The organism is Amycolatopsis sp. NPDC005003, from assembly GCF_053600695.1.
On sequence record NZ_JBSGAI010000003.1, the window covers coordinates 281,583 to 338,231 of the forward strand.

Genomic DNA, 56,649 nt, shown 5'->3' on the forward strand with positions numbered 1-56,649 from the left:
CACGCGGCGCGCGTCCGGCGGCACGAGTTCCTCCAGCGCACCGCGGCCGTGGCGCTGGCCGGCCTGGCCGACGGGACCAGCGACCCGGCCGACCCGGCCGTGCAGCGCCGGTGCGCGATCGAAGCCGCCCGGCTCCGCCGCCTGTTCCTGGAAGCCGACGAGGTGCCCGACCCGCTGCTGCACGAGGTGCGCGCGTGCCTCGACGTGGCCGAAACCCGGGGCGTCCCGGTGCGGATGAGCGTCTCCGGTGCGGTGCCACCGGTGCCGGTGCAGGCCCGGCGCGACCTGCTCGAGCCGGTGGTGGAGGTGCTGAGCGCGGCGCGCAGCCACGCCAGGGTCACGATTTCCGGCGGTGGAGGCGAAGTCCAGGTGAGTGTCGTCGCCGACGCCGTCACGCCGCCGGTGCCGCCGGCGTCCGGGCAGGTCAGGGTCGAGTGCCAACGGGAGGGGGAGTCGCTGTGGCTGCAAACCAGCTGGACCGGCAGATCACCGTCGCCATCATCGAAGACCACGAAGTCGTGATCGACGGCGTCCGCTCGTGGGTCGACCGCGACCCGGGCCGCCGGGTGCGGGTGGTGGCCGGCGGAGCGGACGTCGACGAGGTCCTCGCCGGCCCCGGCGGCCACGCCGACGTCCTGCTGGTCGACCTCAACCTGCGCGGCACGCTCATCGTCGACCGGATCGCCGAGCTGACCGATGCCGGGCACCGCGTGGTGGTGTTCTCCGCGCATTCCGAGCCCGAAAACGTCCTCGCCGTCCTCGACGCGGGCGCGGAATTCCTCGAGAAGGACGAGAGCCGCGAGCACTGCGTGGAGACGATCGTGGCCGTCGCCGCGGACCGCCCGTACGTCACCCCGTCCAGCGCCGGCGCGATGATCGCCGACGACCGGCCGCTCCGCCCGGCCCTGTCGGGTCAGGAACTCGCCGCGCTCAAGCACTGGTTCCAGGGGATGTCGAAGGCGTCGGTCGGGCGGCGGATGGGGATCAGCGAGGCCACCGTGAAGCAGTACATCGACCGGGCCAGGACCAAATACGCGGCCGTCGGCCGGCGTGCGACCACAAAGGACGCCCTCCTCGCGCGCGCGATCCAGGACGGTCTCATCCTTCCCGGCGACATCGGGGAATACCGCTCGCTGGCCAGCCGATCCGACGACTGACGGTCGTCCCGTGAGCCGCCCTTGACCCCCGCGCGGCCGTCATGACCGCGGGAAAAGCCGGTTGTAGCGTCGAATTCGCCCGGCTGGCTCGGTCGAAGGAGGCGGAATGGAAACGCACAGCCACTGAAACGAGGACGCTCACCGGCGGGCGGGGAGCCGGACGGTGGCCAGGAGCCCGCCCGCCCCGCGGGGTTCGAGTTCGAGCATCCCGTCGTGGGCCCGGACGATGCTGTGCACGATCGCCAGCCCGAGTCCGACGCCGTCGTGCTCGTCGGTGCGCGTGCGGGCCGTCCCGCGCTGGAAGGGCTCGGTCAGGGTCGGGACCAGCTCGGGCGGCAGCGGCCGGCCGGTGTTCTCGACCAGCAGCACGCTCGCGTAGCGCCGCCGTTCGGTGTGGACGGTGACCGTGCCGTCCGGGACGTTGTGCACGATCGCGTTCTGGACCAGGTTCGTCGCCATGCGCAGGAGCAGTGCCGCGGAGCCGGTCGCGTGGACCGGCTCCCCGGTGACGTCGAGCGTGATCCCGCGCTGTTCGGCCAGCGGCAGCAGCGTTTCCGCGGCTTCTTCGGCGACGAGGGAGAGGTCGACGGGCTCGCGGGTGAAGTGCCGCCGGTCGCTGCGGCTGAGCAGCAGCAGGGCTTCGGTGAGGTCGATCGCCCGCGTGTTCACCGTGCGGAGCCGTTCGACGAGCTCGTCACGGGGGTAGGCCGGGTCCTTGCCGGCGACGTCGAGGATGGCTTGCGAGATGGCCAGCGGGGTGCGCAGTTCGTGGGAGGCGTTCGCGGCGAACCGCTGCTGCTCGCCGACCTGGGACTCCAGCCGTTCGAGCATCGTGTCGAAGACGTCGGCGAGCTCGCGGAACTCGTCGGACGGGCCGGTCAGGCGGATGCGGTGGGCCAGCGACCCGTGCGCGGCCAGCCGGGCGGCGTCCGCGATCCGGGTGAGCGGGGCGAGCATCCGGCCGGCCAGCAGCCAGCCGCCCAGGACGCCGAACACCAGCAGGAAGCCGAGCGCGGTGGCCGCGGCGGGGGCGAACATGCGCGTGAGGAGGTACCGGTTCGGGGCGATCCCGAGCAGGCCCTGGTCGTTGTCGGGCACGTACCGCAGCAGGGACACCTGCACGACGGCGAGCAGGACCGCGCCGGCGAGCACGAGGAACGCGGCGTAGCTGATGGTCAGTTTCAGCCGCGCGCTGAGCCCGGGGCGCCTGTTCACGCCGAAAAGCGTAGGCAGCGCGGGTTATCGCGGGCATATGCTCGGTTGCATGATCAAGCCGAAGACCGCACGTTGACCACTGTCCCGGACCTCGGTCCGGTGCCCCGGCGCATCGCCGTCGGCGCGGAACTGGTGCGCCGGTTGATCGGCGAGCAGTTCCCGCAGTGGGCGGATCTCCCGGTGCGGCCGGTCTCGCACGGCGGGTGGGACAACTTCACCTTCCACGTCGGCGGCGAACTGGTGGCGCGGCTGCCCAGCGCCGCCGAATACGCGTTGGCGGTCGAAAAGGAGCAGCGGTGGCTCCCGGTGCTCGCTCCCCGGTTGCCGCTGCCCGTTCCGGTCCCGCTGGCGGAAGGCCGGGCGAGCGAGGATTATCCCTTCGCGTGGTCGATCCACCCCTGGCTCGACGGCGAACCCGCGCGCCGCGGCCGGATCGCCGACCCCGTCCGCTTCGCCGCCGACCTGGCCGGGTTCCTGGCCGCGCTGCAGGACGTCGAAGCCGCCGACGGGCCCCGGCCGGGCAAGCACAACTGGTTCCGGGGCGCGACCCTGCGCACCTACGAGCCGTCGGCCGTGCGCGCGCTCGCGGCGCTGGGCGGCCGGATCGACACGAGCCTGGCCCGCGAGATCTGGGCGGCCGCGCTGGCCGCGCGCTGGGACGGCCGGGACGTCTGGTTCCACGGTGACGTCGCGCCCGGGAACCTCCTGCTCGGCGGCGGCGAACTGACCGCCGTCATCGACTTCGGGACCTGCGGGGTGGGCGACCCGTCCTGTGACACGGCCATCGCCTGGACCCTGCTGACCGCCGACGGCAGGCGGGCGTTCCGCGAGCGCCTGTCCGTCGACGACGGGACCTGGGCGCGCGGGCGCGGCTGGGCGCTCTGGAAAACGCTCGTGTCCGCGGCCCGGACCGGAGCGGAAGCCGAGGAGGCGCACCGCGTCCTCGGCGAGATCTTCGCCGAATACCGGACCGGCGGATGATCCGTTGTTCCGCCGCCGCCGGGGACTCCGGCCGGGGGAGACGGCTGCGTTCGATGGGTGAACGCGCCGGACGCTGTTCGCCCGAATCCGCCGTTGGTGATTGACAACGCCGGGGCCGGGCAGCGACGGTGTGACGGGTTCTGGGAACGCTCCCAGAAGCGTCCGCCGTCAGCGTGCACAAGGGAGTGCCGATGTGGGGAAGAGCCGGAAAACGTCCTGTCGCGCTTGCGGTTGCGGGACTCGCGGCCGCCGCCGGGGTCGTCACGTCGACGACGGCGGTGTCGTCCGCGCGTGAGACGAGCGCGGCGTTCGCCTGCAAGGTCACCTACTCGGCCAACGACTGGGGAAGCGGTTTCGGTGTCACCGTCGGGATCGCCAACGTCGGCTCCGCGGCGGTCGACGGCTGGACGCTGACCTACTCCTACACCGGGAACCAGACGCTCCAGAACGGCTGGATGGGCAACTGGACGCAGTCCGGCAAGCGGATCACCGTGACCAACGCGAGCTGGAACGGCACCATCCCGGCCGGCGGTTCGGTCAGCACCGGCGCGAACTTCGCCTACAGCGGCACCAACACCAAGCCCGCCGACTTCGCGGTCAACGGCGCCGCGTGCACCGGCACGCCGCCGGCCACGGAGACGACCCCCATCACCAAGCCGACGACGACCACGCCGACGACCACCACCACGCCGCCCCCGCCGGGTCCGGCGCCGGCGCTGCACGTCTCCGGCAACAAGCTGCTCACCGCCGACGGGAAGCCCTACCGGCTGCTCGGCGTCAACCGCTCCAGCGGCGAGTTCGCCTGCGTGCAGGGCAAGGGCATGTGGGACAGCGGCCCGGTCGACCAGGCGTCGGTCGACGCGATGAAGGCGTGGAACATCCACGCGGTGCGGATCCCGCTGAACGAGGACTGCTGGCTCGGCCTGTCCGGCTCGCCCAGTGGCGCTCCCTACCAGCAGGCCGTCAAGGACTACGCGAAGCTGCTGGTGGCCAACGGGATCAACCCGATCCTCGACCTGCACTGGACGCACGGCCAGTACACCGGGACCTCCTCCGCCTGCACCGACGTCAACGCCACCTGCCAGAAACCGATGCCGGACCGGCAGTACACGCCGACCTTCTGGAGCCAGGTCGCGACCGCGTTCAAGGGCGACGAAGCCGTGCTGTTCGACCTGTTCAACGAGCCCTACCCGGACGCGGCCGCCAACTGGTCCGACGCGGCCGCCGCGTGGCGCTGCCTGCGCGACGGCGGCACCTGCACCGGGATCGGCTACCCCGTTGCCGGCATGCAGGAACTCCTCGACGCCGTCCGCGCGACCGGCGCCCGGAACGTGGTGCTGACCGCGGGCCTCACGTGGACCAACGACCTCACGCAGTGGCTGGCCTACAAGCCCACCGATCCGGCGGGCAACCTGGTGGCGTCCTGGCACTCCTACAACTTCAACGCCTGCGTCACGGTGTCCTGCTGGGACAGTCAGATCGGGACGGTCGCGGCCCAGGTCCCGGTGCAGGCCGGGGAAATCGGCCAGAACAGCTGCGCGCACGACTACGTCGACCAGGTGCTGGCCTGGCTGGACGCGCACAACCTCGGGTACACGGCCTGGACGTGGAACCCGTGGGGCTGCAGCGGCGGCAACGTGCTGATCGAGGACTACCTCGGAACGCCGACCAAGACCTACGGCGAGGGCTTCCGGGCCCACCTCCTGACGGTCCACCCGTGAGGGACGCTCGCCACGGTGGGTGACCGCGTGTGAACTCGCCGGGGTGCGGTGCGCGACGGCGCTCGCCGCACCCCGGCCGTCCGTGCGAGTCTTCAGAGCGGACAGACCCGCTCGCCTTCACCGGGAGACTCCATGGGCAAGCTCCTGCTCACCGCGCTGCTGGCGGCCTTCGCGCTGGCGTCGCCGTCGCCGTCGGCGCCCGGCGACCGGGGCGGACCGCGGGGCGGCGACCCGTTCGGCCCGGAACTGCGGGAGCGGATAGCGCGGGCGCAGGCCTACGCGGACAGCCGGCCCGGGGTCACCGGGATCGTGCTCCGGGACCGGTGGACCGGGGCCGTCCACCGCAGCCCGGCCGCCGGCACGTTGATCTGGGCCTGCTCGACACCGAAGCTGGCGATGGCCGTCGACCTGCTGCTGCGCGCGGACTCCGGTGCGGTCGCGCTGACCCCCGAAGATCGCGATTTGATACACCGGATGCTCCATTCGAGTGATGACGGCGCCGCCCAGACGTTGTGGACCCGCTTCGGCGGCGAGGCCGAATTCGGCAGCCGTTTTCCGGCATACGGAATGACCGACATGCGGTTCAGTGATCGGCACCCGCACCACTGGGGCTGGATCCGCACCACGGCCGACGACCTGGACCGGCTGATCGAATACGTCCTGACCCGGCTGCCCGCCCGGCACCGCGACTACCTCGTCGGCGAGCTGCGCACCGTGGACGTCAACCAGCAGTGGGGGGTCTGGGGCGCCGGCGCGGCCGCCCGGCCGGGGAACAAGAACGGCTGGTCCGACGACAACGACGACGGTTCGTGGATCATGAACTCGGTCGGCTTCGCGGGCCCGGGCGAGCGGTACACCCTCGCCCTGATGAACGACACGCGGGTGATCTCCGGCGGCGACGCGACCGGCAAGGAGACCACCACGAAGATCGCCGAAATCCTGTTCGGAGGGTATTTCGGCGCCTGAAAACTGCCCCTCTTTCAGGGGATTTTCGAGCCGATTCGTGTTTATGGGGGCACCGTGTGTAGCCCTGTGAGGTCTGTGTATGCTGCCATTCGCTTGACCGGGTGATCACTCACCCGAATCAGTGGCCGCCGTGATCGGGGATCGCGATCTCACGCGGCCCCTAAACGGCGTGGTTCGGGCTCGGATAGGAGATTTATGCAGGTCAGGTCAGCTTTCGTGCGTGGCGGGATCGCGGTGCTCGCCGCGGCCGCCGCGGTCATGGTCAGCGCTCCTTCGGCCCTCGCGGACGACGGCGCCGCGCGCGGCCGCGTCATCGAGAACGCGAGCACGGTCGGCTACCGGATCAGCCTCGAAGGCGGCGGTGACCCCATCGCCAAGCTGTTCGGCTTCAAGCTGTCGGACGGCAAGTCGCTCAAGCTCTACTGCGTGCAGATCAGCGTCAACATGCGCACCGACGTCGACATGATCGAGACGCCGTGGAATAAGTACCCGGACGCGGGCTCGCCGTTCAACAAGAACAGCGACAAGATCAACTGGGTGCTGCACCACGGCTACCCGGGCCTCAAGCTGGACGCGATCGCGGACGCGCTCGCCAAGCAGGGCGTCAAGGTCAACGGCGGCATCTCCGAGCAGGAGGCGATCGCCGCGACGCAGGCCGCGGTGTGGCACTTCAGCGACGGTGTGAACCTCAACCTGAAGAAGCCGCTGGCCGAGGACAACCCGGCCGAGGCCAACGCCGACGTCGCCGCGCTGTACAGCTACCTGATCGGCGACCAGAACAAGGGCATCGGCGCGCAGCCGAAGCCGACGCTGAACATCGCGGCGAAGAAGACCGAAGGCACGGCCGGCAGCAAGATCGGCCCGTTCGAGGTCGCCACGTCCGGTGACGTCACGTCGCTGACCACCGAGCTGCCCGACGGTGTCAAGGTCACCGACGCCGACGGCAAGGAGCTGAAGGCCACCGACGTCAAGGACGGCAGCAAGCTGTTCGTCGACGTCCCGGCCGGCACCAAGCCGGGCAAGGGCGCGTTCTCGCTGAAGGTCACCGGCGAGCTGGACACCGGCCGCCTGTTCGTCGCCGAGAACTACGCGAAGAAGCCGGCGCAGTCGCTGATCGTCGCCGACTCGGAGAAGACCCAGGTGACCGCGAACGCGGCCGCGAGCTGGACCGAGGCGCCCGCGGCCCCGACCACGGCGCCGAGCACGCCCGCCGGTGCCCCCTCCGGTGGCGGCGAGCTGGCCAACACCGGTGTCGACGCCGCGGTTCCGTTCGGCATCGGCGGCCTGCTGCTCGGCGGCGGCGCGCTGATGCTGCTGCTGAACCGGCGCCGCAGCCGCGCGTGACGCGGTAACGCAGTACCACCGAACGGGGCCGGTCCACTGTGGACCGGCCCCGTTCTGCTGTCCGGTACCCGACGATCGGATTGCGATCATCGGGGCAAAACCGGCGAAGCGGGCTCGGATCGATCTAGACTTCCCGGCCATGCGCGGTACGACGGTTCCGCCCGGGACGCCCTGCCGGCCCCCGCGGCCGGGCGAGCTGCCGATGCACCGGCTGGAGGTCCCGGCCCCGCACGCGCCGCCGTTCGCGGTCGGTTCGTTCGACGCGATCGGGCCGCTGTCCCGGGCGGACTTCCCGCACCGGCACACCTTCCACGAGCTGGTCCACGTCACCGGCGGCACCGGCGCGCACGTCGTCGACACCGCGCGCTGGCCGCTGCGGCCGCCGCACTTCGGCGTCATCGCGCCCGGGCAGGTGCACCAGTGGGCCGGCGTCCGGGGCCTCACCGGGCACCTCGTGCTGTTCACCGACGACTTCCTCCTCGACCACCCGGCCGATCGCGAGCTCCTGCGGCGGCTGAGCGAACGGCCGTGGCTGCACCTGGACGACCACGCCGACGCACGGATCACCCGGCTGATCGCCGATCTGGAGGACGAGTACCGCCGGGGCGGTGCGGGCACGGAGTCGGTGCTGCGGGCGCTGGTGCACGTGCTCGTCGTGCGGGCGGGCCGGCTGCTGGGGACGCCGTCGCCCGCGCCCGCCGGCGCGGTGGCCGCGGAGTTCGTCCGGCTCGCCGGGCGTCCCGGGCCGGGGCTGTGGTCGGTGCGCGCGCACGCCGAACGCCTCGGCGTCACCCCCGGCCACCTGACCGAGGCGGTGAAGGCCGCGACCGGCCGCACCGCCGCGCAGCTGCTGCGCGAAGCCAGGGTCCGGGAGGCGCAGAGGTTCCTGCTCCGGACGGAGCTGACCGTCCGGCAGGTCGCGAGCCGCGTCGGGTTCGCCGACCCGGCGTACTTCTGCCGGTTCTTCCGCCGCGAGACCGGGCTGAGCCCGGGGGATTTCCGGCGCGGCGGGGAGAAGCACCACGACTGACCGATCCAGTCCATCGCCACCCGCCCGGTGCGCTGCCTACGTTCGAGGGGATCCCCCGACCTCCCCCCACGAGGAGCCAGGCATGGACGAAGACAGCAAGCTCAGCCGCAAGACGGTGCTCAAGGCCGCGCTCGCCGCGGGTGTCGCGGCGCCGGTGGCGCTGATCGGCGGCCCGGCGCTGGCCCGCACGAACGCCGTCGGCGGCACCGCCCCGGAGCTGACCCCGGCGTGCCACGACGGCGACGAGCCGACGATCGAGCAGACCGAGGGCCCCTACTTCAAGCCGAATTCGCCCGAACGGACCAACCTCGTCACACCGGGCACCCAGGGCACCCGGCTGACCGTGACCGGCTACGTCTTCGGGCGTGCCTGCCTGCCGGTCGACCGCGCGCTGCTGGACTTCTGGCAGGCGGACGTCAACGGCGCCTACGACAACACCGGCTACACCTTCCGCGGGCACCAGTACACCAACGCACAGGGCGCGTTCACGCTGTCCACGATCGTGCCGGGCCTCTACCCCGGCCGGACCCGGCACATCCACGTGAAGGTGCAGGCACCCGGGCGGCCGGTGCTGACCACCCAGCTCTACTTCCCCGGCGAGCCCCGCAACAACACCGACACGATCTTCGACGCGCGGCTGCTGATGACCGTGCGGGACAACGGCTCCGCGAAGGAAGGCGCCTTCGACTTCGTGCTGGACGTCCCGCAGACGCCGACGTCGACGCGGCCGGCGCCGACCTCTTCCACCCCGCCCGGCGGCACCTCCTGGGCGGTGGGCACCGCGTACGCGGCGGGCACCCGGGTCACCTACGGCGGCCGCGGTTACGTCTGCCTGCAGGCCCACACCGCGCAGCCGGGCTGGGAGCCCCCGGCCGTCCCGGCGCTGTGGCGGGCGGAGTGACGCCGCCCGGCGGGCCCCGGCCGCGTCCCGGGGTCTGCCGGGGCGAAGCTGCGCACGTTGGGGGTCGACGCCCGCCCGGCGGCCTGCCAGATTGGGGGCCATGACGATTTCCCTCGACGCCTCGGTGTGGGTCCGGCGCTTCCACCCGGCGCCGTCCGCCGCGGCGCGGCTCGTGTGCTTCCCGCACGCCGGGGGATCGGCGAGCTACTTCCACCCCGTCTCGGCGGCGCTCGCGCCCGCGGTGGAGGTGCTGGCCGTGCAGTACCCCGGCCGGCAGGACCGGCACGCCGAAACCCCGGTGGACGACCTGTTCGTGCTCGCCGACCGGCTGGCGGACGTGCTGGCCCCGGAGCTCACCGGGCCGGTGGCGTTCTTCGGCCACAGCATGGGCGCGAGCCTGGCCTTCGAGGTCGCGCGGCGGCTCGAAGAGCGGGGTACCAGGCTGGTTTCCCTGTTCGTTTCCGCGCGCCGCGGGCCGTCGGCGTACCGCGACGAGCGCGTCCACGAAAAGAGCGACGACGAACTGCTGGCCGAGGTCAAGCGGCTCGGCGGGACCGACGCGGCGCTGCTGGACGACGAAGACATCCGCGCGCTGGTGCTGCCCGCGCTGCGCAGCGACTACAAGGCCGCGGAGCGCTACCACTACCGACCCGGCCCCGACGTCGGCTGCCCGATCGTGGCGCTGGTCGGCGACCAGGACGCCAAGGTCACCGAGGCCGAGGTGCGGCAGTGGGCCGAACGGACGTCGGCGGGGTTCGAGCTGAAGTCGTACCCGGGCGGCCACTTCTACCTGAACGACCACGCGGCGGCGGTCATCGGGCTGATCGCCGACCGGCTCAAGGGCTGAGCGGGCGGGCGGGGTTCGCCCGCCCGCCCACCGGTTCAGCAGTACAGGTTCGCGCCGGGGTCGACGCCGAGGATCGACGTGATCTGGCGGTACTTGTCGACGCGGCTCTGCACCTGGGCGGGGTTGCCGCCGTTGCATTCGATGGAGCCGTTGATGCTGCGGATGGTTTCGCCGAACCCGCGGCCGTTGACCATGGCGTTGTGCGGGGTCATCGTGCCGGGGCCGCTCTGGGTGTTCCAGTACCAGAGCCCGGTCTTCCAGGCCACGGCCGAGTTCTGCTCGACCTGCCAGGGGTTGCCGAGCAGGTCGATGCCGAGCGCGTCACCGGCGGCCTTGTAGTTGAAGTTCCAGCTCAGCTGGATCGGGCCGCGGCCGTAGTAGGCGGACTGGCCGGCGGGGCAGCCGTAGGGCTGGTTCCAGTCGCAGTAGTGCGGGTAGTTGGCGGTGTTCTGCTCGACGATGTAGACGAGGCCGCCGGTTTCGTGGTTGACGTTGGCCAGGAAGGCGGCGGCTTCCTGCTTCTTGACGGTGTCGCTGCCGGTGGTGGCGAAGCCGGGGTAGGCCGACAGGGCCGCGGTGAGGCCGCTGTAGGTGTAGAAGGAGTTCCGGCCCGGGAAGATCTGGTTGAACTGCGCTTCGCTCACGACGAACGAGCCGGGGTTGCCGGGATCGGTGCCGCCACCGCAGCTGTAGGGCTCCCAGTACCAGGTGCTGATGACGGGGTCGTAGCCCGGGTTGGCGTTCTTGGCGCGGTAGTAGCCGCCGTTGGTGTACCGCACGATCGCCCCGACGTCGTACCACTGGCCGGCCACCCAGTTCGGGTAGCTGCAGGTGTTACCGCCGCCGTCACAGCTGTAGGGCTCCCAGTACCAGGTGCTGATGACCGGGTCGTACCCCGGGTTGGCGTTCTTGGCGCGGTAGTAGCCACCGTTGGTGTACCGCACGACCGCGCCGACGTCGTACCACTGCCCGGCCACCCAGTTCGGCGCACTGCACGAGGCGGCGGCCGCTTCCGCGGCGTGCCCGGTGACGGCGGGCGCGCCGAACACGAGCCCGGCAACGGCGGCAACAGCGGACAGGACGGCGACAAGACGTCTTCTCAAGGCTCGCTCACTCCTTCGGCCACGACGGAACCCCGGGCGCGCAGGCGCCCGGCGTCGAGGGGTGGGGGGTGCTCATCCGGCCGAGACGAACGTGACACCGGTCACTAGACCAGATTGGTCTAGTCCAGTCAAGATTGCGTGGGTGGCCGGGGCAAGGGTTGTGCGCGAACGTCCCTGAGTTGGAGATCTTTTCGCCGAGCCGGTTCTTCACCCCTGAGACGGGGTCTGCCGCTCTGCGCGAAGGGTGAGCCTTCTGCGGCCGAGCCGGGTGCTTGTCGAGTGGCGCCCGGAGAACGGGCGCGCCGTGGGGCGGGCGACGCGGCGCCGATGCCGCGTGCCCGCCCGGCACGTCACCGCGCTTGCGGGATTCTCACCTGCGCGGCCGGCACGAGGTGCAGGATGCGCTGCAGCCTCGCCCGGCCCAGCCGGTGGAGCATCTCCCCGAGCTCCTCCGGCGCGATGCTCCCCTGGAGGTCGATCCGCGTCGTACGGACGACGCGGTCGATCTCCGACGCGGGGAGCCGCCCCGCGAACTCCCCGGCCAGCCACACCCCGACCTCGTCCACGACGTCGTCCGCCCGGTGGCTCCGTACGGTCATCGCTCTCCTCGTTTCGGATCGCCTTCTTCGCCCAGGTCGAGCCGGGGAAATCCCGGTCCGACGCCAGTCCGACGAGCGAGCCGGGGACCCATGACGCCGAATCGGGGAAGTTCGTCGCACAAAAGCTTTCCGTGTTCGGCCGGGTGAAATCCGTGACCGCCGCTGTCACTCACATGGGCTGTTTGCCTGCGGAAGTTGTCGGCCGTTCGGGTAGAAATCCGCGGAACTTCGCCGGTGACGCGTCCGTCTCAGGACCCTGGAGGCATCGGGTAGTGCGGGCGTTCCCTCGCGGGACGCGGAACGGAGACGCGATCCATGGGCCGGTACGACCGGACCGACCTCGGGGCGTACAGCCTGGGGTTGCTCGAGGCCGCCGAAGCGGCCCGGGTCGAGCGGCACCTCGCGGCGTGCCCGGACTGCCGCCAGGAGGTCCGGGAGTTCGAAGCCGTGCGCGGCATGCTCGACCACCTGGTCGAAGTCAAGTCCACTTAGGACGCTCCGGTCACCGCGAGGGTTACCGCGAGGCGGCCGCTTTGACGGTTCGCAGCACCGGCGCCGTCTCCAGCGTCCGGATCGCCTCCAGCGCCCCCAGCCGGTGGGTCAGGTAGTGGTGCAGCGCGGCCGCGTCCGGGCACAGCGCCTGCGCGACCAGGTTCGCCGGCCCGGTCGTCGCGGCGACCAGCGCGAGCTCCGGGTGGGTCGCCAGGGTCCGGGCCACCCGGTCCAGCTGTGCCGGCGCGACGGCCATCCAGAGCAACGCCTGCGTCGTCGCGCCCAGCGGCTCCGGGTCGATCTCCAGGTCGAAGAACACGGTGCCGCCCGCCTGGAGGTCCGCCAGCCGGCGCGCGACCGTCGCCGCCGACCAGCCGGTGGCCGTCGCCAGCTCGGCGAGGCCCGCGCGGCCGTCACGCTGCAGTGCCGCCATCAAAGCCGCGTCGTCGCTGGTCGGCGGCTTGCCCGGGCCGTCGTGGGTCGGGGCGAGCGCCGCGATCTGCGCCGCGTCGAGGGCATCGGCCCGGCCCAGCCACGCCGTCGGGCCGCCGAAGTAGCGGTGCAGCAGCTGGTGCGCCGAGACCGCCGTGATGCTCGCCGTGCGCGGGATGTCCCGCAGCAGCAGCCCGTGGTCGCTCGCCGCCGTCGTGTGGACGTTCACGCAGATCTCCGTGCCGCCCGACATCAGCTTGATCCACGCCGTGTCCGCGCGGCGCGCCAGCGCCTGGGCGAGGTCCTGCGCCGTGTGCGGTGTCGCGGTCAGGCGGACCATCCACTCCGCCTGCCCCGCCCGTTGCGGATCCGGCAGGCCGACGACGCGAAGCGCCGCCTCGGCCCGGAGGCGGCGGTACCGCCGGGCCACCGTCTGCGTCGAGACGCCGAGGACGTCCCCGATCTTCGTGAACGGCGCCCGCCCGTCGATGTGCAGCGCGTGGATCAGCGCACGATCGACGGCATCCAAGGTGGTCATATTCCTCATTGAAGCCCAGAAGATGGAAGAAATCTGCGGACCTGGGCCAATAGCTGGAACGTGTGGCCCCGGGAGAGCGAGGGTGGGCGCCGAACGAAAGGAGCCATCCGTGCCCACCTTGACGCGTTACCGGCGGCGCTGGGCCGCGCTGGCCGTGCTGCTCGTCGCCGAGGCCATGAACCTGCTCGACGCCACGATCGTGCAGGTCGCCGGCCCGGCCATCCACGCCGACCTGCCCGGCCCGGCCGCCGGCATCCCCTGGTTCAGCGCGGCGTACACGCTGCCCTTCGCCGCCTTCCTCATCACCGGTGGCCGGCTCGGGGACATCCTCGGCCGGGCGAAGGTGTTCAAGCTCGGCGTGGCCGGCTTCGTGCTCGCGTCACTGGTCTGCGCGGCCGCCACGGACGCCGGGCTCCTGATCGGGGCACGCGCGGTGCAGGGCGCGGCGGCCGCGCTGATCATCCCGCAGACCATCGGCCTGATCCGCGCCCTCTTCGACGGCGACGAGCGCGCGAAGGCCCTGGGCACCATCGGGCCGGTGATGGGCCTGTCCGCGGTCACCGGGCCGCTGCTCGGCGGGCTGCTGACGCAGGCGATCTCCTGGCGGGCGGCGTTCCTGGTGAACGTCCCGCTGGGGCTCGCGGTGCTCGTCGCCGCGCGGCTGCTGCGGGAAGACCGGGCCGCCACCCGGCCCCGGCTCGATCTCGTCGGCACCGCGCTCGTCGTCGCCGGGGCCGGGTTGCTCGTCTACCCGCTGATCGACCCGGCGGGGACGAACTGGGGTCTCCTCGCCGCCGGGGCCGCGTTGCTGGTGGTCTTCGGCTTCCAGCAGCGCCGAGCGGCCGCGCCGCTGGTCGAGCCCAGCCTGTTCGCGAACCGCGGGTTCCCCGCCGCGCTCGCCGGTTCGCTGCTGTTCTTCGCGGTGATGACCGGCCTGATGCAGGTCGTGCCGATGCAGCTCCAGCTGGGGCTCGGCGCCGACGTCCGCACCGCGGGCCTGACGCTGTTGCCGCTCTCGGCCGGGCTCGCGGTGTCGTCGTACGTCGCCGGTGCCCGGCTGGTGCCGAAGTTCGGCGCGCGCGTGATGTTCGCCGGGCTCGCCCTGCTGGTGGCGGGCGTGCTCGCCGCCCTCGCCGCCGGGGTGGGCGCGTACCCGTGGGCGCTGGCGCTGTGCGGGCTCGGGATGGGGACGTTCACGGTGCCGTTCTTCACCGCCGCCCTGCACCGGGTCCGGCCGCACGAGACGGGCTCGGCCGCCGGGCTGCTCAACGCGGTGCAGCAGCTCGGCGGCACCCTGGGCATCGCCCTCCTCGGCGGCCTCTACCTCGGCGCCGGCACGGCGGCCGCGGCGCTGGGCTCGGCTGCCGCGCTCGCCGTGGCCGCCGCCGTCGCGGTGGTTCCGCTCATCACCCGCCACGGGGTTCGGGTGGCGGAGCCCGGCCCCGGAACTCAGTAGTCGTCGCGACCGGTGAACTGCTGTTCCAGCAGCTCGGCCGCGCCGGCGACCAGCTCGAGGGGGTCGGTGAACTCGTTGATGTCGAGGTTGATCAGCGGCAGCGAGTGGCGGAGCACGATGTGGTCGCCCATCACCGCCAGCCCGCCCACCACGATCGCGTCGCCGACCTCGGTCAGCACCTCGAGGAGGTCGACCTCCTCGTGCCGGGCGAACGGCGTGGCGATCTGCACCCAGTCCTCGCGCTGGTCGAGGATCTCCCGGGCGATCACGACGATCTGCGCGCGCTCCTCGGTGTCGGGGTCGGCGCCGAACACCAGGCGGATGCGCAGCTCGTCGGGCTCGTCGCGCACCACCCGGTACGACTGCCTGATGTAAGCGACCAGATCGCCCCACTCCGCCACGGTTTCTCCGTTCTCGTGCCTGTCCGGGCGCTCAGCGTAGCGATCAGGCGGCGCCGATCCGGTCCAGATCGGCGAGAACGTCGCCGGGCAGTTCGAGGTCGGCGGCGGCGAGGTTCTCCCGCAGGTGCCCGGGCGACGACGTCCCGGGGATCAGCAGCATCGACGGCGACCGCAGCAGCAGCCAGGCGAGCGCGACCTGCATCGGCGTGGCCCCGACCCGCGCGGCGCAGTCGTCGAGCAGCCCTGACTGCAGCGGGCTGAACCCGCCGAGCGGGAAGTACGGCACGAAGGCGATGCCCTCGGCGGCGCACTTGTCGACGAGGGGGTCGTTCTCCCGGTGCGCGAGGTTGTACTGGTTCTGCACGCAGACGACGGGCGCGATCGCCTTCGCTTCGTCGAGCTGCCCGGCGCTGACGTGGCTGACGCCGAGGTGCCGGATCAGCCCCTGCTCCCGCAGGTCGGCGAGCACCCCGAACGGTTCGGCGAGCGACATCGGCACGGGGTAGTCGCCGGCGTCGTTGCTGAGCCGCAGGTTGACGACGTCGAGCACGTCGACGCCGAGGTTCCGCAGGTTGTCGTGCACGGCCGCGGTGAGATCGGCGGCCGACAGCGCGGGCGGCCAGCCCTTGTCCGCGCTCCGCCGAGCCCCGACCTTCGTCACGATGACGAGCGACTCGGGGTAGGGGTGCAGGGCCTCCTTGAGCACGGCGTTCACGGTGTGGGGACCGTAGTAGTCACTGGTGTCGAGGTGGGTGACCCCGCGCTCGACGGCCTCCCGCAGCACGGCGACGGCGGTGTCGTGGTCCTTCGGCGGCCCCCACACCCCCGGCCCGGCCAGCTGCATGGCGCCGTAACCCATGCGGGTCACGGGAAGTTCCCCGCCGAGGCTGAAGGTTCCGCCGAGATCCGCCATGCCACTCCTTTGGTCCGGGTGCTCATTCGGCCGAGTCTAGGCCCGATCCGCCCGCCTTTCCGGCCGAGCGGGGGGAGGACTCGCGCCGCGGTTTTGTCGGTGGTCTCCGGTAGCGTGGAAATCGGGGGCTTCTCATGTCGTCCACGCTGCGATTTCTCTTGCGCCGCAACGAAAAAGCTGCCCGAACTTTCCTGTCGATGTTCACCCGATTCAGCGGTGACCTTCGAACTGGCGTTCGGTACCGTCGTTGATATGGCGACATCGATTCCTTCCGCACAACCGAAAACGGCCGGGGCCTCACCGCTCGGCCATCAGCCGGGCAAGGCGATCCCAGGCCGGCGAAGACCCACCGGGCAGGGATTGCGCGGCCAGCCGCGCGATGGCCGGGTTGCCGACCTCGGCGGATTCCGGCCGCGCGGCGAACCAGTTCCGCGTGCGTTCGGCGAGCCCGGGCAGGCGCGGATCGTCCGGCGCCCAGTCGTAAGCGGCGTCGTGCTCGAGGCAGAGGGCGCGAAACTCGGGCTCCGCCAACAGATCCCGCTTCTCGGCGATCCACCGGGCGGCATCCTCGGGCGAGGCCGTCTGCATCATGATCCAGCCGTCGCGTTCCAGGCGCAGGTGGCGTTCGCTGACGCCGAGCTCGCGCAGCTCGTCCAGATAGCCGGCGACTTCCGGGGAAACGAAGAGCCGGTCGCCGCCGCGCAGCTGGGCGAGCTGGTCGCGGGTCCGCCGCAGCTGCGCGATGCGCTCCTCGAGGTCGTCGTCGATTTCGGCGATGGCGGCCGCGAGCGTGTCCTCGTCCGCGTCGAGCAGGTCCTTGATCCGGGCCAGTGGCACCCCCGCGGCGGCCAGCGTCCGGATCTTGACCAGGTCGACGGCGTGCTGCGCGGTGTAGCGCCGGTAGCCGGACGAGTCGCGGCCGGGTTCGGCGAGCAGGCCGCGCTCGTGGTAGTGCCGCACGGCTTTGACGGTCACTCCGGCGTAGTCCGCGAGCCGGCCGATCGTGATCATGCGGGCATCCTCCCAGTGCGCCGCTCAGGCCCGCCGGGTCAGGCGGCCGCCGCCGTTGCGGAAGCGGGCCCGGCCGTCGCGGACGTCGTGGTAGGAGACGAGCAGGAGGCGGAGGTAGCCGTCGAACGTCTCCGGCGGGTACCCGGCCGGCGCGAAGAGGCCGGGCCGGATCGGCACGTAGCGCTGCGGTGGCGCCGAAGCCGCGCCGCCGGCGAACGCCGTGAAAATCCGTTCCTGCGACTCGTCCGCCGGCTCGTACGTCGTGTGCTCTTCGAGCCCGCCGTCGACCACGCGGACGTCGATGCGGAGCTGGCCGGAGCGGTAGGTGCCCGCGTAGGGGGCGAGGTCGACGTCCGGCTCCGGTCCGGTGAGCACGGCAGGCACCGGAACCCCGAGGTGCTCGCGCAGGAGCAGCTGCAGGATCCGGTCCTGCAGCAGGATGGCGCCGGGAGTGTTGCCGTAGGCCGTGAAGACGAGGTCGTGCCCGGGCACCACGCACAGGATGGCCACGCCGCCGGGCGAGGCACCCGACATGGCGAGCACGGTCGTGTCGCCGAACGGGTACCGGACCCAGCCCAGGCCCATCGGCGGGACGTTCGGCGTGGCCATGTCGTGCGAGACCTGCTGCATCAGCGCGACCGACGCGGCCGAGAGGACCGGGCGGCCGGCGGGCGAAACCCCGCCCGCGAGGTGCGTGCGCCCGAACGCGAGCAGGTCGGCGACGGTGCCGATCGGCGTGCCACCGGCCGGCCCCCAGGTGTCGGGCAGCATGAACATGTCCGTCGGCCGGGCGGTCGTGGCGGCGGGGTCCGGGAAGTGGCCGATCGCAGTGCTGCGCAGGATGGCCTGGGCCGCCGAGGTGCTGGAGTCCGCCATACCGGCGGGGGCGTAGACGTCGCGTTCGAGCAGCTCCGCGAAGGGCACGCCGGTCACCACTTCCAGCAGCCGGCCCGCGACGATCATGCCGCCGTTGGAGTAGCTGAGCTGCTCGCCGGCCTCGAAGAGGGTGCCGCAGCTGCTCGCCAGGCCCTCGACGTACGTCTTCAGGGCGTCGCGGCCGGAGGCCTCGGGGAAGTAGAGGTCCGCGTCGATGCCGTTGGTGTGCGAGATCAGGTGCCGCACGAGGATCCGGTCGGCCGCACCGGGCGTGCTCAGGGCGAATTCCGGCAGGTAGCGCACGACTGGTGCGTCCAGCTCGAGGCGGCCGCGTTCGACCTGCTGCAGGACCAGCGTGGTGGTCAGGACCTTGGTCACCGAGCCGAAGAGGAATCCGGTGTCCTCCCGCATCGGGGCCCCCGTGGCGACGTTCGCGGTGCCGTGGGCGAAGAGGATCTGTTCACCCGCGTGGTGGATGCCGGCGACGAACCCGGGGATGCGGTCGGCCTCGCAGCGGGCGGCGATCTCTTCGCGGATCCGGGCTTCGACGGTGTGCAGTGCGTTCTCGGTCATGCGAACCAGCCTCGAACCCTCCCCCTGGGGCAGGGTCAAGGGAATTCAGCAAAGACCCTTGCCCCGCAGCACTCGCGCGACCGATTCCTGCACCCGCGGCTTCGGCAGCTCGCCGGTCTGCACGGCCTTCACCAGCCGGTCCAGCACTTCGTCCACCCGGCCCCCGGACGACCACAAGGCCTCGTCCGCGCCGGCCTGCAGGGCCTTCAGCACCGCCTCCGGCAGTGGGTACTGGGCCGTGATCGCCTTCATCGCCCCGAGGTCGTCCGTCACCACCGGCCCGGTGAACGCGAACTCGCCGCGCAGCAGCTGGTACGCGGCCGGCGAAACGGATGCCGGGACCCCGTTGGTCAGGTCCGGCACGTCGAGGTGGCCGACCATCACCCCGACCGGGCCGTAGTCGGCCAGGCCGCGGTAGGGCACCAGGTCGAGCGCGCGCAGCTTGTCGAGCGGCGGCGTGACCACCGTGCCCTTGTGGGAGTCGCCCGAGCCGTGGCCGTGGCCGGGGAAGTGCTTCAGCACCGGCTGGACACCCGCGTCGCGGAGGCCCGCCGCAAACGCTTTCGCGTACGTCTTCACGCGGGCGGGGTCCGGGCTGAACGACCGGTCGCCGATCACGTCGTCGTCCGGGGCGTCCGTGACGTCGGTGTCCGGAGCGAAGTCCACCGTCACCCCGCGGGCGCGCAGCTGGCGGCCCCGCTCGGCGGCCAGCGCGCGGACCTCGTCCGGGGACTTCGTCGCGGCCATCGTCCGGGCCGAGGGCAGGTCGCCGTCGAGGTCGTCGATGCGCTGGACGCGACCGCCTTCCTCGTCGACCGTCACGGCCACCGGCACCTTCGCCGCGGCCTGGACGGCGGTCAGCGAGCCATCTTTCAACAACGCTGTTGCGTTACCCCCGATGAAGATCCCGCCGACCTGGTGGTCGCGCACCAGGGAGACGGTGGCCGACGGGTTGTCGCCGGAGACACCCACGACGACCAGCTGCGCGACCTGGGCACGGTCGTCGAGACCGTCGACAAGCCCCGCGCAGTCGCCCGGCCGCGCGAGACGCGACGTGGGTGTGGCGGGAGCGGAAGGAGGCGCCGCCGGCGGAGGAGACGGCCGCGCGGAGGTCAAGGGCACCGCCAGCCCGGACACGGTCTCCGGTTGCAGGCCCGCGACCAGCAGACACCCGGCCACGATGGAAAACGCCACCCCGAGGGCGGCAAGATGTCGGCGGTTCATCGGTCCCTTCAGTCGGTCGTGTGCCCCCGACCGTAGTCGACGGCCAAACTTCACGGCGTGAAGAATGGCCTCGCCGCCGTTAGAGAATTCATGAAGGCGACCTCAGCACACTGGCCGCAGTCAGGATTCGTCGTGGGCGGAGGAGGGTTCGATGGACCAGGTGCGAGTGGCGGCGTGGGCGTCCGACCCGATCGCCCTGACCGGGCTGATCAACCACCTGAAGTCCCGCCCGGAGCTGCTGGTCCTGCCGCGTGCCCGCCGGGGCGAGGCGGCCGTGCTGGTGTTCGCCGTCGGGGAGGTCGACCGCGAGGCCGTCGCCGCGCTGCGGGCCGCGTCCGCCGAGTCGCCGGCCGCGATCGTGCTGGTGGCCGGGCACGTCGACCCCGCGCACGTGGGCCTGCTCGCCGACTGCCACGTCTCCGCCGTGCTGCCGCGGACCGCGCTCGACCGGCTCACCGGGAGCGTGCTCGCCGCGGCCCGTGGCCGCACGTCGTCGCTGCGCGAACAGGTCGAGGCCCTGGCCGACGAGGGCGGCGGGGCGGCACTCACGCCGCGCGAGGTGGATGTGCTTCGCCTGATGGCCGAAGGCTGGGACACTGCCGAGATCGCGGGCAAGCTCTGCTACTCGGAGCGGACCGTGAAGAACGTCATCTACGCCATGACCAACCGGCTCAACCTGCGCAACCGGCCGCACGCGGTCGCGTACGCCGTGCGGGCCGGTGTGATCTGAGGAAGCCTGTTGCGAACGATCGCCCGCCGGACCGCCATCGTGGTCGCCGCGCTGATCCCGCTCGCCGCCTGCACTCCGGGTGACGCCGAGGGAAAGACGAAGCTCACCATCGCGACCTTCGGTGAGTTCGGCTACGCGCCCCTGATCGCCGAGTACGAAAAGCTGCACCCGGACGTCACGGTGCAGAACCGCGTCACCGACTTCGACACCCACCACAAGGGGCTGGCGACCCAGCTGGCCACCGGGCACGGTGCCGCCGACGTCGTCGCGATCGAAGAGCAGTACATGCCGCAGTACCGGAAGGTGAAGGACAAGTTCGCCGACCTCGCCGGCTACGGCGCCCGCGAGCTGGAAAAGCAGTGGGTGCCGTGGAAGTGGGCGCAGGGCACCGACGGCGCCTTCGTGCTGGGCCTCGGCACCGACATGGGCAGCCTCGCGCTCTGCTACCGGCGCGATCTGTTCCAGGCGGCGGACCTGCCGACCGACCGCGAAGAGGTCGCGAAGCTGATGCCGGACTGGGACGCCTACGCCGCCACCGCCGAGCGGTTCACCGCCAAGACGCCGAACTTCAAGTTCGCCGACTCCGCCGGCACCGTCTACACCGCGATGCTCAACCAGTCGCCGGAGAACTACTTCTCCCAGCGTGACGACTCCTTCATCGCCGATCGCAACCCGAGCGTGCGCGCGGCTTTCTTCCTCTCCGGCGGCCTCGCCGCGAAGGGGCAGACGGCGGCGGCGACCACGTTCACCCAGGCGTGGAACGTGGCGATCAAGCAGGGTTCCTTCGCCACCGTCGCGTGTCCCGCGTGGATGCTCAGCCAGATCAAGGAAGCCGGCGGGGACGCCAACCGCGGCAAGTGGGACGTCACCACCGTGCCCGGCAAGAGCGGCAACCAGGGCGGGTCGTTCCTGACCGTGCCGAAGCAGGGCGGCCACCAGAAGGAGGCGTACGAGCTCGCCCGCTGGCTGACCGCGCCGGAGCAGCAGAAGAAGCTCTTCCTCTCCGACGGCATCCTGCCCAGCGAGCCCGCCGTCTACGAGGATCCGCAGGTCGTCGCGCACACCGATCCGTACTTCGGCGACGCGCCCATCGGGCGGATCTTCGCCGCCTCGGCCGAGCAGCTGCGCCCGAACTACCGCGGCCTGCGCGACGCCGACGTCCGGCCGGAGTTCGGCCGCGCGCTCGGGCGGATCGAGGAAAAGACCGACACCGTCGAGCAGGCCTGGACCAAAGCCGTCCAGCAGGCCCAAGCCGCCCTGAAGTAGCCGCGCGTGCAGCACCGGCTCGCCCGATGGGACCGCAAGGTCACGCCGCTGCTGTTCGTCGCGCCCTTCTTCGCCCTGTTCGTCGTCTTCGGCGCCTTCCCGCTGCTGTACACGGCGTGGGTTTCGCTGCACGACTGGAACCTGCTCGAAGGCGACCAGGGCAGCTTCGGCCTGGCCAACTACGGCGACCTGCTCACCGATCCGCACTTCTACAACGCGCTGGCCAACACGGTCTCCATCTTCCTGCTCGCCGCCGTCCCCGAATTCCTGCTGGCGCTGGGTATCGCGGCCCTGCTCGACCGGCCGCTGCGCGCGGCGACCTGGTGGCGCACGGGGGTGCTGCTGCCGAACGTCGTGTCCGTCGTCGCCGTCGGGCTGGTCTTCGGGCAGCTGTTCAGCCGTGACTACGGCGTCGTCAACGAGGTTCTCGGCTGGTTCGGCGTCGCGCCGGTCAACTGGCGGGCGACCACCTGGACGTCGCACTTCGCTGTCGCGAGCATGGTGCTCTGGCGTTGGACCGGCTACAACGCGCTGATCTACCTGGCCGCGATGCAGGCCGTCCCGGGTGACCTGTACGAGGCCGCCGAGCTCGACGGCGCCTCGCGGTGGCGGACGTTCTGGTCGATCACGGTGCCGGGCATCCGGCCCGCGCTGGCCTTCACGGCGATCGCCGGCACGGTCAACGGCCTGCAGCTGTTCGCCGAGCCGCAGCTGTTCGACGCCGGCGGCTCGGCGGGCACCGGCGGCAACGACCGCCAGTTCCAGACACTGGTCATGTACCTGTACGAAAAGGGGTTCACGCACCTCGACGCGGGCTACGCGGCCGCGTTGACCTGGGTGATGTTCGTGATCTGTGCGCTGTTCGCGCTGGTCAACTACCGGCTGGTGCGCCGGTTCGTGAGGTCGGCGTGACAGCGCGGCGGCGGCCGGGCGGCTGGGTGTACGCCGTGCTGACGGGGGTGCTCGGCGCCTCGGTGTTCCCGCTGTACTGGTCGTTCGTCGTGGCCACGCGGGACAACTCGGCGATCGGGGAGACGTCGCCGCTGCTGCTGCCGGGCGGCAACCTGGCCGAGAACGTGCGGCGCGTGTTCGACACCGTCGACTTCTGGCTGGCCATCGGGAACTCGCTGATCGTCGCGGGCACCGTCACGGTGTCCAACGTGGTGCTGGCGAGCCTCGCCGGGTTCGCCTTCGCGCGGCTGGAGTTCCGCGGCCGCAACACGTTGTTCCTGCTGGTGGTCGGCTCGGCGATGGTGCCGGCGCAGCTCGGGGTCATCCCGCTGTACCTCGTCGTCGGCGACCTCGGCTGGTACGGGCGGCTCGAAGCGGTGATCGTGCCGGCGCTGGTCAGTGCCTTCAGCGTGTTCTGGATGCGCCAGGCGTGCGAAAACGCGATCAGCCCGGACCTCGTCGACGCCGCGACCGTCGACGGCTGCTCGGTCCTGCGCACCTACTGGCACGTGGCCGTGCCCGCGCTGCGCGCGCCGGCCGCGGTGCTGGCGATGCTGACGTTCATGGCCACCTGGAACGACTACTTCTGGCCGCTGGTGGTCCTCGACCCGAACGAGACGCCGACCGTGCAGGTCGCCCTGTCGCAGCTGGCCAGCGGCTACTACACCGACTACGCGCTGATGCTCACCGGCGCGACCGTCGCCGTCGTGCCGGTCATCGCGTTGTTCCTGCTGCTGGGCCGCCACATCGTGCGGGGCATCCTGAAAGGGGCACCGGTATGACCTTCCCGACGGGCTTCCTCTGGGGCGCGGCGACCGCGTCCTACCAGGTCGAAGGCGGTGTCACCGAAGGCGGCCGCGGGCCGTCGGTCTGGGACACCTTCGCGGCCACCGAAGGCAAGGTGCTCGGCGGCGCGACCGGCGCCGTCGCCTGCGACCACTACCACCGCTACCCCGAGGACATCGGCCTGCTGGCCGACCTGGGGCTGAACGCCTACCGCTTCTCGGTCGCGTGGCCGCGGGTGATGCCGGACGGCCGGACGACGGCCGCGGCCGGGCTCGCCTTCTACGACCGGCTGGTCGACGAACTGCTGAGCCGCGGCGTCGTGCCGGTGCTGACGCTCTACCACTGGGACCTGCCGCAGGCGCTCGAAGACGCGGGTGGCTGGCCGCTGCGGGACACCGCCGAGCGGTTCGCCGACTACGCCGCCGTGGTGCACCGCGCGCTCGGCGACCGCGTGCGCCACTGGACCACGGTCAACGAGCCGTTCTGCGCGGCTTTCCTGGGCTATGGCAGTGGCGTGCACGCTCCCGGCGTCCAGGACTACGACACGGCGCTGGTCGCGGCGCACCACCTGCTGCTGGGGCACGGCCTGGCGACGCGGGCGCTGACCGCGCAAGCCCGGCCCGGCCACGAGTTCTCGCTGGCCCTGAACTTCGCCCCGGCGATCCCGGACGGCGACACCCCGGCCCACCTGGAAGCGGCGCGGAAGTTCGACGGCATCCACAACCGGTTCTTCCTCGACCCGGTGTTGGGCCGCGGCTACCCGGAAGACGTCCTGGCCGACGTCGAACACCACGGCGGCCGTTTCGCCGCGGCCGTCCGCGACGGCGACACCGACGTCATCGCCGCCCCCATCGACTGGCTGGGCGTGAACTACTACGCCCCGGCGCGCGTCACCCCGCTCGAAGACCCGCGCGCGCCGAGCAACTGCCCCCTGCCGGGATTGCGGGGGATGGACGTGCTGCCCGCGAAGGGGCCGTTGACGGCGTTCGGCTGGGAACAGGCCCCCGGCACGCTGACCGGCCTTTTGAGCTGGATCCACGACCGGGCCGGCGGGCTGCCGCTGGTGGTGGCCGAGAACGGGGCGTCCTTTGTGGACCAGGTGGTCGACGGCCGGGTGTTCGACGCGGCGCGGGTGAACTACTTCATGGAGCACCTGCAAGCGGTCCACGACGCCATCCGCGCCGGTGTCGACGTCCGCGGCTACTTCGCCTGGTCGTTGCTGGACAACTTCGAGTGGGCGATGGGCTACACCCAGCGGTTCGGCCTGGTGCACGTCGACTTCGAGACGCAGCAGCGGACCGTCAAGGAGTCCGGCCGGTTCCTCGGCCGGGTCGCGAAGGCCAACGCGCTAGGAGCGCCGTCGAACGGCGTCGGCGACGCCCGAGCGTGACGGCGTCTCCAGCTTGCCCAGCAGCCGGGCCACGTGCGCCTGGACCGTCCGCCGCGGCAGGGACAGCTCGGCCGCGATGTCGGGGTTCGACCGGCCCTCCGCGACCAGGCCGGCGATGCGGACCTCGATCGGGGTCAGCGACTCCCAGCCGTGGCCCGGCCGGATCGCGGCGAACAGGGCACCCCGGCGCACCCCGAGGCGGCGCAGCCGGGTTTCCGCGCGCCGCAGGTCCCAGCGCGCCGCCAACGCCGTGTACAGCTCGGCCGCCTCCTCGAACGCCGCGTGCGCCGCGTCCAGCCGGCCCGCGCGCGCCAGCAGCACGGCCGCGTCTTCCAGCGCCGAAGCCAGCTCCGGACGGCGGCCGACCGCGCGGAAGTGCTCGGCCGTGGCCAGCACCGGCGCCGGGTCCTCGTCGATCAGCCCGCGGCACCACGACGCCGCCGCGTGCGCCCGCGCCGGACGTCGCTCCTTCGCCGCCTCTTCCTCGCACACCGCCAAGGCACGGCGGGCGCGGGGGACGTCGTCCTGCTCCATCGCCAGCCGCACGAACGCCGGCAGCCACTGGTGCCGCAGCATCATCTGCGCGTACGTCGGGTTCAGGATCGGCTCCAGCACGGCCAGCGCGCGGACGCGGTCGCCGCGCTGCTCGGCCGCCAAGGCGTCGGCGACCAGCAGGAAGTCGAAGCTCTCGCGCTCGGCGCCGGTCGCCGGGGCGTACTCCTCCGCCGCGTCGAGGTGGGCCGCGGCCTGGGCCCGGTCGTCGCGGCGGCCCGCGATCAGCGCCGCGACGCCGTGCAGCAGCAGCGCTGCCGGGCCCGGCTCGCGCAGGCCGTAGAAGGTGATCGCCGGCCCGTCCTCGATGACCGTGTCCAGCTCGACCAGCGCCTCGTCCCAGCGGCCTTCCCAGTACCGGTGCACCGCGGCGGACACCTGTAGCCCGACCGGCAGCGCGTGCCGCGCCGCGACTTCGCCCGCCGCGCGCAGGGCCTCGCCCGCCTCGGCCAGCCGGTCGAGGTTCTGCAGCGTGAACACGCGGTTGTCGAGCAGGTCGAGGTGCAGGTCGGCCAGCTCGTGCTCGTCGCCGACGGCCTCGATGGCGGCGTCGATGTGGGCGAGTGCGCGGTCGTGCTCCCGGCGCACGGAATCGACCAGCCACAACGACTGCAGCGCGTGCGCGGTCAGGTAGCGGTCGCCGCCGGCGAGCGCCTTCGTCTCGTGCGCGGTCTTCTCCGCGGTGTCCAAATCGGACAGACTGCCGCGCCGGAAGTTCGCCAGCAGCTGGCGGTGCTTGACCCGCCAGAGCTCCGGCACGGCCGGGTCGTCGACCCACGCGGCGAGCGTCGCGACGGCGCCTTCGGTGTCTCCCCGGCGGTGCCGCAGCGCGGCGAGCACGTGCCGCATCTCCTCGACGGCGTCCGGTTCGGTGGCGACGTCGAGCGCCTGCCGCGCCAGGGCTTCCGGGCTGCGCTCCAGCCGGAACAGCACCTTGACCAGCGCGACCAGCAGCGTCTCCCGGCGCGGGTCGGTGCCGCCGCACGCGGCCAGCGCGCGCTCGAGCAGCTCCACCGCGATCAGCGGGGCCCGGGTCGACACCGCGGCGTGGTGCGCGGCGAGCCAGTCCAGCACCCATTCGTCCACTGTGGCCGGTGCGGCCACCAGCTGTTCGGCGACGCGCTTCACCGGCGCGCCGATCCCGGCGAGGGCCTCGGCGGCCTGGCGGTGCAGCGCCGCTCGCGTCCCGGCCAGCAGCCGGTCGTACAGCGCCTGGCGCAGCAGGGGGTGGCGGAACGCCAGCTGCGTCCCGGTGTCGATCAGGACGTTCGCCGTGACGGCTTCTTCCAGCGGCGCCAGCAGGTCCGACGGCCGGCTGCCGAGCACCGCGGCGACGTCGCCGACGGCGAACTCCATGCCCAGCAGCGCGCCCCACCGCAGCACTTCCTGCGTTCGTGCGGTGAGGAAATCGAGCCGCCGGTCGACCGCGGCGACCAGCGACCGCGGCGCCTCGACCTCCGCCGGGTCGTCGACGTCGGCCTGGCCGCCGTGCACCGCGACCGAGCCGGCCCGCCGCAGGACGTCGACCATTTCCTTGACGTACAAGGGGTTTCCCGCACCACGGGCGGCCAGCTCACGCAGCCCCGGGCCGGGCGGCGCGCCGAGCTGGTCCTCGATCAGCCTGCCGACGTCTTCGCCGGTCAGCGGCCCCAGGTCGAGGACGACCCCGTCCCGCGCCTGGACACCACGGCGCAGCTGGGCGAGCTCGGTGCGGTCCGGAGCCGGCCGGGTCGCGGCCACCAGCAGCAGCGGCAGCTGCCGGGTCGCCGCGCAGAGCCGGTGCCAGACCAGCACGGACGCCTCGTCGGCCCACTGCAGGTCGTCGATCACCAGCACCTGCGGCGACTGCGCGCACAGCTCGTCGACCAGGGCCAGCAGCCGGTCGACGGCGCCGAGCACCGGGTCGGCCGGGCCCCAACCACGCCGCGCCGGGCCCTCGCCGGCGAGTTCCTTGGCCACCCGCGCGCGCCGCGGGTCCGGCGAATGCGCGTCGATCGCCAGGCACTCCAGCACGACCTGCAGCGGGAACCGGGTGCTCAGCTCGTCGGCGGCCGCCCACAGCCGCTGGAAGCCGGGCCCGTCCGGCAGCGAGCTGGTGAGCAGCTCGGACTTGCCGATCCCGGCCTCGCCTTCGATCCAGACGGCCCGTCCGCGCCCAGCCCGGACGTCGGCGACGAGCTCGGCGAGTTTCGCCGTTTCGGTTTCCCGGCCGAACAGCCGATGCCCGGTGACGACGACCGGCGCGGCGGGTGCGTCGAGGGCCGGGTCCTGGGCGAGGATCTGCCGCTGGAGCCGTTGCAGCGCCGGCCCGGGTTCGACGCCGAGCTCCGCGACGAGGGTGGCGCGGGCGTCGCGGAAGACGTCGAGGGCGTCGGCGGGCCGTCCGCTGCGGTAGAGGGCGAGCATGAGCGACTCCCGCAGCGACTCCCGCAGCGGGTGTTCGCCGGCCAGCACGGCCAGCTCCGGTGCGAGGTCGAGGTGCCCGCCGAGGGCGAGCACGGCTTCGGCCCGCCGTTCGAGGGTGTTCAGCCGGAGTTCGGCGAGGTATTCGCGGTGCCGCTCGGCGAACCCGCCGGGCACGCCGGACAGGGCTTCGCCCTGCCAGAGCGCGAGAGCGGCGTCGAGGTCGGTGACCGCCGCGCGTGGATCGCCCTGTTCGAGGTGCCGCTGTGCGCGTTCGCGGTGCCGCTCGAACAGGGCCGCGTCGAGCGCGTCTTCGCCGAGGACCAGCGAATACCCGGCGGGGTCGGACACCAGGACACTGGCGGCCGACCACCGCGACCGGTCCGGTTCGAGGGCGCGGCGGAGCCCGGAGACGTAGGTGTGGACGCTGCCTTCGACGCTCGCGGGCGCGGAATCGCCCCACACCCCGGCGATCAGTTCGGCCCGCGGAACCGGACGCCCGGCGTTGACCGCGAGCACCGCGAAGATGGCGCGCTGGCGGGCGGGGCCCAGGCCGATTTCGGCCGCCCCGCGCCAGGCCCGCAGCGGGCCGAGCACGCCCACCCGCAGGCCGGGATCCGCATCCCCTGGCATGTCGTTGCCGTCCCCTCTGGGACTTGCGCCCCAGACCCCTTCCCCCAGGGACATCCAGCTGACCTTACCGACGTGGCAACCCCTCCCGAGGTTGCGCGCGGGCGGAAGGCGCCCTTCGGCTCACCGGATGCGCTGAAGGGCATCTTCCGCTCGACGGACGGCAGGAAGGTGCCCTTCAGCCCGGGTTGGCGGATCAGTGGCCGGCGGCAGCTCGCGACCGGGCCGCGGGGGCGCGCCGGATGCCGAACGGCCCCATCCGGGCCTCCGCGCGCCGGACGTCCCACACCGCGCCCATCTCCGTGTACGCCGTCAACGCGCCCCGGAACGCCGTGCGTGCCTCCGCCAGCTCTCCCGACTCCGCCAGCAGGATCGCCGCGTCCTCGGTCGCCTTCGCGTGCTTCAGCAGCCGCCCGGCCGCCCGGTAGTGCCCGGCCGCCGTCAGGACCGGCCCGGGGTCCCCGGCCGCCAGGCCGCGGCAGTGCGAGGCCGCCGCCGCGTGGGCCGGCGGGATCTCGCCGGCGGGCTCGAGCAGGCGCACGGCCTCCCGCACGCGTTGCCGGTCGCCGAGCGACAAGGCGAGCCGCACCAGGTCGGGGAGCCACTGGTGCCGGGCCGCCGGCGGGTAGTTGTCCTCCAGCAACGGCAGCAACGCCGCCAGCGCCGCCTCCGGTCTGCCCTCCTGCTCGGCCAGCAGCGCACGGGCCGCGAGCAGGAAGTCGCCGCCGTCGGGCTCCAGCCCCGGCGGCCACTGCTGCCGGTCGGCCGCGTCGAGGTGCGTCCTGGCCTGGCCCGGTTCGCCGCGGTGCCCGGCGATCAGCGCGCCGACGCCGTGGACCAGCAACGCCGAACCCGGGCTGCGCAGCACGTAGGACGCCGTCTCGGCGCCGTCGCGGATCACCGCGTCCAGCTCGGCCAGCGCCTCCGGCCAGCGGCCCAGCCAGTAGTAGTGCACCGCGCCGGCCAGGTGCATCTCGCCCGGCACCGCGCGGGTGGCGGCGATCCGGCGGGCGGCGTCGAGCGGTTCGGCGGCCTCGTCGAGGCTGTCGAGGTTCGGCACGGCCAGCGCCGCGTCGTCCAGCGGGTGCAGCCCGGCCGGCGCCAGCGCCGTCGCTTCGCCCAGCTTTTCCAGCGTGGCCAGCAGGGCTTCGTGCCGCCCGCGCCACATCTCCGGGACGTCGGTGTCGTCGAGCGTCCGCTTCAGCTCGGCGGTCGCCTCGGAGAAGTCGCCGCGGCGGTAGTAGACGTAGGCCAGGATCCAGCGCATTTCGGCCGCGCGCCTGCTGTCCGACGTCCGCGCGACGACCGAGCGCGCCTCGGCTTCGGGCTCCCGGCCGAGCCAGAACAGCAGCCGGGCCAGCGTCGCGGTCAGCGTCTCCCGCGCGTCCGGCGGCAGCGCGCCCTGGGTGACGGCGTGGCGCAGCAGGTCGACCGCGACCCGCGGGGTCTCGGTGGCGACCGTGCCTATGTTTTCCAGCAGCCACCCGGTGACCCACGGGTCCACCTGGGCGGGCGCGGCGGCGAGCTGCTGGGCGACACGTTCGGCGGGCGCGCCCGAGGCGGCGAAGGCCTCGGCCAGCTGCCGGTGCAGCGCGACCCGCATCGCGGCGGGCGTCTTTTCGTAGAGCACGCGGCGCACCAGCGGGTGCCGGAACGCCAGCCGGTCGCCCGATTCGACGAGCACCCCGGACGTGATCGCCTCGTCGACCGCGCCGACCAGCGCCGTCGGCGGCCGCTCGGTGGCGACGGCGATGTCCGACGGCGAGAACTCGCGGCCCAGCAGCGCCGCCCAGCGCAGGGTGTCGCGGGTCCCGCTGGAGAGGAAGCTCAGGTACTGCGTGATCCGCGAGCCGAGCGGCGCCGGGATCGTCTGGCACGAATTGCCGTCCAGGTGCGCGTGGACGCCGTCGAGCACGATCATCGACTGTGCGAGCAGCGTCTCGACGATTTCCCTGGTGTAGCGCGGGTTTCCGGCCGCGTAGGAGACGAGCAGCTGCAGGCCGGGCCCGGGTGGCGCGCCGGCCAGCTCGGTGGCCAGCTCGCGGGTGGCGTCCTCGGCCAGCGGCGGCAGGACCAGGACGGTGATGTCATCGTTGTCGAGCAGGTCGTCGAGCGCGGCCGGCCGGGGCACCGGACGGCAGGCGCCGACGAGCAGCAACGGCAGCTCCCGCGTCTCCCGGCTCAGGTAGCGCCAGACGCGCAGCGTGGCGTCGTCGGCCCACTGCAGGTCGTCGAGCACGAGCACCAGTGGCGCCTCCGCGCACAGCTCGCGGACCAGCCCGAGCACGTCGTCGACCGGGTCCTCGCCGGACTGCTCGGCGAGCCGCGCGGCCAGTGCGGCCCGGCGCGGGTCGGTGGCGCGCGGGTGCACGCCCAGCGCGTCGAGCAACGGCCGCAGGGAGAACCGCTGGTCCAGCGCGTCCGCGGCGGCGAAGGCCGGGTGGAAGTCCTCGGCCGCGGCGAGGACTTCGGCGAGCAGCGCGGTGCGGCCGCTGCCCGGCTCGCCTTCCAGCCACACGGACCGGCCGGCACCGGCGCCGAGGCCGGCGACGGCCTCGTGCAGCCGGTCGAGTTCGGCCTCCCGGCCGACGAAGATGTCCGCCCGTGCCGGCCGCGCGGCGGTCGGTACCCGCGCCGGCCGCCGGGGTGCCGGTGGCGTCGGGCCCGGTGCCGCGGCGGGCTGCTCCAGGAGGTCGTCGTGCAGCCGCCGCAGGGCCGGGCCGGGTTCGGTGCCCGAGGACTCGACCAGCCGGTCGCGGAAGTCGGCGTACACCGAGATCGCCTCGGTCCGGCGGCCGGCTCCGGCCAGGGCGCGCATGAGCAGCCCGCGCAACGTCTCGCGGAACGGGTGTTCGCGGGTCAACGCGGTCAGTTCGGCGACGAGTTCGGTGTGCCCGCCCGAGTCCAGCACGACCTCGGCGCGCCGCTCGACGGTCGCCAGCCGCACCTCGGTGAGCCGGGCGCGCTGGGCGGCGGCGAACGGCCCGGGCAGGCCGGACAGCGGGACGCCGTGCCAGAGCGCCAAAGCCTCGTCGAAGGCCTCGCGGGCACCGTGGAGATCGCCGGCCGCGTGCCGGCGTTGCGCCTGCTCTCGCAGGGCTTCGAACCGGTGGACGTCGATCGCCTCGGCGTCCAGCCGCAGCGAATAGCCCGAACCGATCGACGCGAGCAGCTGCGGGCCCTCGCCCTTGGCCCGGCCGGGTTCCAGCGCGCGCCGCAGCCCGGAAACGTAGGTGTAGATGGAGCCCTGCGCGCTCTGCGGCGGCGCGTCGCCCCAGACGGCGTCGATCAGCTCTTCGCGCGAAACCGTGCGGTTCGGGTGCATCGCCAGCGCGGCGAGGACCGTGCGGCGGTGCGCGGAGCCGAGGTCCAGCTCGGTTTCGCCTTGCCAGGCCTTCATCGGGCCCAGCAGCTGGAGTCTCGGTGCGGAGCCGTCCGCGGCCGACATCGGTCTCCTTTCGTGCGTGAACGAATCGTCACGCGCCGGATGCCTGCCGTGAGCATACGCGGATGCCGTGACCCGGCAGGCAAGGATGGCGGACATTCGGGCAACGGCCCACCGGCGGGGTTCCGTGCCGCCGCGGGCGTGCGTCAGGCTCGGGGAGCCGGAGAGGAGCCCCGCATGGCGACAGCGTCGACCGGAGACGTGCCGACCGAAGACATGCAGCGGGCCGCCGCCTGCTTCGCGTCCGCCCTCGACGGCGCCCGGTCCCGCCTGCGCGACGTCAACAGCGAGATGGGGATGGTGCAGGCGTCGTGGCGCGGCGAGGCATCGGTGCGGTTCGGCCAGGCGATGAGCGACTGGGAGCAGGAGTTCGACGTGATCCTGTCGCGGCTGGCGCAGCTGCTGGAGGCGACCGGCGGCTCGATGCCGCGGCCGCGCCTGCCGTGACGCGGCTCGACTTCAGCTTCGCCGACCTGGTGCTGGACCGGATGGGCGCCATCACCGGGGAGATCGGCGAGCTGCTGGCCGACCTGGAGGCCCGGGTCGAGCCCGAGCTGGCGGCCTGGCCGCCGGAGGCGCGGGAGGAGTACTGGCGCGCCAAGCGCGACTGGGCCCGCGCGGCCGGGCGGATGCCGGGGTGTCTGGAGCGGGCGCGGGCGGCGTTCGGGGAGCTGTCTTCACGGGCGTGAAGGCGGAATAGGGAAGGCGTGAAGACACGCCGTCCACACTGCCCCCATGAAGCCCGTCGAAGTGAGCGTCCTCGCCTCGGACCCGATCACGCACGCCGGCGCGGTGAGCCTCCTGGACAACCATCCCGACGTCCGGCTGACCGACCTCGTGCCGGACGTGCTGCTGGTGATGGAGGACCACGTCACCGAGGCCGTGCTCGGCGAAATCCGGGCGGCCAAGGCGTCCCACGTCGTGCTGGTCGTCGAGCACTTCCGCGAAAGCGACCTGATGGCGGCGCTGGAGTGCGGCGTGGTGGCGATCCTGCCGCGCCGCGAGACAGGCGGCGCCGAGCTGGTCACGGCGGTGCTCGCCGCGGGCGACGGCACGGCCAACCTGCCGCCGCGGCTGCAGGGCGCGCTGCTCGCGCAGGTGCAGCGGATGCGCAAGGACGTCCTCGAGCCGAACGGGCTCACGCTGTCCGGGCTCGCGGCCCGCGAGTGCGACGTGCTGCGCCTGGTCGCCGAGGGCTTCGGGACCGAGGAGATCGCGGCGAAGCTGTGCTACTCGGAGCGGACGGTGAAGAACGTCCTCTACGGGCTCATGACGCGCTGCGGGCTGAACAACCGCGCCCACGCCGTCGCTTACGCGTTGCGAGCGGGCGCAATCTGAGACGTTTTCTTTGCTGCTGTCACCTCTTCGTGGGCTAGGGTCCGATCATGGTGCTCACGGCAGTGGAGATCGCGGCCTCCGTCCGGGCTGGGAAGCTCGATCCGGTGCGGGTCACCGAGGACGCTTTGGAGCGGATCGCCGCGGCGGACGGCGTCGTCGGCGCCTTCCGGCGGGTGCGTGCCGAGGAGGCGGTGAAGGAAGCCGCGGAGGTCGCCGCGCGGCCGGATCTCGCGGCGCTGCCGCTGGCCGGGGTGCCGGTCGCGGTCAAGGACGTCACCGAGCTGGCCGGCGAGTACGCGTCGCACGGTTCGCTGGCGGGATCTTCCGCGCGGGCGGCGGCGGACGGCGTGATCGCGGCGCGGCTGCGCGCGGCGGGCGCGGTGGTCGTCGGGCTGACCCGGGTGCCGGAGCTGTGCATCTGGCCGATGAGCGACACCCCGGACGGCATCGCCCGCAACCCGTGGGACCCGACGTACGCGGCGGGCGGCTCGTCGGGCGGCAGCGCGGCGGCGGTGGCGGCGGGGCTGGTCCCGCTGGCCCACGGCTCGGACGGCATGGGCTCGGTCCGCCTCCCGGCGGCGATGTGCGGCCTGGTCGGCTTGAAGCCGGGCGCGGACCTGCTGCCGGAGGGCGGCTGGTTCGGCATGTCGGTGCACGGCCCGCTGGCGACGACGGTCGCCGACACGGCGTTGCTGCTGTCGGTGCTGGCTGCCTGTCCGGAGCTGGCTTCGGTGGAAACGCCGTCGCCGGTCCGCATCGGCATGTCGACGACGGTGCCGCTGTTGCACACGCCGGTCCCGAAGGAGCTGGTGGCGGCGGTCTCGACGGCGGCGGGCCACCTGGCGGCGGCGGGCCACGCGATCTCCCCGGCGGCACCGCGCTACCCGGTGACGATGGCTCTGGGCATGACGGCCCGCTGGCTCGCGGGCCCGGCGGTCCAGGCCCGCGAGTTCGACGTCTCGCGGTTGCAGCGCCGGACCCGAGCCCACGTCCGCGCGGGGCGCCTGCTGGAGCGGGCCGGGCTGCTCCGCCCGCAGACGCGTGCCCGGTGGGTCGAACGGGCGGAGGAGTTCTTCGCGGCGCACGAGGTGTTGCTGACGCCGACGCTCTCGCACTGGCCGGTGAAGGCCGGGCGCTGGCACGAGCGCGGGTGGCTGGCGAACGTCCTGCCGTCGACGCGCCTGGGTGGCTTCACGGGCCAGTGGAACTTCGCGGGCTACCCGGCGATCACGGTCCCGGCGGGCCGGTCGGCGGTGTCGGGGCTGCCGACGTCGGTCCAGCTGGTGGCCCGCCCGGGCGGGGAGGCGCTGCTGCTGGGCTTGGCGGCCCAGCTGGAAGCGGCGAACCCCTGGCCCCGCACCGCCCGCAACTGAGAGCGCGCAGCTTGTGCACAACTGAAGGCGCGCAGCTTGTGCACAACTGAAGGCGCGCTGCGCCCGGGCGCCGGAAACTGTCGGTGCCTGACGGTAGCGTAAAAACCGGGGGGCCCCTCCACGCGCGCGGGTTGTGGGCTTCGCAGCGCGCGCTCGGCTGGGGGCCCCTCAGACCCGGAACGCGATGAAGGCCGCGCCGGGGACCCCAGGAGTCCCGCAACGCGGCCTTCACGGATGTTCGGCGCTGCCGGTGGCTCAGTTGCCCGGCTTGCTCCCCGTCGGCGAGAGCGGCTTCGCCCCGTTGCCGTTCGCGGGCTTGGTCGCCGGGCCGTTCGAGTTCGCCGGCGTGTTCCCCGGCTTCGCCGCCTGTGGCGCCGGCTTCGCCGCCGCCGCGGGCTTGGCCGCCTGCGGTGCCGGCTTCGGAGCCGCCGCCGGCTTCGGGGCGGGCTTCGAAACCGCCGGCTTCGGGATCGCGGGCTGGACCACCGGCACGACCGGCGCCGCCGGGGTCGTGGCCGAGTCCACGTCCGAGTCGCCGCCCACCAGCTTCGACGCCTGGGGGATCACCGCCTCCTCCGGCAGCGTCGCCAGCTGCGTCTCGCTCCGGTTGAGGATGTCCTCCGCCATCGCCAGGCTCTTGCGCGCCTGCTCGCGGATCTCCGCCAGCCGCTCGACCTTCCGGTTCGCCGCCGTCGTGCGCTGGGCCGCCTGGGTGGTCGCCTCGTCGAGCCGGCGCTTGGCCTCCGCCGTCGCCTCGTCGAGCCGCCGCTTCGCCTCGGCCGTCGCCTCCGCGAGCCGGCGCTCCGCCTGGTTCTTGCTCGCCGTGCGCTGGTCGGCGACGTGCTTCTCCAGCGCCGCCTTCTGGGCCGCCTGGGACGCCTCGAACTCGCGCTCCAGCTTCCGGCGCTTGCGCTCGGCCTCGTTGTCCAGCAGCTCCCGCCGCTGGGCCGCCTCGACCGTCAGCCGCTGCACTTCGGCGCGCGTCTCCGCCAGCGCGGCTTCGTGCTCGGAGTGCAGCAGGTCGGCCTGCTTGTCCAGCTCCGCGACCAGCTTCGAGTACCGCTCACGCAGCTTCGTCGACGCCTCCGTCGAGGACGCCCACGTCTTCTCCGCGGCCACCTCGGCCCGCTTGATGATCTCGTCCGCGCGGGCCTGCGCGAGCGTGACCGTGCGCTGCATCCGCTCGTCGAGGTCCTCGAGCCGCTCCGGCGGCTTCTTCAGCTCCTCGATGCGCGCCTCCAGCGCCGCGACCTGTTGCCGGACGGTCTCGGCTTCGCGGGTCGCGGCGGCGGCCTGCGCCGCCGCGGCGTCGCGTTCGCTGAGCACCCGGCGCAGCTGGGCTTCGATGTGGTCGAGGTACTGCCGGACCTCGTTGCGGTCGAAGCCGTGCCAAGCCTGGGTGTACTCACGACGGAGGGGGAGAAGGCCGTTGAGGGCGGTTGCGGCGGGGTCGCGCTCAGGAACCATGGGCCCGACCGTACCCGGGCACCCGCCGCCTCCGCCTTCCGGCTTGACGAATCACTGACAAGTGTCGCCGTGTCGCCGGAATGGCCTCACCCCGGAAACGCAGTGTTACCAGTGGAAGCCGCGCGAGAGCCGGGCCAGCGCCATCGCCGCGCGCGAGAGGTGTTTCTCGCCACGTCCGATCTTGAGTTCGCCCGAACCGCCCGCCGCGGTCGAATCCGGGAAGATCCGGAAACCCTGGTACGCGACGGCGTCGGTGAGGCCCGGCGTGAGCGTGTACGCCAGCCCGATCGCCTGCCCCGCCGGGGTGCCGATGTGCTTGGGCCGCTCGACGAGCGCCTTCATCACCATGTCCGCGGCCTGCTCCGGCGACTTCGTCGGGAACGCGTCGTAGATCTTCGTCGGCCGGATCATCGGGGTGCGCACCAGCGGCATGTGGATGGTGGTGAAGGTGATCCCGTCGCCGTGGGTCTCGGTGGCCGCGATCCGAGAGAAGTAGTCCAGCGCCGCCTTCGACGCCGCGTACGCCGAGAAGCGCGGCGCGATGCCCTGGACGCCGATCGACGACACGTTCACGATGTGCCCGAACTTGCGCTCCGACATGTGCGGCAGCACCGCGAGGATCAGCCGCACCGCGCCGAAGTAGTTGATCGCCATCGCGCGCTCGTAGTCGTGCATCCGGTCGTACGACAGCTTGATCGACCGGCGGATCGACCGGCCGGCGTTGTTCACCAGCATGTCGATCCGGCCGTGCTCGGCCAGCATCGCGTCGACGGCCTTGTGCACCGAGTCCTCGTCGGTCAGGTCGGCCGGGTACACCGACGCCGTGCCGCCCGCGGCGACGATCTCGTCGCGGACCTCTTCCAGCTCGTGCTGGCGGCGCGCGACGAGCAGCGGGACACCACCGGCCGCTGCAACCTTGAGCGCGGTCGCGCGCCCGATGCCCGAGGACGCGCCGGTGATGATCACGCGACGGCCGTCCAGCTCGCCGCGCGGGCCGTGCTTGCGGGCGCGGAACGGGTCGAGGTGCTCGCGCCAGTAGCGCCACAGCGTCGGCGCGTACTCCTCCAGCCGCGGGACCTCCACCGTGCCGGCGAGCGCCTTGCGCGTCTCGGCCGAGGAGAACACCGACGGGAACGCCATCGTGTCGAGCAGCACCGGCGGGATGCCGAACCGCTCCATGACGGCGTCGCGCGCGATGGTGACGCCGGGGATGTGCTCGGTCAGCTTGACCAGCCCGACGATCCGCTTCGAGATGCCTTCGCCCAGCTGCACGGTGATCGTCGGCGCGCCCGCGGCCCGCGCGAAGGCGTTGTACACCGAGACGACCGGCTGCGGCTCGGGGTTGACCAGGTGGAAGGCGTGGCCGTCCAGCCCCGGCTTGACCACCAGCTCCAGCAGTGCCTTGGCGACGTAGTCGACCGGCACGATGTTCGTGTCACCGAGGTCGGGGCCGACGATCGGCAGCACGTCCGGCAGCCCGGCGAGCCGGTTGATCGCGGGGAAGAGGTAGTACGGCCCGTCGATCTTGTCCATTTCGCCGGTCTCGGAGTGCCCGACGACGACGGCCGGCCGGTACACCCGCCACGGCACCTCGGTCTGCTCGCGGACGATCTTCTCGGCTTCGAACTTGGTCCGGTGGTACGGCGTCACGAGCCGCTGCCCGGCGTCGAACATCTCCTCGGTGAACACGCCTTCGTGGTCGCCCGCGACGGCCACCGACGAGACGTGGTGCAGGCAGCCCGCGCGCAGGTCCGCGGCGAGGTCGACGACCGCCCGCGTACCGTCCACATTGGCCTTGATGCTGGCTTCGTCGTCGGCGGTGAGGTCGTAGAGCGCGGCGAGGTGGACGATGTGGTCGACGCCGCCGCGCAGCTGCTCCCGGTCGGCTTCGGACACGCCGAGCAGCGGCTCGGCCAGGTCGCCGGTGACGAGCGTGACGCGGTCGGAGTGCGGCCACTGGTCGACCAGCGCGGCCAGCTTGGCCCGCGAGGACGCGCGCACCACGAGGGCGACGCGGTCGTCGTCGGGGCGGGAGAGCAGCAGCCGGGTGAAGTGGCGCCCGATCAGTCCGGTCGCCCCGGTCACCAAGAACGTCGCCATCGTCTTCACACCTCTCGCTCCACAGCCCTGACCCTGGGCATTCTGCTGCATGGCGACGCCGTCGACCACCGTTTCCAAACGTGATGTTACCCACGAGTAACTTAGGCGGGGTCCGCGATGACGACGCGGTTCTCCTCGTAGCCGTCCGATCCGCCGACCCAGCGGCCGCCGCACGTCACCAGCACGACGCGGTGCGGCCCGGACGGGCCGAACAGGGTGTCGGCGCGCGCGGGCAGGTCGCTCTTGTGCACCGTGACCAGCTGCGAGATCCGGTACCGCCAGGTCTTGCCCGCGGTGTCCACAATGGTCACTTCGGCACCGATCCGGGCGTTCCACAGCTCGGCGAACGGCCCGGTCGCGCCCCGCCAGTTCACGTGGCCGGCGAACACGCTCGCCCCGCCCGCCGCGTCGAGTGACGCGCCCCACCAGGTGGCCTGCCCGAGGTCGGTGGGCACCGGCAGCTCGCCGCCCGGGCCGAGGTCCTTGCGCACCAGCGTCGCCGTCCCGCCGTCGGGCAGCCGGACGGTGCCCGGCCGCTGCGGCGGCGGAGGCGCCGGCGAGGACGGCGATGGTGCAGACGGCGCGGACGACGGCGTCTGCGCGGCCGGTGCGGCCGGAGCCGCGGACGCGGTGGCCGCCGGGGATGGGGACGGCACCGAGGCCGCGGCCCCGCCCGCACCCGCGGCGGGCAGCGCCGTGCCGGTCACGACGGCCATCGGCCGCGAGGCGAACACGGCGGGGCCGTACTGCACCGCGAGCACGGTCGCCGCGCCGAGGGCGAAGCCGGCGAGCAGCCGGCCCCGGCCGGGCTGCCGCCCGGGCGGATCCCGGCGGTCGCCGGGCTGCTCGTCGTCGACGGCCGCCCAGCCGATGCCCCGGTGCCACTCGTCGACGAACCAGTCCTCGCCCCGCCAGTCGTCGTCGTGCTCCGCCACGCCGTTACCGCCGGGACGCCCGCCGCGCGGCCAAGCCGGCGAGCCCGGCCGTCAGCAGCACGAGCAGGCCGAGGCCGGCCAGCCCCGGCACGGAGTAGCTCGTCTCGACGACCCCGCGCGCCTGCGCGACCGGCTGGTCGCCGGCCGGGATCGCGCGCGGGACCTCGTTCGGCTTGTTCGTCACGGTCAGGGCGAGCGTCTCGCCAGGCTGCACGGTGCCGCACGCCGACGGCGGGTTCTGCGGGTCGTAGGCGTTCGTGTAGCCCGGGGGCGGGCTCGCCTCGACGACGCAGATCTCCTGCGGGGCGCGGAGGTTCTCCACCGCCACGCCGCCGGTCTTGCCGTCGGTGGTGACGACCACGGGCTTGCCGTCGGCCCCGGTGAGCGGCTTGCCGTCCTGGCCGAGCGCCGCGGACGTCCTGTCCTTGCCGGTGATCCGCAGGACGGCGCCGCCGACGCCCGCGCCGGTGTTCGCGTCGGTCTTGGTCACCTGGACCTTGCCGGGCTTCGCGACGTTGACGACGCCCTGGGCGGTCAGCTCCTTTTCGCCGCCGGTGGAGACCACGCGCTGCACCTTGGTGTCGACCGGCACCCGCACGTACGGCCGGTCGGCCGGGGCGGACAGCGCGGCCACCAGCTTCGGCTGGTCGCCGGCCGGGGTCAGCTTCACCGTCACGGTGCCGTCGGCGCCCGTCTTGAGCGTGACCTCCTTCGCGGCGGCCTGCGGGCTCGAGTTCCCGGCGGTGCCGCCCGCCGTCCCGTCGTCGAGGGTGCCGTCGGTCGCCGTGAGCTTCACCGCGACGTCCGGGACACCCTTGTCCTTGGCGTTCTTCACCGTGACGGTCCACTCGGCGGCCTCGCCGGGGTGCTGGTCGCCCTTCGGCGTGGTCACCGAAGCCGTCCACGGCCCGCGGTTGGCCTCGGCGTCGGTCTTCAGCCGCTCGACGGCCGCCTTGGCGTCCGCCGGCAGCAGGTCGAGGTGGTATTGCGCGTCGTAGCCGATCTTGTCGTAGGTGAGCGACGGGTCCAGGTCGGCCGGCGTGCGCGGGGCGGCCGTCCACGAGTGCAGCAGGTGGGCGAGCGCCGCGGCTTCGTCCGGCTTCTTCGTGTCGCCGTAGCGCAGCAGCAGGTACGAGATGTTCGCCGCCTGGTCGGCGGGCAGCTTCGTGCCCCACTTCGTGAGCAGCTCGTCGCCCGGCTGGTACTGCTCGTCGGTGTCGGGGGCCTTGAGCTGGAAGCTCACGCAGAAGACCTGCGCCCCGCCGACGACGTACGAACCGAGCCAGTTGCGGCTCGGCCGCGGGGTCATGTTCTGGCCGGGCTTGACCTCGTAGCCGATGCCCTCCTGGCTGGCCGCCGAGGCCGGTGCCGCGCCGACCGTCACCGAAAGCGTGCCGAGCAGGGCCGCGGCGACGAGGCCGGTGAGCGCGCGAACACCCGCGCGCGGGCGTGTTGACCACCCCATGGTGTCAATGCTCCTTCGTCCGACGCGCGGCAGCGCCCGGCGTCTCTGCAGGTCACACGACTGATCAAAGCCCCGACACGCGTTCGGTGAAGATCCGAGCACGCGAAGTGAGCGTTGCGCCAAGGGGCGAAACTGTGTACCGCTCTTCGGGTGGCTGTCGCCGAACGGTCGTGACATCCGTCGCTTACCGTGTCGTCCGAGGCAGACGAGCTGCCGTCGAGTAAAGTTGTCTTTACTCGACGGGAACCGCGCGCCCGCGGCAGTCGTTGAACCCGATGCAGCGATGATCCGAGAAGCAGCAGATCCAGGAGGATCAGGTGCGATCCAGTAGCAACCCGGCGTTCCGCAACCTGCCCGGCGGCGGAACCCAGACTTACGGGCAGTACGGGCCCCCGGTGGGCTTCAACCAACCCCAGGGCGGCGTGCCCGGGTACGACCCGGGCCGGGCCACCGCCGGCGAGGGCGACCGCCCGATGACCGTCGACGACGTCGTCGTCAAGACGGGTATGTCCCTCGGCGTCGCGCTGCTCGTCGGGGTGATCACGGCGATCTGGGCCCAGGTCCAGATCGCGGAGACCGGCCGGATCCCCGGCGCGCTCCTCGGCGCGATGCTCGGCGGCCTGATCGTCGGCCTCGTCATCTCGCTGGTGATCATCTTCCGCCAGAAGCCCAGCGGCGCGCTGACGCTGACGTACTCGGCGGCCGAAGGTCTCTTCCTCGGCGCGCTGAGCGGCGTGTTCAACGCGATCTACCCCGGCATCGCGCTGCAGGCGATCATCGGCACCGCGGGTGTGTTCATCGGCATGCTGGTGGTCTACAAGACCGGCGCGGTCAAGGTCACGCCGAAGCTGACCAAGTGGATCGTCGGTGCCACCGTCGGCGTCGCGATCCTGATGCTGTTCAACCTGATCAGCACGTTCGCCTTCGGCTTCAACCCGCTGCGCGGCGGCGGCACGATCGCCATCCTGTTCAGCCTCCTCTGCATCGGCATCGCGGCCTTCAGCTTCCTGCTCGACTTCGACCAGGCGGACCGGATGATCCGCGAGGGCATGCCGTCGAAGTGGGCGTGGTACACCGCGTTCGGCCTGATGACGACCCTGGTCTGGCTCTACCTCGAGATCCTGCGGCTGCTCTCGTACTTCCGGGAGTAACCTGGCTCACAGTTCCGCAGTGAAGGCGCTCCGTAATCGGCGGGGCGCCTTTTCTGTGGGTAATTCGTGCATTTGCGGACCCCGGTGCGGGTGGCGCTCACCCTGCGTGTTTGATGTGCCGGTCGGTTCTCATTTCACATGTGTGAGGTTCACAGTGAGCGTTCCCCCTCCGGCCCCCGGGGGCCAGCAGCCGGTGGGTCAGCCCGATCCGTACGGGCCGCCTCCGGGCGGCCAGCCGCAGCAGCCCTACGGCCAGCCGGGCCCGTACGGCCCGCCGCCGCAGGGCCAGCCGGGCCAGTACGGCCCGCCGCCCGGCCAGTTCCCGCCCGGGCAGGCCGGCTTCCCGCCCCCGCCGGCCCCGCCGAAGCGCTCGAAGGTCCTCGGCCTGATCCTCGGCGGCATCGGTGCCATCGTGGTGATCGCGCTGCTCATCGTCGGGATCATGGCCTTCATGAAGTCGCCCGACACCGCGAACGCTGGCGACTGCCTCACCATCACCGAGTTCACCCAGGGCGGGGACGACCCGGCGAAGGCCGAGTGCAACGACCCGAAGGCGAACGTCAAGATCGCCAAGAAGCTGGACAGCTCCACCGCGGACTGCCCCGGTGGCTCCGACGCGGGCTACGACACCTACTCGGTCAGCGGCCGCAGCCCGTACAAGCTGTGCCTGATGATCAACGCGAAGCAGGGCGACTGCCTGGCGAACTTCACCTCCAAGACCAAGGGCTACCTGAAGGTGCCCTGCACCGACCCGACCAAGGACGGCGAGCTCGTCAAGGTCGTGACCGGCCAGGCCGACAAGAACGTCTGCGAAGGCACCGACGCCACCCGGGTCGCGGTGTACCCGGAGCCGGCGACGACGATGTGCGTCAAGACGAACGAGTAACCGCGGACCTCGCGAAGGCCTCCTCGCTCCGCGCGAGGGGGCCTTCGCCGCGTTCAAGGTAACCCCGATTGCTCCGTTCGTCCCACACTTTGCGACGGGCTGCGACCGGTCCGTCACAGTTCTAACTTTGGTCGTCCTGCCCGCCCGAGCCTGGAGTAGCCGGTGGCGACGACCCAATCCCCGATCGGTGCCAAGAAGTTCCTCGACTTCCCCACGTCCTGCGCCGCGCCCGTGCCGCGGCCGGAAGACCCCGTCAAGACCGTCCCGCTGGCCGCCGCCGGCGTGCTCGCCGCCGGCCTGACCTGGTACGTCTGGGCGAGCCAAGGCGCCAAGTTCGGCGTCCTGCTGCTGCTCGGCCTGGGGCTCGGGCTCGCGCTGTTCCACTCGCGGTTCGGCTTCACCTCGGCCTGGCGGCAGCTGATCGCCGTCGGCAACGGCCAGGGCCTGCGCGCCCACACCGTCCTGCTCGGCACGGCCGCGACGCTCATCGCGCTGATCACGGGCACTGGCAGCGGGCTGTTCGGCAGCAAGCCCGCGCCGACGGCGGGCGCGCTCGGCCTCGCGCTCTTCGTCGGGGCGACACTCTTCGCGATCGGCATGCAGCTCGGCGGCGCGTGCGCGTCCGGGACGCTGTTCGCGGTCGGCTCCGGCCAGTCCGTGATCGTGCTCACCCTCGGCGGCTTCATCGCCGGTTCGGTGCTCTACACCTGGGCGTACCCGGTGCTGTCCGGCTGGCCCGAGCTGACGGGCGTGCTGCTGGCCGACCACGTCGGCTGGTTCGGCTCGTGGGCGATCACGATCGCGGTGCTCGCCGCGATCGTCCTGGTCACCCGCGCGGTGCAGCGCCGCCGCACGCCGCCGCCGGTGGACGTCGTCCCGACCGCGCGCGGCTTCGCCCGCGTCTTCCGCGGCTCGTGGCCGATGCTCGCCGGCGCGGTCGTGCTCGGCGTGCTGGCCGCCGCGGTGTTCCTCGTCTCGGGCGGGATCTGGGGCATCACCAGCGCGTTCGCGCTGTGGGGTGCGAAGGTCCTGCAGGTGTTCGGGCTGCACCCCGAGACGTGGGAGTTCTGGCGGCTGAAGGCGAACGCGACGTCGCTGGCCGGCCCGATCTGGCGGGACAAGACCAGCCTCACCGACATCGGCATCATGCTCGGCGCCGCGGTGGCCGCCGCGGCCGCGGGCGCGTGGAAGATCCACAGCTCGATCCCGTGGCGCACGGCGGTGGCGGCGCTCCTCGGCGGCGTCCTGATGGGGGTCGGCGCGCGGATGGCGGGCGGCTGCAACATCGGCGCGTACCTCGGCGGCATCTCCACCGGCAGCCTGCACGGCTGGCTGTGGGGCGTGTTCGCCCTCGGCGGGACGTGGATCGGCCTGAAACTGCGGCCGCTGTTCGGGCTGGCCAACCCGGAACCGGCCGACAGCGTCTGCTGACGCACGAGGGCCCCCACCGCGCGGGTGGGGGCCCTCGCCGGAATCAGGAAAGGCGCTCGATGATCAGCGCCATGCCCATGCCGCCGCCGACGCACATCGTCTCGAGGCCGAACTGCTTGTCGTGGTGCTGCAGCGAATTGATCAGCGTCGAGGTGATCCGGGCGCCGGTCATGCCGAACGGGTGGCCGACCGCGATCGCGCCGCCGTTGACGTTCAGCCGGTCCAGGTCGATGCCCAGGTCCCGGTACGACGGGATGACCTGCGCCGCGAACGCCTCGTTGATCTCGACCAGGTCGATGTCGCCGATCGACAGCCCCGCCCGCGAAAGCGCCTGCCTGGACGCCTCGACCGGGCCGTAGCCCATGATCTCCGGCGAAAGCCCGGTGACGCCGGTGGACACGATCCGCGCCAGCGGCGTCAGGCCCAGCTCACGCGCCTTCGTGTCGGACATGATCACCAGCGCGGCCGCGCCGTCGTTGAGCGCGCAGCAGTTGCCCGCCGTGACCCGGCCGTCCGGGCGGAACACCGGCTTCAGGCCGGAGACGCCTTCCACGGTCACGCCGGCGCGCGGGCCGTCGTCCTTCGACACGACCGTGCCGTCCGGCAGGGTCACCGGGGTGATGTCCTTGGCCCAGAAACCGTCCGCGATGGCCTTCTCGGCCAGGTTCTGCGAACGGACGCCGAACTCGTCCATCTCCTCGCGGGTGACGCCCTTCAGCCGCGCCAGGTTCTCCGCGGTCTGGCCCATCGCGATGTAGACGTCCGGGACGTCGCCCTCGGTGCGCGGGTCGGTCCAGGTGTCGGTGCCGGACTCGGCGGTCGCCTTGGTGCGCGCCTCGGCCTCGGCGAACAGCGGGTTGTGCGTGTCGGGCCAGGAGTCCGAGCTGCCCTTGCCGAACCGCGAAACGGTCTCGACGCCGGCCGAGATGAAGACGTCGCCCTCACCGGCCTTGATCGCGTGGAACGCCATCCGGGTGGTCTGCAGGCTGGAGGAGCAGTAGCGGGTGATGGTGCAGCCGGGCAGGTGGTCGTAGCCCAGCTCGACGGCGACCGCGCGGCCCATGTTGAACCCGGACTCGCCGCCCGGCAGGCCGCAGCCCAGCAGCAGATCGTCGATGTCGGCCGGGTCGAGCTGCGGGACCTTGTCCAGCGCCGCCCGGACCATCTGCACGGTCAGGTCGTCGGGCCGCATGCCGACCAGCGAGCCCTTGTTGGCCCGCCCGATGGGCGAGCGTGCGGTGGAGACGATGACGGCTTCGGGCATGGCGGACACATCCTCGTATCGGCGTGCTAAGCGGTTGGTCACATACTGCCGTCTCCGTGGCCTGGGTCAAAGCCAAACGCGACTAAGGCAACACTGGCACCATCGCTCTTCGTGGCGAACGAACTCGAACGGGTGCTGCGGACGAGGACGATCGTGTTGTGGAGCGCCGGGCTGCTGACGGTCGCCGCGCTCGCCGCCACCCTGCTGCTGACGCTGCTGGGCGGCGGACGCCCGGAGGATTCGGCCCGGCTCGACGCGCTGAAGACCGCCGCCAACATCGTCGTCGGCACCGGGGGCGCCGCCGCCCTGCTGCTCGCCGCGCGGCGGCAGCGGTCGGCCGAGCTGGACCTCGTGCAGAAGGAGCACGACGCCACCGAGCGCCGGATCACCGAGATCTACGGCAAGGCCGCCGACCAGCTCGGCAGCGACAAAGCCCCGGTCCGGCTCGCCGGCCTGTACGCCCTCGAGCGGCTGGCCGGCGGGTACGAGGAGCACCGGCAGACGATCGTCAACGTCCTCTGCGCCTACCTGCGGATGCCGTTCAAGCGCATCGCGAAGAACGCCGAGGAGCTGCAGGTCCGCAAGGCCGCCCAGGGCATCCTCCGGCAGCACCTGCGCCCCGGGCCCGCGGAGCGGCCGAACGAGGACTTCTGGCCGGACATCGACCTCGACTTCTCCGGCGCGACGCTCGTCGGGTTCACCCTCACGCACTGCTCGATCCGGTCGATCACCTGCTACGACGCGGAGTTTCTCGAACTGGCGTCGTTCCGCGGCACCGAATTCCGCGCCAGGGCGGATTTCAACAAGGCGCGTTTCGGTGACCGGGTCGATTTCCGCGGAACCGTTTTCGGTGGCGACGGCGAGAGTTTCAACGGCGCCGTTTTCGCAGGTCCGGCCGATTTCGGCACGAAGTCCGCGGCCCGGCTCGCGGGTGCGCGGGCGAAGCGGGGATTTCCGCGGACCTGGCCGCGGGGCTGGGAAGAACGGCCGATCGCCGACGAGACCGAATGTACGGAACTGACACGAAAGGGCGAACCGGGGCAACCGGCGAGCCGATAGGATCGTCGCACCAAGGAGACAGTCGCCATGCCACAGGAGGTGAACTGGCGATGATCACCACTCGGGCCGCCCACTGGGCGTCCGCGGCCCCACGGAGGGGCTGCCGCACGGTCATCGACGCCGGGTGGAACCTCCGGGACGGGATGACGGCTCAGTGTGCGGCGGCCCTCGGGCCGGTACCGGTGCGGACGAGCGGCTTGGTGGCCGCCTGAGGCCCGGGCCGGGCGGCCCGACCTCGCGCGCACTGCCCACCATCGCCGACGCGCACCCGGAGCCCGCTCGGGGCTCGATCGTGCACGACTGGACAACCTCATCGGTGGGCCGTTTAGGCTGGCCCCCGTGGAGTACGCAGAGCACATCGCAGACCTCGTGGGCAACACCCCGCTGGTCAAGCTGAACTCGTTGACCAAGGGGCTCAAGCCGCTCGTGCTGGCCAAGGTCGAGTACCTGAACCCGGGTGGCTCGGTCAAGGACCGCATCGCGCTGCGCATGATCGAGGCCGCCGAAGCGTCCGGCGAGCTGCGCCCGGGCGGCACGATCGTGGAGCCGACGTCCGGCAACACCGGCGTGGGGCTGGCCATGGTCGCCCAGCGCAAGGGCTACCAGTGCGTGTTCGTCTGCCCGGACAAGGTCAGCGAGGACAAGCGCAACGTGCTCAAGGCGTACGGCGCCCGCGTCGTGGTGTGCCCGACGGCGGTCGCGCCCGAGCACCCGGACTCCTACTACAACGTCTCCGACCGCCTGGTCCGCGAGATCGAGGGCGCCTGGAAGCCCAACCAGTACGCCAACCCGCAGAACCCGGAGAGCCACTACCTCTCCACCGGCCCCGAGCTGTGGAAGCAGACCGACGGCAAGATCACGCACTTCGTCGCGGGCGTCGGCACCGGCGGCACGATCTCCGGCACCGGCAAGTACCTCAAGGAGGTCAGCGACGGCCGCGTGCAGGTGGTCGGCGCCGACCCGGAGGGCTCGGTCTACTCCGGCGGCAGCGGGCGCCCGTACCTGGTCGAAGGCGTCGGCGAGGACTTCTGGCCGGACACCTACGACCGGACCATCGCCGACGAGATCATCCCGATCTCGGACGCCGACTCGTTCCAGATCACCCGCAGGCTCGCGCTCGAGGAGGGCCTGCTGGTCGGCGGCTCCTGCGGGATGGCCGTCGCCGCCGCGCTCAAGCTCGCCGAGCGGCTCACCGAAGACGACGTCGTGGTCGTGCTGCTGCCCGACGGCGGCCGCGGGTACATGACGAAGGTGTTCAACGACACCTGGATGTCCTCCTACGGCTTCCTGCCGCCCGACTCCTCCGGCGCGACGGTCGCCGACGTGCTCACGAAGAAGAGCGGCCACCTGCCGGCGCTGGTGCACTCGCACCCGAACGAGACGGTCGCCGAGGCCATCGCGATCCTGTCCGAATTCAGCGTCAGCCAGATGCCCGTGGTCAGCGCGGAGCCGCCGGTGATGGCGGCCGAGGTCGTCGGCGCGGTCAACGAGCGGGACCTGCTCGACGCGCTGTTCACCGGCAAGGCCCAGCTGGCCGACCGGCTCGAGCAGCACATGTCCCCGCCGCTGCCGACGATCGGCGGCGGCGAGCAGGTGAGCGCGGCGATGACCGCGCTCGAGGGCGCCGACGGCGCGCTGGTGCTGGTGGACGGCAAACCGGCCGGGGTTGTCACCCGGCACGACCTCCTGGGCTTCCTGGCCGGTCGCTGACCGGCCACAAGAGAGTCTTAATCGGCGGACCCGGCAGGGGCGTTACGAGCGCCTCGCCGGGCCATCCGATAGCGTGGGCGCAAATAGAACACTTTCGCGTTCTCGTCAAGGGGGTTCAAGACCCACATGAGTGCACCGCAGCCACCGAACCAGCCGTGGGGTGGCGGCCAGCCACCTCAGGGCCCGCCGAGTGGCCCCCAGCCGCAGCAGGACCCGTTCGGCAGCCCGGAGCCGACCCAGGTGGTGCAGCCCGTGCAGCCCCAGGGCGGTTCGCCGTTCGGGGAGACGCCGGAGCCGACCCAGGTCGTCCAGCCGGTCCCGCCGGGTGACGGCGGGGCGGGCGCGACCCAGGCGATGCCGCCGGTCGACGCGAACGCGACCCAGATGGTGAACCCGGCCGGCGGCGGCGACGCCCCGGTCGCGGACTCGACGCAGCTGGTGCCGCCGGGCTCCCAGCCGCCGGCGATCCCGTACACCCCGCCGCCGAGCGCGGCCGACAACCCGGCGGCGGCCTTCGGCCAGCAGCCCGGTGGGTACGGCCAGCAGCCGGGCGGGTTCGGGCAGCAGCCGGGTGGCTTCGGGCAGCAGCAGCCGGGCTTCGGCCAGCCGGGCCAGCCGCCGCAGGGCTTCGGCGCCCCGGGTTTCGGTGGCCCGCAGCAGCCCGGCTTCGGTGGGCCGCAGCAGCCGTTCGGCGGGCCGTCGGCCGGCGGCAACGGCCTCTTCGGCTACATCGCCGGTGGCATCGTCGCCCTGCTGGGCCTGATCGCGCTCATCATCTCGTTCAACTACATGGGTGACGCGAGCGACTACTCGACCCTGGTCGGGAGCACGGACTCGGAGATCATCCAGAAGGCGCTCGACGCCGCCGGGCTGATCGGCCCGGGGCTCGTCTGGTTCTACGTGGTCATGATCCTGCTGGGCTCGCTGATCTCCCTCGCCGGCGGTGTCGGGCTGGCGCTCGCGGGCAAGCTGGGCGGGCTCAAGAAGTTCGTCCCGATCGCGGTCGTCGCGGGTGGTGCGCTGCTCGCGATCTTCGCCCTCTTGCTCAAGATCGGCATGACGCCCAACGCCGAGGCGCTGGGCGGCTCCGCCTCCGGCCGGGACACCTTCGGGATCGGGCTGCCGCCGCTGATCCTGGGTGTCCTGATCCTCATCGTGGGGGTGCTCGGCCTCGTCCCGGCGACGCAGCAGTTCGTCGGCCTCGGTGGCGGCGGTTCCGCGCCGGGCGGGCCGCAGGGCTTCGGCGGGCCGCCGCCGGGCTTCGGTGGCCCGCAGCAGCCGGGCGGCTACGGCCAGCCCGGCCAGCCCGGCGGGTTCGGCCAGCAGCCGGGCGGCTACGGCCAGCCGGGTCAGCCTGGTCAGCCGCCGCAGGGTTACGGCCAGCCGGGTGGGTACGGGCAGCCGGGCGGGCCCAATCCCTCCAGCGGTGGGTTCTCGCAGCCTGGTCAGCCGGGCGGCTACGGCCAGCCGGGCGGACCCAACCCGTCGAGCGGTGGGTTCCCGCAGCCGGGGCAGCCGGGTGGCTACGGCCAGCCCGGTGGGTACGGCCAGCCGGGGCAGCCGGGGCAGCCCGCCCAGCCCGGCCAGCCGCCGCAGGGCTGGGGTCCGCCGCCGGGCCAGCAGGGCCCGCCGAGTGGTGGGTTCGGCCAGCCGGGCCAGCCCCCGCAGCAGCAGTGGTGAGCTAGCGCGCGCATTCGTGCCCCGGAGCCGATTCGGCTCCGGGGCACGCTGCTTTTCACCGGTCCGCAATTGTCCGAAGAGGACAATTGCCGGGGCGGCAGCACTGCCGGTAATCGCGTGACCGCATTTCTGCCACTACCGCACAGAAATGATCTTGGGTTCCGCCGTCCGGCCGAATTCCGTTCGCATTCCGGACTACTTTGGCCGATTCCGACTAGGGTGAGCGCCGTCGTCCTGAGCTCGGCTGATGGGGGAGTTGTGACCGGTCCGCACCGTTATCAGGTGGCGCATTCGCATTCGCGTTCATCGACTCGGCCATCCGGAGTAACGGCGGTCCTCGCCGGCGTGCTCGGTTTTCCGGCCGCGGTCGCCGCCGGATACGTGCCGGTCAAGATCTTCCTCGACATGCCGGCCGAATTCAGCCTCGACGCGCTGCCGGGCTGGGTGCTGGTGGACCTCGCCGCCTACGTCGTCGCGGGACTGGTGCTGCTCCTCGGGTCGCTGGCCACACTCTTCCGCGCGACGGCGGGCGCGGTCCTGCTCGGCCTGGGCGCGCTGCTGGCCATCGGCGCCCTGCTCACCGAGCCGATGTCGGTCGGTGTCCCGCCGGCCCGCTTCGCCGACGCGATGTTCACCCACGGCGGGTTCGCGATGGCCGACCGCGTCGGCTTGGCGGGGCTGGCGGTGCTCGTGCTGGTGCTGGCGTTCCTGCCGCCGACGTTCCGCTACCTGCGGTACCGCACGTCCGCGGTGCCGGTGCTGTCGGGCCAGGGTGCCTACTCGTCGCGGAGCTGGTGAGTGGCGGTCCCGGCCCCGCCGAAGCCGGGAACCGGACCGGCGGTCGCGGCGGGGGTGCTCGCCGTGCTCGGCGGCGTGTGGTTCCTGGCGGGCATCTTCTGGTGGACCCTCGTCCTGGGGTACGACCAGCTGGACCTGATGGTCCCCGGCCAGATCGCCGACGCGGTCGTCGGCCTGCTGCTCTTGCTCGCCGGGGTGTCGTTGCTCGCGGGCGCCGAGGCGGGCCGGGTGCTGTGCCTGGGCACCGCGGTCGTCGCGCTGGTCGCGCTGATGACCGGCGTGGCGCTCCGCTACCAGCGCATTCTGTTCCTCGTCGGAGGCCCCACGGGAATCGACGCCGACGTGCCACGCGCGATCGCCATGGCGGCGCCCTTCGTGGCCCTGCTGGTGCTCGCGGCCCGGCCGGCCACCCGCCGCTGGACGCGCCGCTGAGATCCATCCCACCTGTCGGGAATGTCAGGGCGGGCCCGTACGCTTGACCAATGGTGGACGACTACTCCGATTTGGGCTTCGAGACGCGCGCGATCCACGCCGGTCAGAAGCCCGACCCCCGCACCGGCGCGGTGATCGTGCCGATCTACCAGACCTCGACGTACGCGCAGGACGGCGTGGGCGGGACCCGCGAGGGCGACTACGAGTACTCGCGCACCGCGAACCCGACCCGGTCGGCGCTGGAAGAGGCGCTGGCCTCGCTGGAAGGCGGCCGGCACGCGCTGGCCTTCGCCTCCGGCATGGCCGCCTCCGACGTGGTGCTGCGCAGTACCCTCCGCCCCGGCGACCACCTCGTACTCGGCAACGACGCGTACGGCGGCACGTTCCGCCTGATCGACAAGGTGCTCAGCCTGTGGGGCGTCGAGCACACCGTCGCCGACCTGGCGGACCTCGACGAGGTGCGCGCCGCGATCCGGCCCGAGACCAAGCTGATCTGGTGCGAGTCGCCGACCAACCCGATGCTCGGCATCGCGGACATCGCCGCGCTGGCCGGGGTCGCGCACGACGCCGGCGCGCGCCTGGTGGTCGACAACACCTTCGCGACGCCGTACCTGCAGAACCCGCTGTCGCTGGGTGCGGACATCGTCCTGCACTCGACGACGAAGTACCTCGGCGGTCACTCCGACGTCGTCGGCGGGGCGATCATCACGAACGAAGACGAGCTGCGCGAGCAGTTCTTCTACCTGCGCAACGCCGCGGGCGCGGTGCCGGGCCCGTTCGACGCCTGGCTGACGCTGCGCGGCATCAAGACCCTCGCCCTGCGCATGGAGCGCCACAGCGACAACGCCGAAAAGATCGTCCAGGCGCTGGTCAAGCACCCGAAGGTGGCGAAGGTCTACTACCCGGGCCTGCCCGAGCACCCGGGCCACGAGACGGCCGCGAAGCAGATGCGCCGCTTCGGCGGGATGGTGTCCTTCAGCCACGTGGACGGCGAGGCGGCGGCCCTGGAAGTGGCGAGCCGCACGAAGCTGTTCATCCTCGCCGAGTCGCTCGGCGGCATCGAGTCGCTGATCGAGCACCCGGGCAAGATGACCCACGCGAGCACGGCGGGCTCGACCCTCCAGGTCCCGGCCGACCTGCTCCGCCTCTCGGTCGGCATCGAGGACGGCCGCGACCTGGTGGCCGACCTCCTGGCCGCCCTGGGCTGAGCCTCAAGCACCGAGGTCGAGACCGCCGCCGTAGAGCCGTTCCACCCGGAGCGTGATCACCACGCGGCGGTCTTCGACCATGTTCCGCAGGAACGCGGCCTCGGCCTCGGGGTCTTCGAACGGCGCCTGCATCGCGAGCAGGGCCCGGCCGGTCTCGTCCCCGGGCACCGAGCTGACCGGCGACACCTCGGCGACGCCCTCCGCGACGGCGAAGGCCATGCGGTCGTCACTGCTGACGTACAGCGACGCGTGCGGGTCGCGGGCGAGCTGGCGCACCTTGGCGCGGCCCGCCGTGGACCCGATCCGCACCACGCGCTCGTCCGGATCCCAGGCGTAGGCGACCGTGGACACGTGCGGGAAGCCGCCCCGGTTGACGGTGGCCAGCGCGCCCAGGCTGTGGTCGCTCAGCAGCCGGCTCGACGCTTCTTCGGTGGGCTTGGCGGGGCCGGGACCGCGGCCCGGCTCGTAAACGGTGGTCACGCCGATGATCATCGGGGACCGGCCGACCCCGCGGAAGAAGGCACTTTCGTGTTCCCCCGGCACATCGGGGTAACCCGCCAGGTCAGGGGTTGTAGTTGCCGTGCACGACGCCGCCGGACGACTGCGTGCCGGTGGCCGGCAGCTTCGCGCCGTCGACGCAGCCGCCGACCAGCTCGACGTGGCTGTCGTGGCGGATGTACTGCGCCGGGGCGCCGCACGAGGCGCTGTCCACGGTGATGTACGCGGCACCGGTCAGCGCGGCCGCCGAGGCCAGCCCGATCACGAGCGGGAGCAGGCCGGCGGAGCGGGTCGCGCGAGCCCGTCGGGCGGCGTTCGCGTCGTTCCCGGATGCCATAGGTTGCTCCTTGTTTACCGCGTGTTGACGCGACCCAGGGTACCCGGCCGACGGTCCGGTCAACCTGTGGAGTTCCTGAGTGGCATAGTCCGGCCCATGGAACTCGTCACCCTCGAGCGGATCCAGGCCGCCCGGGAACTCCTCGAAGGAGTGACCCGGGTGACGCCGATGGAGCACGCGCGCGACCTGCGCGAACTCCACGGCGGTCCGGTGTACCTGAAGTGCGAAAACCTGCAGCGGACGGGGTCGTTCAAGATCCGCGGCGCCTACACCCGCATCCACGGCCTGACCGAGGCCGAACGCGAGCGGGGCGTCGTCGCGGCCAGCGCCGGCAACCACGCGCAGGGTGTCGCGCTGGCGTCGTCGCTGCTCGGCGCCAGGTCCACCGTCTTCATGCCGCTGCGGGCCCCGCTGCCGAAGCTGGCCGCCACCCGCGGCTACGGCGCCGACGTCCACCTGCACGGTGCTCTCCTGGAAGAGACGCTCAGAGCGGCGGTCGAGTTCGGCGAGCGGACCGGGGCGGTGTTCATCCACCCCTTCGACCACCCAGACGTGATCGCCGGCCAGGGCACGGTCGGCCTGGAGATCCTCGAGCAGGTGCCGGGCGTGAAGACCGTCTTGGTCGCCACTGGCGGCGGCGGGCTGGTCGGCGGGGTCGCGTCGGCGGTGAAGGCGTTGCGCCCGGACGTCCGGGTGATCGGTGTCCAGGCCGAGGAAGCCGCGGCGTACCCGCCGTCGCTGGCCGCGGGGGCGCCGGTGCGGCTGAGCTCGACCTCGACCATGGCCGACGGGATCGCGGTCGGCGAACCCGGCCTGGTCAGCTTCGCCCACGTCGAGTCGCTGGTCGACGACGTCGTGACGGTGTCCGAGCAGTTCCTCTCCCGGGCCGTGCTGCTGTGCCTCGAACGCCGGAAGCTGGTGGTGGAGCCCGCCGGCGCGGCCACGGTCGCCGCGCTGCTGCAGCACCCCGGGATCTTCGAGCCCCCGGTCGTGGCCATCCTCTCCGGCGGCAACGTCGACCCGGTGCTCCTGCTGCAGATCATCCAGCACGGCATGACGGCGGGCGGCCGCTACCTGCGGCTGCGGCTGCGGGTCCCGGACCGGCCCGGTTCGCTGGTCGGCGTGCTGTCGTGCGTCAGCGAACTGGGCGCGAACGTGCTCGACGTCGAGCATTCGCGCATCTCCGGCAGCCTCGACCTCGGCGAGGCCGACGTCGTGCTGGCGCTGGAGACCCGCGGCCCCGACCACTGCAAAGAGGTCGAATTCGCGCTGACCAACGCGGGCTACACCGTGGTTTGAGGAGGTTCTCCCGTGATCGCCGCCAGGGCCAGGTCCTTGGCGGGCTCCGGGACCTCCGCCGGCGCGGTGAAGCGGCGGGCCCGGATGTGGGCGACCAGGTCCGGGTCCGGCGGCACCCCGTGCTCGCGCAGGTAGTACGCCACCGCGCCGGGCCAGGCCCAGGCGCCGTCGGTGCGGAAGTTCATCGGCACCGCGTCCGTGCGGTCCGGCGCGAACGCGTCGGGGCCGTTGCTGCGCGAGGCCAGGATGACCGGCGCCGCGTCGAGGTACGCGAGCACCCGCTCGGCTTCCGCCGGGAGCAGTGGCGCGCGCCGGACCAGCGGCTTGCCCGCCGCGTCGAGGCCGTCGTAGATCCGCGGGGTGCGCACCTCGCCGTCGGCGGCCGGCGGGGTCAGCCCGGCGCGCTCGCGCAGCCACGCCGGGATGTGCTCGTCGGCGCGCGGGAAGAACCGCAGCTCGTCCTGGAACCCGATCGGCGGCGGCTGCTGCCGGAACGGCGGTTCGAGGTCGGGCCGCACGAAGTCGACGTCGGGTGGCTGCGCCGGCTCGAACACGAGGATCGCGCCCAGCCACGTGCCGAACCCGGGCTGGTACATGCCCGACCGCAGCACCCCGAGCAGCCGCACCGCCTCCGGGTGCGGCTGGCCGGGCCGGGGCGCGCCGTCCGGCCCGGTCACCAGCAGGTCGGTTTCGACGTGCCGCCCGGCCGCGCGGTACTCCACGCGCAGCTGCCGCCACCCCGGCGGCACCTGCGAGGTCAGCACCGCCCCGATCTGGCGGACGACCTCCTGCTGCTGGTCCGGGCGCAGCGGCCCCGGCGGCTGGCTCACGGTTCATCCCCTCCGGTTCGGTTCGCTCACGAAGGCAGTTTCGCCCGGAACCAGTCCGGCATGTTCTCCGGCGAGCGTGGAAAGCGTTCCTGGTCCAGCGCGTACTCGTCCGGCGCCGGAGGCGTCTGGAACGACGGCTCGTTGTCCCGGTTGAAGTGCACGCGGTAGCGGTCGGGCCGGTCGATCACCATGTCCATCGAGTACCACGTGCCGAGGCCCTCGGCGTACATCCCGCGGCGCAGCTTCGAAAGCGGCTTCGACAGTTCCCGCGGCACCGGCACCTGCTGATGGGTGTCGTTGTCCAGCGTTGCGCCCAAGCCGACACCGGCGCGCTTGCCGACGGACATGAATTCGAAGGTCAGCCGTTCCCAGTTCGGCGGCGCGGCGTTCATGAGCGTTTTGGCGATCTCGCCGAGTATCTCGTTCTGCTCGATCGGGCTCAGCGTCATGCTGTCCGGTCCTCCGTTTTGCTCACCGGTGCGTAGTTTCTTCGATCCGACCTTAGTCTTCCGGGGCAGGTGCCATGGCCGCCGCGTCGGCGAGCGCCCGGCGCAGCCAGTCCGGAATCCGGTCGTCCGAGCGCGGGAACGCGGCGAGGTCGCGCGCGAACGCCACCGGCGGAAGTTCCGGGAACCACCGCGGGTCCTGGTCGTAGTTGAACGTGGCCTCCGGCTCTTCGCCCGCGCGCAGCAGGAAAACCGCGGAGAACCAGGTGCCGCGCCCCGGCTGGTACATCGCCTCACGCAACGCGGCGAGCAGGTTCGTCACCGCGGGCGGTGCGACTTCGGGCGAGCTGCCGTCGGCCATGACGACCGTCAGCTCGGTCTGGTACGCGACAACCGTTGCCCAGACCCGGAACGTCACGCGCCGCCACTTCGGCGGCAGCACCCGCTCGACGGCGTCGAAGATCGCCGGGATCAGCTCATCAGGGCTCGCCATAGCGCCTCACCGTCGCGTTGGGATCGATCTTTTCCGGCACGTTGACGAACACTCGCTCGTAGACCCGGGAAACCCGTTCACCAGTCTCCGGGTCGACCTCGGTGACCCGCCACCGCATGACGTCCTCTTCGGACAGACCGTCCGCCCGCCGTGGGGTGCTCACCTGCAGCAGCTCGACCACCCGGTCGGGCGGATTGTGGTAGGCGGCGAGCTGTTCCTCCTGGCGCCGCCAGGTTTCGGCGGGTTCCCAGCCATCCCGTGCGTGGCCGCTGTTGGAGGCGGCCATCTGCCCGTGCATGTTGCCGTAGCCCGGCGCACCGCCGCCCTCGGTGGAGACGAGGTGACCGCCCGCCCACCGGACTTCGCCGTGCTCGGGGTGGTTCCGGTAGGCGTTCTGCCCCTCGTGCCCGGCCCGGCCCTGACCGCTGTACTTGCCGCCGGCGTCGCGGAAGTCCTCGTTCGACTTCCCGTACTCCGGTTGCGCGGTGGTGTCGATGGTCTGGCCACGGCTGTCCG

At 72.4% G+C, this 56,649-nt stretch carries 52 protein-coding genes (2 of these 52 running past the window's edge); 30 read left to right on the forward strand and 22 right to left on the reverse strand.

Annotated features, from left to right (window positions below):
• On the forward strand, window positions 1–522 hold the final stretch of the coding sequence (locus ACWED2_RS05595) for a hypothetical protein (protein ID WP_449689238.1). 609 nt of this gene lie to the left of the window's left edge; only the last 522 of its 1,131 coding nucleotides appear in the window; the start codon falls outside the window, past its left edge; its stop codon occupies window positions 520–522.
• On the forward strand, window positions 459–1,157 hold the full coding sequence (locus tag ACWED2_RS05600; RefSeq protein ID WP_449689239.1) for a response regulator: 699 nt from the start codon (window positions 459–461) through the stop codon (window positions 1,155–1,157). The genes ACWED2_RS05595 and ACWED2_RS05600 overlap by 64 nt, the downstream gene beginning before the upstream one ends.
• A 138-nt stretch (window positions 1,158–1,295) precedes the next feature.
• On the opposite strand, the gene ACWED2_RS05605 is transcribed toward ACWED2_RS05600, so the two are convergent.
• On the reverse strand, window positions 1,296–2,372 hold the full coding sequence (locus tag ACWED2_RS05605; protein ID WP_449689240.1) for a sensor histidine kinase: 1,077 nt from the start codon (window positions 2,370–2,372) through the stop codon (window positions 1,296–1,298).
• 72 nt (window positions 2,373–2,444) lie between these two features.
• On the opposite strand from ACWED2_RS05605, the gene ACWED2_RS05610 reads away from it, so the two are divergent.
• From ACWED2_RS05610 to ACWED2_RS05640, 7 genes are all read left to right on the forward strand, one after another.
• Window positions 2,445–3,353, forward strand: coding sequence for an aminoglycoside phosphotransferase family protein (locus ACWED2_RS05610; RefSeq protein WP_449689241.1), 909 nt, complete (start codon window positions 2,445–2,447; stop codon window positions 3,351–3,353).
• 191 nt (window positions 3,354–3,544) lie between these two features.
• Entirely contained in the window at window positions 3,545–5,074 is a 1,530-nt protein-coding gene (locus ACWED2_RS05615) for a cellulase family glycosylhydrolase (protein ID WP_449689242.1), read from the forward strand.
• A gap of 132 nt (window positions 5,075–5,206) precedes the next feature.
• A complete protein-coding gene (locus ACWED2_RS05620) occupies window positions 5,207–6,040 on the forward strand; it encodes a serine hydrolase (RefSeq protein WP_449689243.1) in 834 nt (277 codons plus the stop codon).
• 195 nt (window positions 6,041–6,235) lie between these two features.
• On the forward strand, window positions 6,236–7,384 hold the full coding sequence (locus ACWED2_RS05625; protein WP_449689244.1) for a Cys-Gln thioester bond-forming surface protein: 1,149 nt from the start codon (window positions 6,236–6,238) through the stop codon (window positions 7,382–7,384).
• Window positions 7,385–7,586: 202 nt separating this feature from the next.
• Window positions 7,587–8,414: an AraC family transcriptional regulator gene (locus ACWED2_RS05630; RefSeq protein ID WP_449689298.1), complete on the forward strand. Its 828-nt coding sequence runs from the start codon at window positions 7,587–7,589 to the stop codon at window positions 8,412–8,414.
• A gap of 82 nt (window positions 8,415–8,496) precedes the next feature.
• Complete coding sequence (locus ACWED2_RS05635; protein WP_449689245.1) at window positions 8,497–9,315, forward strand: dioxygenase family protein; 819 nt, start codon at window positions 8,497–8,499, stop codon at window positions 9,313–9,315.
• A 100-nt stretch (window positions 9,316–9,415) separates the two neighbouring features.
• Complete coding sequence (locus ACWED2_RS05640) at window positions 9,416–10,162, forward strand: thioesterase II family protein (RefSeq protein ID WP_449689246.1); 747 nt, start codon at window positions 9,416–9,418, stop codon at window positions 10,160–10,162.
• A gap of 35 nt (window positions 10,163–10,197) precedes the next feature.
• Here the strand turns inward: ACWED2_RS05640 and ACWED2_RS05645 are convergent, their stop codons facing one another.
• The gene (locus ACWED2_RS05645; protein WP_449689299.1) at window positions 10,198–11,211 is read right to left on the reverse strand and encodes a glycoside hydrolase family 19 protein; all 1,014 of its coding nucleotides are present in this window, start codon (window positions 11,209–11,211) and stop codon (window positions 10,198–10,200) included.
• A gap of 404 nt (window positions 11,212–11,615) precedes the next feature.
• Entirely contained in the window at window positions 11,616–11,864 is a 249-nt protein-coding gene (locus tag ACWED2_RS05650; RefSeq protein ID WP_449689247.1) for a hypothetical protein, read from the reverse strand.
• A gap of 315 nt (window positions 11,865–12,179) precedes the next feature.
• Between ACWED2_RS05650 and ACWED2_RS05655 the strand changes: the two genes are divergently transcribed.
• Window positions 12,180–12,356, forward strand: coding sequence for a zf-HC2 domain-containing protein (locus tag ACWED2_RS05655; RefSeq protein WP_449663893.1), 177 nt, complete (start codon window positions 12,180–12,182; stop codon window positions 12,354–12,356).
• Between the two features lie 22 nt (window positions 12,357–12,378).
• On the opposite strand, the gene ACWED2_RS05660 is transcribed toward ACWED2_RS05655, so the two are convergent.
• Window positions 12,379–13,326, reverse strand: coding sequence for an Lrp/AsnC family transcriptional regulator (locus ACWED2_RS05660; protein WP_449689248.1), 948 nt, complete (start codon window positions 13,324–13,326; stop codon window positions 12,379–12,381).
• 109 nt (window positions 13,327–13,435) lie between these two features.
• On the opposite strand from ACWED2_RS05660, the gene ACWED2_RS05665 reads away from it, so the two are divergent.
• Window positions 13,436–14,782 carry an MFS transporter gene (locus ACWED2_RS05665; RefSeq protein WP_449689249.1) on the forward strand — a complete coding sequence of 449 codons (1,347 nt, stop codon included), beginning with the start codon at window positions 13,436–13,438 and terminating at the stop codon, window positions 14,780–14,782.
• On the opposite strand, the gene ACWED2_RS05670 is transcribed toward ACWED2_RS05665, so the two are convergent.
• From ACWED2_RS05670 to ACWED2_RS05690, 5 genes are all read right to left on the reverse strand, one after another.
• Complete coding sequence (locus tag ACWED2_RS05670; protein WP_449689250.1) at window positions 14,776–15,183, reverse strand: hypothetical protein; 408 nt, start codon at window positions 15,181–15,183, stop codon at window positions 14,776–14,778. The two genes, ACWED2_RS05665 and ACWED2_RS05670, sit on opposite strands and share 7 nt — an antisense overlap.
• A gap of 43 nt (window positions 15,184–15,226) precedes the next feature.
• On the reverse strand, window positions 15,227–16,096 hold the full coding sequence (locus ACWED2_RS05675) for an oxidoreductase (RefSeq protein WP_449689251.1): 870 nt from the start codon (window positions 16,094–16,096) through the stop codon (window positions 15,227–15,229).
• A gap of 297 nt (window positions 16,097–16,393) precedes the next feature.
• On the reverse strand, window positions 16,394–17,107 hold the full coding sequence (locus tag ACWED2_RS05680) for a MerR family transcriptional regulator (protein ID WP_449689252.1): 714 nt from the start codon (window positions 17,105–17,107) through the stop codon (window positions 16,394–16,396).
• 24 nt (window positions 17,108–17,131) lie between these two features.
• Window positions 17,132–18,556 (reverse strand): serine hydrolase domain-containing protein, encoded by a 1,425-nt coding sequence (locus ACWED2_RS05685; RefSeq protein WP_449689253.1) that lies wholly within the window; start codon window positions 18,554–18,556, stop codon window positions 17,132–17,134.
• A 45-nt stretch (window positions 18,557–18,601) separates the two neighbouring features.
• The gene (locus ACWED2_RS05690) at window positions 18,602–19,780 is read right to left on the reverse strand and encodes a glycoside hydrolase family 3 N-terminal domain-containing protein (protein ID WP_449689254.1); all 1,179 of its coding nucleotides are present in this window, start codon (window positions 19,778–19,780) and stop codon (window positions 18,602–18,604) included.
• Window positions 19,781–19,931: 151 nt separating this feature from the next.
• On the opposite strand from ACWED2_RS05690, the gene ACWED2_RS05695 reads away from it, so the two are divergent.
• The 5 genes from ACWED2_RS05695 to ACWED2_RS05715 are packed head-to-tail and all read left to right on the forward strand — an operon-like array spanning window position 19,932 to window position 24,903.
• Window positions 19,932–20,510 carry a response regulator transcription factor gene (locus ACWED2_RS05695; RefSeq protein ID WP_449689255.1) on the forward strand — a complete coding sequence of 193 codons (579 nt, stop codon included), beginning with the start codon at window positions 19,932–19,934 and terminating at the stop codon, window positions 20,508–20,510.
• 9 nt (window positions 20,511–20,519) lie between these two features.
• Window positions 20,520–21,776, forward strand: coding sequence for an ABC transporter substrate-binding protein (locus ACWED2_RS05700; RefSeq protein WP_449689256.1), 1,257 nt, complete (start codon window positions 20,520–20,522; stop codon window positions 21,774–21,776).
• Window positions 21,777–21,782: 6 nt separating this feature from the next.
• Window positions 21,783–22,688: a carbohydrate ABC transporter permease gene (locus ACWED2_RS05705; protein WP_449689257.1), complete on the forward strand. Its 906-nt coding sequence runs from the start codon at window positions 21,783–21,785 to the stop codon at window positions 22,686–22,688.
• Window positions 22,685–23,509, forward strand: a complete 825-nt coding sequence (locus ACWED2_RS05710; RefSeq protein WP_449689258.1) for a carbohydrate ABC transporter permease — start codon at window positions 22,685–22,687, stop codon at window positions 23,507–23,509. The genes ACWED2_RS05705 and ACWED2_RS05710 overlap by 4 nt, the downstream gene beginning before the upstream one ends.
• On the forward strand, window positions 23,506–24,903 hold the full coding sequence (locus tag ACWED2_RS05715) for a GH1 family beta-glucosidase (protein WP_449689259.1): 1,398 nt from the start codon (window positions 23,506–23,508) through the stop codon (window positions 24,901–24,903). The genes ACWED2_RS05710 and ACWED2_RS05715 overlap by 4 nt, the downstream gene beginning before the upstream one ends.
• Here the strand turns inward: ACWED2_RS05715 and ACWED2_RS05720 are convergent.
• Window positions 24,862–28,491: a BTAD domain-containing putative transcriptional regulator gene (locus ACWED2_RS05720; RefSeq protein WP_449689260.1), complete on the reverse strand. Its 3,630-nt coding sequence runs from the start codon at window positions 28,489–28,491 to the stop codon at window positions 24,862–24,864. The two genes, ACWED2_RS05715 and ACWED2_RS05720, sit on opposite strands and share 42 nt — an antisense overlap.
• A gap of 193 nt (window positions 28,492–28,684) precedes the next feature.
• A complete protein-coding gene (locus tag ACWED2_RS05725; RefSeq protein WP_449689261.1) occupies window positions 28,685–31,936 on the reverse strand; it encodes a BTAD domain-containing putative transcriptional regulator in 3,252 nt (1,083 codons plus the stop codon).
• A gap of 174 nt (window positions 31,937–32,110) precedes the next feature.
• Here ACWED2_RS05725 and ACWED2_RS05730 point away from each other — a divergent pair, with 174 nt between their 5' ends.
• Genes ACWED2_RS05730 through ACWED2_RS05745 form a run of 4 tightly spaced genes read left to right on the forward strand, consistent with a single transcriptional unit; the run spans window position 32,111 to window position 34,644 of the window.
• Window positions 32,111–32,380, forward strand: a complete 270-nt coding sequence (locus tag ACWED2_RS05730; RefSeq protein WP_449689262.1) for a WXG100 family type VII secretion target — start codon at window positions 32,111–32,113, stop codon at window positions 32,378–32,380.
• The gene (locus tag ACWED2_RS05735; RefSeq protein WP_449689263.1) at window positions 32,377–32,622 is read left to right on the forward strand and encodes a WXG100 family type VII secretion target; all 246 of its coding nucleotides are present in this window, start codon (window positions 32,377–32,379) and stop codon (window positions 32,620–32,622) included. The genes ACWED2_RS05730 and ACWED2_RS05735 overlap by 4 nt, the downstream gene beginning before the upstream one ends.
• A gap of 46 nt (window positions 32,623–32,668) precedes the next feature.
• Window positions 32,669–33,271 (forward strand): helix-turn-helix transcriptional regulator, encoded by a 603-nt coding sequence (locus ACWED2_RS05740; protein ID WP_091317867.1) that lies wholly within the window; start codon window positions 32,669–32,671, stop codon window positions 33,269–33,271.
• A 47-nt stretch (window positions 33,272–33,318) separates the two neighbouring features.
• Complete coding sequence (locus ACWED2_RS05745) at window positions 33,319–34,644, forward strand: amidase (RefSeq protein ID WP_449689264.1); 1,326 nt, start codon at window positions 33,319–33,321, stop codon at window positions 34,642–34,644.
• A 255-nt stretch (window positions 34,645–34,899) separates the two neighbouring features.
• Here the strand turns inward: ACWED2_RS05745 and ACWED2_RS05750 are convergent, their stop codons facing one another.
• From ACWED2_RS05750 to ACWED2_RS05765, 4 genes are all read right to left on the reverse strand, one after another.
• Window positions 34,900–36,111, reverse strand: coding sequence for a cell division protein DivIVA (locus ACWED2_RS05750; RefSeq protein ID WP_449689265.1), 1,212 nt, complete (start codon window positions 36,109–36,111; stop codon window positions 34,900–34,902).
• 105 nt (window positions 36,112–36,216) lie between these two features.
• A complete protein-coding gene (locus ACWED2_RS05755; RefSeq protein ID WP_449689266.1) occupies window positions 36,217–38,211 on the reverse strand; it encodes an SDR family oxidoreductase in 1,995 nt (664 codons plus the stop codon).
• Between the two features lie 101 nt (window positions 38,212–38,312).
• Window positions 38,313–39,146 carry a class F sortase gene (locus tag ACWED2_RS05760; protein WP_449689267.1) on the reverse strand — a complete coding sequence of 278 codons (834 nt, stop codon included), beginning with the start codon at window positions 39,144–39,146 and terminating at the stop codon, window positions 38,313–38,315.
• Window positions 39,147–39,150: 4 nt separating this feature from the next.
• The gene (locus tag ACWED2_RS05765; protein WP_449689268.1) at window positions 39,151–40,611 is read right to left on the reverse strand and encodes an MSCRAMM family protein; all 1,461 of its coding nucleotides are present in this window, start codon (window positions 40,609–40,611) and stop codon (window positions 39,151–39,153) included.
• A gap of 317 nt (window positions 40,612–40,928) precedes the next feature.
• Here ACWED2_RS05765 and ACWED2_RS05770 point away from each other — a divergent pair, with 317 nt between their 5' ends.
• From ACWED2_RS05770 to ACWED2_RS05780, 3 genes are all read left to right on the forward strand, one after another.
• Window positions 40,929–41,762, forward strand: a complete 834-nt coding sequence (locus tag ACWED2_RS05770) for a Bax inhibitor-1/YccA family protein (protein WP_449689270.1) — start codon at window positions 40,929–40,931, stop codon at window positions 41,760–41,762.
• A 193-nt stretch (window positions 41,763–41,955) separates the two neighbouring features.
• Window positions 41,956–42,648, forward strand: coding sequence for an LppU/SCO3897 family protein (locus tag ACWED2_RS05775; protein WP_449689300.1), 693 nt, complete (start codon window positions 41,956–41,958; stop codon window positions 42,646–42,648).
• 162 nt (window positions 42,649–42,810) lie between these two features.
• The gene (locus tag ACWED2_RS05780; RefSeq protein WP_449689271.1) at window positions 42,811–44,079 is read left to right on the forward strand and encodes a YeeE/YedE family protein; all 1,269 of its coding nucleotides are present in this window, start codon (window positions 42,811–42,813) and stop codon (window positions 44,077–44,079) included.
• Window positions 44,080–44,122: 43 nt separating this feature from the next.
• Here ACWED2_RS05780 and ACWED2_RS05785 read toward each other — a convergent pair whose 3' ends face one another.
• The gene (locus ACWED2_RS05785) at window positions 44,123–45,343 is read right to left on the reverse strand and encodes an acetyl-CoA C-acetyltransferase (RefSeq protein WP_449689272.1); all 1,221 of its coding nucleotides are present in this window, start codon (window positions 45,341–45,343) and stop codon (window positions 44,123–44,125) included.
• 111 nt (window positions 45,344–45,454) lie between these two features.
• On the opposite strand from ACWED2_RS05785, the gene ACWED2_RS05790 reads away from it, so the two are divergent.
• The 6 genes from ACWED2_RS05790 to ACWED2_RS05815 all read left to right on the forward strand — a co-directional run bounded on the left by ACWED2_RS05790 (window position 45,455) and on the right by ACWED2_RS05815 (window position 52,230).
• Complete coding sequence (locus tag ACWED2_RS05790; RefSeq protein ID WP_449689273.1) at window positions 45,455–46,402, forward strand: pentapeptide repeat-containing protein; 948 nt, start codon at window positions 45,455–45,457, stop codon at window positions 46,400–46,402.
• A gap of 339 nt (window positions 46,403–46,741) precedes the next feature.
• A complete protein-coding gene (locus ACWED2_RS05795) occupies window positions 46,742–48,112 on the forward strand; it encodes a cystathionine beta-synthase (protein ID WP_449689274.1) in 1,371 nt (456 codons plus the stop codon).
• Between the two features lie 240 nt (window positions 48,113–48,352).
• Window positions 48,353–49,792 carry a hypothetical protein gene (locus tag ACWED2_RS05800; protein ID WP_449689301.1) on the forward strand — a complete coding sequence of 480 codons (1,440 nt, stop codon included), beginning with the start codon at window positions 48,353–48,355 and terminating at the stop codon, window positions 49,790–49,792.
• A 345-nt stretch (window positions 49,793–50,137) separates the two neighbouring features.
• Window positions 50,138–50,590, forward strand: a complete 453-nt coding sequence (locus ACWED2_RS05805) for a hypothetical protein (RefSeq protein WP_449689275.1) — start codon at window positions 50,138–50,140, stop codon at window positions 50,588–50,590.
• A complete protein-coding gene (locus ACWED2_RS05810; protein WP_449689276.1) occupies window positions 50,591–51,022 on the forward strand; it encodes a hypothetical protein in 432 nt (143 codons plus the stop codon).
• Window positions 51,023–51,072: 50 nt separating this feature from the next.
• The gene (locus ACWED2_RS05815) at window positions 51,073–52,230 is read left to right on the forward strand and encodes a cystathionine gamma-synthase (RefSeq protein ID WP_449689277.1); all 1,158 of its coding nucleotides are present in this window, start codon (window positions 51,073–51,075) and stop codon (window positions 52,228–52,230) included.
• A gap of 3 nt (window positions 52,231–52,233) precedes the next feature.
• On the opposite strand, the gene ACWED2_RS05820 is transcribed toward ACWED2_RS05815, so the two are convergent.
• Together ACWED2_RS05820 and ACWED2_RS05825 are read right to left on the reverse strand one after the other, a co-directional pair.
• Window positions 52,234–52,710, reverse strand: coding sequence for a TIGR03618 family F420-dependent PPOX class oxidoreductase (locus ACWED2_RS05820; protein WP_449689278.1), 477 nt, complete (start codon window positions 52,708–52,710; stop codon window positions 52,234–52,236).
• A gap of 82 nt (window positions 52,711–52,792) precedes the next feature.
• Complete coding sequence (locus tag ACWED2_RS05825; RefSeq protein ID WP_449689279.1) at window positions 52,793–53,065, reverse strand: hypothetical protein; 273 nt, start codon at window positions 53,063–53,065, stop codon at window positions 52,793–52,795.
• 96 nt (window positions 53,066–53,161) lie between these two features.
• Here ACWED2_RS05825 and ilvA point away from each other — a divergent pair, with 96 nt between their 5' ends.
• On the forward strand, window positions 53,162–54,364 hold the full coding sequence (ilvA, locus tag ACWED2_RS05830; protein WP_449689280.1) for a threonine ammonia-lyase: 1,203 nt from the start codon (window positions 53,162–53,164) through the stop codon (window positions 54,362–54,364).
• On the opposite strand, the gene ACWED2_RS05835 is transcribed toward ilvA, so the two are convergent.
• The 4 genes in view from ACWED2_RS05835 to ACWED2_RS05850 are tightly spaced (at most 52 nt apart) and all read right to left on the reverse strand, a layout consistent with a single transcriptional unit that may run on beyond the window.
• Window positions 54,349–55,194 (reverse strand): ferredoxin, encoded by an 846-nt coding sequence (locus ACWED2_RS05835; protein ID WP_449689281.1) that lies wholly within the window; start codon window positions 55,192–55,194, stop codon window positions 54,349–54,351. The two genes, ilvA and ACWED2_RS05835, sit on opposite strands and share 16 nt — an antisense overlap.
• Before the next feature lie 26 nt (window positions 55,195–55,220).
• A complete protein-coding gene (locus tag ACWED2_RS05840; protein ID WP_449689282.1) occupies window positions 55,221–55,643 on the reverse strand; it encodes a hypothetical protein in 423 nt (140 codons plus the stop codon).
• Between the two features lie 52 nt (window positions 55,644–55,695).
• Window positions 55,696–56,133: a hypothetical protein gene (locus ACWED2_RS05845; protein WP_449689283.1), complete on the reverse strand. Its 438-nt coding sequence runs from the start codon at window positions 56,131–56,133 to the stop codon at window positions 55,696–55,698.
• A protein-coding gene (locus ACWED2_RS05850; protein WP_449689284.1) for a hypothetical protein crosses the window boundary here: on the reverse strand, window positions 56,120–56,649 show its 3' end. It continues 1,525 nt past the right edge of the window; the window shows 530 of its 2,055 coding nt (coding positions 1,526–2,055); its start codon lies beyond the right edge, outside the window; the stop codon is at window positions 56,120–56,122. Before ACWED2_RS05850 ends, ACWED2_RS05845 begins: the two co-directional genes overlap by 14 nt.

Coding starts and splice junctions, on each gene's coding strand:
- ACWED2_RS05615 (WP_449689242.1), top strand. CDS start 3,545: ATGTGGGGAAGAGCCGGAAAACGTCCTGTCGCGCTTGCGGTTGCGGGA.
- ACWED2_RS05620 (WP_449689243.1), top strand. CDS start 5,207: ATGGGCAAGCTCCTGCTCACCGCGCTGCTGGCGGCCTTCGCGCTGGCG.
- ACWED2_RS05625 (WP_449689244.1), top strand. CDS start 6,236: ATGCAGGTCAGGTCAGCTTTCGTGCGTGGCGGGATCGCGGTGCTCGCC.
- ACWED2_RS05630 (WP_449689298.1), top strand. CDS start 7,587: ATGCACCGGCTGGAGGTCCCGGCCCCGCACGCGCCGCCGTTCGCGGTC.
- ACWED2_RS05635 (WP_449689245.1), top strand. CDS start 8,497: ATGGACGAAGACAGCAAGCTCAGCCGCAAGACGGTGCTCAAGGCCGCG.
- ACWED2_RS05640 (WP_449689246.1), top strand. CDS start 9,416: ATGACGATTTCCCTCGACGCCTCGGTGTGGGTCCGGCGCTTCCACCCG.
- ACWED2_RS05650 (WP_449689247.1), bottom strand. CDS start 11,864: ATGACCGTACGGAGCCACCGGGCGGACGACGTCGTGGACGAGGTCGGG.
- ACWED2_RS05655 (WP_449663893.1), top strand. CDS start 12,180: ATGGGCCGGTACGACCGGACCGACCTCGGGGCGTACAGCCTGGGGTTG.
- ACWED2_RS05660 (WP_449689248.1), bottom strand. CDS start 13,326: ATGACCACCTTGGATGCCGTCGATCGTGCGCTGATCCACGCGCTGCAC.
- ACWED2_RS05675 (WP_449689251.1), bottom strand. CDS start 16,096: ATGGCGGATCTCGGCGGAACCTTCAGCCTCGGCGGGGAACTTCCCGTG.
- ACWED2_RS05680 (WP_449689252.1), bottom strand. CDS start 17,107: ATGATCACGATCGGCCGGCTCGCGGACTACGCCGGAGTGACCGTCAAA.
- ACWED2_RS05685 (WP_449689253.1), bottom strand. CDS start 18,556: ATGACCGAGAACGCACTGCACACCGTCGAAGCCCGGATCCGCGAAGAG.
- ACWED2_RS05690 (WP_449689254.1), bottom strand. CDS start 19,780: ATGAACCGCCGACATCTTGCCGCCCTCGGGGTGGCGTTTTCCATCGTG.
- ACWED2_RS05695 (WP_449689255.1), top strand. CDS start 19,932: ATGGACCAGGTGCGAGTGGCGGCGTGGGCGTCCGACCCGATCGCCCTG.
- ACWED2_RS05715 (WP_449689259.1), top strand. CDS start 23,506: ATGACCTTCCCGACGGGCTTCCTCTGGGGCGCGGCGACCGCGTCCTAC.
- ACWED2_RS05720 (WP_449689260.1), bottom strand. CDS start 28,491: ATGCCAGGGGATGCGGATCCCGGCCTGCGGGTGGGCGTGCTCGGCCCG.
- ACWED2_RS05725 (WP_449689261.1), bottom strand. CDS start 31,936: ATGTCGGCCGCGGACGGCTCCGCACCGAGACTCCAGCTGCTGGGCCCG.
- ACWED2_RS05730 (WP_449689262.1), top strand. CDS start 32,111: ATGGCGACAGCGTCGACCGGAGACGTGCCGACCGAAGACATGCAGCGG.
- ACWED2_RS05740 (WP_091317867.1), top strand. CDS start 32,669: ATGAAGCCCGTCGAAGTGAGCGTCCTCGCCTCGGACCCGATCACGCAC.
- ACWED2_RS05745 (WP_449689264.1), top strand. CDS start 33,319: ATGGTGCTCACGGCAGTGGAGATCGCGGCCTCCGTCCGGGCTGGGAAG.
- ACWED2_RS05750 (WP_449689265.1), bottom strand. CDS start 36,111: ATGGTTCCTGAGCGCGACCCCGCCGCAACCGCCCTCAACGGCCTTCTC.
- ACWED2_RS05755 (WP_449689266.1), bottom strand. CDS start 38,211: ATGGCGACGTTCTTGGTGACCGGGGCGACCGGACTGATCGGGCGCCAC.
- ACWED2_RS05765 (WP_449689268.1), bottom strand. CDS start 40,611: ATGGGGTGGTCAACACGCCCGCGCGCGGGTGTTCGCGCGCTCACCGGC.
- ACWED2_RS05785 (WP_449689272.1), bottom strand. CDS start 45,343: ATGCCCGAAGCCGTCATCGTCTCCACCGCACGCTCGCCCATCGGGCGG.
- ACWED2_RS05815 (WP_449689277.1), top strand. CDS start 51,073: ATGGTGGACGACTACTCCGATTTGGGCTTCGAGACGCGCGCGATCCAC.
- ACWED2_RS05825 (WP_449689279.1), bottom strand. CDS start 53,065: ATGGCATCCGGGAACGACGCGAACGCCGCCCGACGGGCTCGCGCGACC.
- ilvA (WP_449689280.1), top strand. CDS start 53,162: ATGGAACTCGTCACCCTCGAGCGGATCCAGGCCGCCCGGGAACTCCTC.
- ACWED2_RS05840 (WP_449689282.1), bottom strand. CDS start 55,643: ATGACGCTGAGCCCGATCGAGCAGAACGAGATACTCGGCGAGATCGCC.
- ACWED2_RS05845 (WP_449689283.1), bottom strand. CDS start 56,133: ATGGCGAGCCCTGATGAGCTGATCCCGGCGATCTTCGACGCCGTCGAG.